Consider the following 57671-nt stretch of genomic DNA (forward strand, 5'->3'; position numbering starts at 1 on the left):
ACGACGAGCACGTCGTCATGACGTGGGGGTCGCGCGACTTCTACTGGCTCGTGGTGAGCGACCCGGCCTGACCGGCGCGTCTCACCCTCGCTCCAGGAACATCTCGGTCCTCGTGACCACGGCCGCGCGCTCGCCGCACGCGTCGCACGTGAACCAGTGCACGACCGAGACGCAGTGGCTCAGTCGCACCGGCTCCTCCGTGAGCGTGACGGCCCGGTGCGGACAGTCCATCGGTATCCCTCCTCGTCGCCCGTGAGCGTGTCCGGACAGTGTGCGCGCGACCACCCACAACGCCTCGTGCGGCGGGCGGGGCGCTCGCGTGATGGCATGTAGGCGACCTGGACCCGGGAGGCACGTGTGACGGTACGGCGGACGGACCCGCCCTCGGCGGAGCTCATGGGGCTCCTGGACGCCTGGCTGCCCGCGCGGCGGTGGTACCCCGTCAAGGGGGTCGCCGTGCGCCACGTGCCGTGGCTGTCCTTCGCCCTCGACGTCCCGGTGTCCGCCGCGACGCCCGGACCGCCCGACGACGCGTGGCTGGGGACGCGCGTCGAGCTCCACCTGCTGCGGCTCGTCGGCGACGGCGTGGACCTCGTCGTGCAGGTGCCCCTCGTGCTCGAGCCAGTGTCCCTGCCGACCGGCGCGACGCCGGGCAGCGAGAGCCAGGGCAGCGCGACGCCGGGCGGGGCGGCGCCGATCGGGACGCTCGCCCCGGGCGGCGCCGACGACGGCGGGTGGGTCGTGCACGACGGCGCCGCGCACCCCGCGTGCTGGGCGGCCCTGCTGGCCGTAGCGGAGTGGGAGGGCCGCGGCACAGCACCGGACGGGGCGAGTCCCCGCGGCGGAGGCCCCGACGCCGACACCGACGTCACCGGTGGACGCGCGCTGAGCGTCGAGCAGTCGAACAGCTCGGTGCTGCTGCCGCGGGTCGCCGGCGGGAGCATGCTCAAGGTGCTGCGCGCCATCGCGATCGGGCCCAACCCCGACGTGACCATCCCCCGCGCGCTGGCGGCCGAGGGCTGGGTCGGGGTGCCCCGGCCGCTCGCGTGGCTCGAGGTGCGGTGGGACGCGGCCGACGACCCGGCCGCCGTCCACCCGGGCGCGGACCACCGACCGGGCGAGCCGACCGCAGGAGGCGGGGCACCGCCGTCGGGCACCGCGCCGGCCCCGGAGGCGCCGCGCTCCGCGCACCTGGCGATCCTCAGCGAGTTCGTCGAGGGCGCGCGCGACGGGTTCGACCTCGCCTGCTCCTACGCGGGGCAGGACGCCTCGTTCGCCGACCTCGCGGCCGACCTCGGGCGCGTGCTCGCCGACCTGCACGCCGCGCTCCGCCGCGCGTTCGGCGTCGGCTCGCCCGTCGACGCGCGCTGGCTCGTCGCAGACCTGCGACGACGAGCGGACGAGGCCGTCGCGTCGTCGCGCGCGCTCGGGCGGCGCGCGGACGACGTCGCCGCCTTCTGGGACCGCACGTCGGCGCGCCTCGCGACCGTCACGCGCGTCCCCGACGCGCTCCCCCGGCTCCAGACCGTCCACGGCGACCTGCACCTCGGCCAGGTGCTGCACGCGCGCCGGTTCGGCTGGAAGGTGCTCGACTTCGAGGGCGAGCCCCTGCGCCCGGTCGCCGAGCGCACGCGCCCGGACCTCGCGCTGCGCGACGTCGCCGGGATCGTGCGCTCGTTCGACTACGCCGCCGCCGTCGGGCGCGCGCGCGACGCGTCGTGGGCCGTCCAGGCGCGGACCGCGTTCCTCGACGCGTACGACCGGGCCGACACGGCCGGCGTCGACCGCGCGACGTCCGAGGCGCTCGTCCGGGCGCTCACGCTCGACAAGGCGCTCTACGAGGTCGTCTACGAGTCGCGCAACCGCCCGGACTGGGAGCCCATCCCCCTCGCCGCCGTGGACCGGCTGCTCGCGGGGAACGCCTGACCCAGGAGGCCTGGAGGGAGGAACCCGGTCGGTCACCGGGTCCCTCCCTCCGGGACGGGGTCAGCGCCGACCGCGGCCGGTGACGAGCTGGTTCGTCGAGCGCAGCACGCGCGGGGCGACGAGGGCCCCGGGCTCGACGCCCGCGAGCGCCGCGGCGGGACCGGTGACGTGGAACGTCACGGACTCGCCGGGCAGGAGGGTGACGAGCATGTCGTCCGCGCGCAGGCCCGGGTGGAGCTTGTCGGCCAGGAGCGCGACGTCGCGCACGAGGTTCTCCGCCGTCACCCGCACGGCCCAGCCGGAGGGCTCGCGGTGCACCTCCGTGACGAGGCGCGGGGGCGTGAGCGAGGCGTCGCGCGGCTCGGCGAACCACCACACCGCGCGGGCGCCGCCGAGCGTCGCGACGAGCAGCTCGGCCGCCGCGTCGTCGGGCGTCGCGACGTCGCGCGGCACCTCGACGCTGGTGGTCCCGCGCGCGTCGACCCGGGTCGGGACCGACGTCGCCCGCCGTTCCGTGCCGTCGAACGACACGCGTCGCACCACGACGTCGCCCGACCACGCCTCGTCCGTGTCGTTGGCGACGACCACGACGAGCCGGTCGGTCTCGTCGCCGGCCGGGACGCCGCCGTCCGTCGACCGCGGCTGGACGGTGAGCAGCCGGTCGGCGTGCGCGTGCGCGAGGGCGTGCAGGAGCGGCTTGGCGCGCCCGTCGCCGTCCACCGCGGCCCAGGACGTCACGGGCCAGCAGTCGTTGAGCTGCCACACGACGGAGCCCATCGTGCGCGGCGCCCACGAGCGCAGGTGCTCGACCGCGACCTGCACGGCGACCGCCTGGTTCCAGGACATCGCCCAGTGCCAGTCCTCCATGTCGTCCGGCAGCGGCACGTGGCGCACGAGCCCGTCCGTGAGCTTGTCGTTGCCCTGCGCGGCCTTCTGGTGCACGAGCATGCCGGGCGACTCGGGCGTGAGCGGGTCGTCGCTGATCGCGCGCGTGAGCGTCGACCACGTGGGCGGACCCTGCCAGCCGAACTCCGCCATGAAGCGCGGCACGTCGTCGCGGTAGCGCGGCCAGTCCTGCCGGTTCCACAGCTCCCACGAGTGCATCGAGCCGTGGTCGGGGTCGTTGGGGTGCACGTCGAGGCTCCCCGACCAGGGGCTCGACGGCGTGTACGGGCGCGTCCCGTCGAGCTCTTCGAGGACACCGGGCAGCAGCTCGGTGTAATAGCCGAGGCCCCACGACTTGCCCTCGAGCCGCAGGTCCCAGCCCCAGGCCCCGAAGCCCCAGATGTTCTCGTTGCTCCCGTTCCACACGACGAGGCTCGGGTGCGGGGCCAGGCGCGTGACGTTGTCGCGTGCCTCCGCCTCGACCTCCGACCGCAGCGGCTCGTCCTCGGAGTACGCCGCGCACGCGAACGCGAAGTCCTGCCACGTGAGGATGCCGCGCTCGTCGCACAGGTCGTAGAAGTCGTCGGCCTCGTAGATGCCGCCGCCCCACACGCGCAGGAGGTTCATGTTCGCGAGCTCCGCCTGGTCGAGCCGGGCGGCGTAGCGCTCGCGCGTCACGCGGTGCACGAACACGTCGTCGGGGATCCAGTTCGCGCCCTTGACCCACACGTCGCGCCCGTTGACCACGACGGTGAACGACGTCCCGTGCTCGTCCGGCGTGAGGTCGAGCCGCGCGTCACGGAACCCCGTGCGCCCGGCCCACCCGTCGAGCGCGCCGTCACCCGCGGTGAGCGTCACCTCGACGTCGTACAACGGCTGCTCCCCGTACCCGCGCGGCCACCACAGCGCGGCGTCCGGGACCTCCACCGGCACGACGGCGGTCGTCGCCCCCGCGGGGAGCGCCACCTCGGCGTCGTGGTGGCCGGAGGGGCCGCTGAGCGCGACGCGTACGACGAGCGGTCCGTCGCCCGCGGCTCCGGGAGCCTCCGGGTCGAGCGGCGCGCGCTCGACGTCGACGTGCACCGCGACCCGGCCCGGCGCGGTGGCGAGGTGACCGGTCCGGGAGGCCGCGTCGTCGGGCAGGTCCACCGCGACGAGCGGGCGCACGGACGCGACCCGCGCCGTGGACCACGACTCGAGGCGCACCGGCTTCCACAGCCCCACCGACGGCGCGTCGATCCCCCAGTCCCACCCGAAGCTGCACGCGGACTTGCGGATCGCGTTGTACGGGTGCTTGTTGACCTGCGGGCGGTAGCCGAGCGCGAGGGACTCGCGGTCGGCATACCGCACGGGGGACGCGAACCGCACGACGAGCTCGTTCTCGCCCTCGCGCAGCAGGTCCGCCACGGCGACGCGGAACGTGCGGAACTGGTTCCGCGCGCTCAGGACGCGCGTGCCGTTGAGCGACACCGTCGCGACCGTGTCCAGCCCGTCGAAGGCGAGGTCGTGGCGGTCCAGCCCGACCGCGTCCGCCGCGGACCAGGCGAACGTCGTCCGGTACTCCCAGTCGCAGCGCCCCACCCACGCGACGAGGTTCTCGTGGTCGTCGAGGTAGGGGTCGGGGATCAGCCCCGCCGCGAGCAGGTCGGTGTGGGCGCTGCCGGGGATGGTGGCCGGGACCTCGACACCCGCGACGTGCGCGGGGACGGGCCCCGCGACGGCGCGCGCCGTCCAGCCCGCGTGGAGCTCGCGCCGGACGAGGCGCGCGGGGTCGGTCGCCGGCACGGCGGGTGCGGTCGGCGTCGGGGCGGTCGTGCTCGTCACTTGGTGGCTCCTGAGGTCAGTCCGTTGTAGATGTAGCGCTGCAGCAGCAGGAACGCGACCAGCGTCGGGACGATGACGAGCACTGTCCCGGCGGAGATCACCTCCCACTGTGCGCCGAAGGGGCCCTTGAAGCGGAACAGCGACGTCGAGATGACGCCGAGGTCCCGCTTCGGCATGTAGAGCCAGGGCAGGTAGAACTCGTTGTAGATCGCGATCCCCTTGATGATGATCACGGTCGCGATCGCGGGCTTGAGCAGCGGGAAGACGATGCGCGCGTAGATCGTCAGACGGTTGGCGCCGTCGAGCATGGCCGCCTCGTCGAGCGACCTCGGGATCGACTTCATGAACTGCAGGAAGATGTAGATCGAGATGATGTCGGTGCCCATGAACAGGACGATCGCGGCCCAACGCGTGTTGAACAGGCCGAGGCCGCTGACGATCTGGAACGTCGCGACCTGCGTCGTGACCCCGGGCACGAGCGTCGCGAGCAGGAACGCCCCGACGACGAGCCGCTGGCCGCGGAACGTGAAGCGGTCGATCGCGTAGGCGGCCATCGTGCCGATGATGATCGTCCCGGTCAGGGCGACGACGAGGATGATCGTCGTGTTGACGAATCCCTGGAGCATGCCGCCGCGCGTGAACGCCGTGACGAAGTTGTCGAGGTTCGTCCAGCTCGACGGCGGGTCCAGCGGGCCCGTCTCGCGGAACTCGGCCTGCGTCTTGAACGAGGCCATGAAGATCGTCACGAGCGGGACGACCGCCACGAGGCACGCCGCGACCAGCGAGACGTACTTGAGCGTCGTGCCGACCGGGCCGAGCACCGGGCTCGCCCCGCGCGTCCAGCGCGCCCAGCCGGACCGGACCCGGTCGGTGGCTGACGGCGCGGGGAGCGGCCGGGCGGGCACGTCGCGCGGACCGGGGCCCGTCCGGGGTGCCGGGGCGTCCTCCGTCCGGGAGGCGTCGTCCTGCGCGGCGGACGTGCGCAGCGGTGCGGCGCTCATACGAGGTCACCTCTCTCGTCAGGGACGATGCGTCGCTGCACCCAGGAGATGAACAGGACGATGATGAGCAGGACGACCGCCATCGCGGAGGCGAGACCCACCTTCGAGAACGTGAAGGCCGTGTTGACGGTCTGGATGACGAACGTCTCCGACCCGTTCGCGCCGCCCGTCATGATGAAGGGCATCTCGAACACCGACAGCGCTCCGGACACGGCGAGGATCACCGACAGCCCGATGATCTGGCGGATCCCGGGCGCGATGATGAAGCGGAACTTCTGCCAGGCGTTCGCGCCGTCGAGGTCGGCCGCCTCGTAGAGCTCGTTCGGGATCGACTGGATCGCCCCGAGGAAGAGCACGAAGTTCAGGCCCATGTAGCGCCACACGCTCGTCGCGGCGAGCGAGACGTTGACGAGCGACGGGTCGCCCAGCCACAGCGGCGGCTCCGTGAGGCCGAACGCGGCGAGGAACGCGTCGAGCGTCCCGCCCGGCCGGAAGAAGTAGAGGAAGACGAGCCCGATCGCGACCCCGTTGATGAGGTACGGAAAGAAGATGATCCCCTTGAACCAGTTCCGGAACCGCGTGCTGAAGCTGAGGATCGTCGCGAAGTACAGGGCGAGCACGAGCTGCACCGCCGCGCCCACGAGGTAGTACAGGCTCACGAGGAACACGCGGAAGATCTCGGGGCGCGTGAAGATCTCGACGTAGTTCTTCCAGCCGACGGGCTCCTTGACAGGGTCGAGCCCGTCCCAGGACGTGAAGCTGTACCACACCATGTTCGCCACGGGGACGTAGGTGAAGAGCAGCAGCATGCCCACGGGGACGAGCAGGAAGAGCCAGGGCGTGACCCGCCATCCGCCCTTGGTCGCTCCCCCGCCCGGGGCGGGACGACGACGTCCCCTCAGGCGTGCCGGGCGCGTCGCTCCGAGCGCACCGGCCGGTCCGGTGACCGCGGCCATCGCAGTCGCCTCCTTCGTTCGTGCTCGCTGGGTCGTCGCTCGCCGGGGCCGGCGAGGCTCGTGCCAGGGGCTGTCGCGCCCCGGGCGGGGCGGCCGCGCACCGTCGGGCACGCGGCCGCCCGCCTCGTCAGCCGACGACCTCGGCCCGGGCCGACGCCCAGCGGTCGTTGAGGTCGGCGAAGAACGACGCCTTGTCTCCGTCCGCCGCGCCGCGCGCGACGTCGATGTACTGGCGCCGGAACTGGTCGCCGTTGAGGTCGATCTCCGCGGTGTTGTAGATGTCGGCCAGGAGGTTCTCCTCGCCCTCCGGCGCCGGGGCGACCTCGACCTCCTCGACCCCGAACGTCTCGAAGTCGGCGAGGATCTCCGGCGACTCGCCGCCCACCTGCGGCGCGAGCCCGCCCTGGCTCGCGGCGAAGCCCGACTCGTCGAGGAACCAGTACAGCCACGCCTCGGCGGCCTCCTTGTTCTCCGAGTGCTTGGAGATCGCGAGCTTGTAGTCGGCGCCGACCGTCGAGTGGAACGCACCGTCCGTCTGCCACGGCATCGGCCAGAACCCGATGTCCTCACGGGGGTTGCCCGCGGCCTCCGCGGCGTCCTGCATCTGCGTCACGGCCCACGAGCCGAGAACCATGCTCCCGACCTGGCCGGTGCCGACGAGGTTCTTGGACTCCTCCCAGTTCGTCGTGGTCGGGTCGGGCTCGGAGAGGCCGGCCTCCACGACGTCGTACAGGAGCGAGTCGATCGCGTACTGCTCCTCGCCCTCGGTCCACGGCGCGTCCTGCTCGGTGCGCAGGTTCACCGCCTCCGGGCCGTCGATCGAGCCCTGGTTGGACTGCCACTGCGTGAGCGGCCAGCCGTCCGCGTAGTTCGTGTAGTACGGGACGGTGTCGGGCGAGGTCTCCTTGATCGCCTCCAGCGCGTCGAGGAACTCCTCGGGCGTCGCCGGCGGCTCGGTGATCCCCGCCTTCTCCCAGACCGGCTTGTTGAGCACGTAGCCCATCGCGGTCCCGAACGTCGCGAGGCCGTAGACCTGGCCCTCGTACGCCTTGTCGTGGATGAAGCGGTACTCCTCGCCGAGCTCGTCGACCGATCCGAGCGGCTCGAAGAACGTCGAGAGCTGGTCCGCGTCGACCGTGTTCGGGATGAGCAGGACGTCGCCGTAGTCGCCCGAGTTGAGGCGGATCGAGACGTCGCCCTCGTAGTCCGTCACCGCCTCGAACTCGACGTCGACGTCCGGGTAGGTCTTCTGGAACTCGGTCACGTAGTCCTGGAGCACGGTGTCGACGATGTCCGTGCGGTTCGTCAGGACGGTGATCGTCCCCGACGGGCCGTCGCCGTCCCCGTCGCCCCCGCTGGTGGAGCCGCCGGAGCAGGCCCCCAGCACGAGCACCATGGCCGCGGCCGTGCTCGCGGCAAGGATGCGCCTCTTCGCCATCTCGATCCCTCATTCTCGTCGTCGTTGACAGTGCGCGCCGCCCCGATGCGGATACAGCGCTTAAGCCGTTCGGCCGTCTGGTGCACCGGATGATCAGGTCCGATGTCGATGAGGACGAGTGAAGCGGTTAAGTTGTCGTAAGTCAACGACGCGCGGTCACGGTTCGGTCACGACGACGAGAGCGTGCGCCCCGGGCGCGCCGGACCCTCGGACGGACCCGTCCGCGCGGGCCTGGCGCCCGGGCCGGTGTCAGTTCTCGACGCGGCGCGCGGTCGTGCCCCGAGGGCGCAGCGTCGGCGTGGAGTCCAGGAAGCTCCCGCCCGTCCGGCCGTCGATGCGGTCGAACAACCGCCTCGCGACGTGGGCGCCGAAGCTCGTCACGTCGTGGCTCAGGGCCGACAGCCGGGGGTACGTCGCCTGGCACAGCGGAGAATCGTCCCAGGCGATGATCGACAGGTCCGACGGCACGCGGACGCCCAGCTCGCTCGCCACGCCGAGACCCGCGAGGGCCATGACGTCGTTGTCGTAGATGATCGCCGTCGGCCGTTCCGGCCCCGTGAGGAGCGTGCGGGTGGCGCTGGCCCCCTGGTCGGCCGTGTAGTCGGTCCGGCCGATCTCCCCGCGCACGCCGAGCCGCGCCGTCTCCTCGCGGAACGCCTCGTCACGGATGTGCGTGTGCCCGAAGCTCGTGACCCCTGCGACGCGCGCGATGCGCCGGTGACCCACGGCGTGCAGGTAGCGGACCGACTCGCGCATGGCCGAGGCGTCGTCGGTCCACACGTTCGTCAGGTCGCCGGCGAGCGCCGGGTCACCCACGACGACGGCCGGGATCGCGTCCGGCTCGGACAGCCAGGCCACGCGCGGGTCGTCGAGGCGGAGGTCGACCGTCACGACGCCGTCGACCCGGCGCGCGGCCCGCCACTTGCGGTAGGCGCGCAGCTCGGCGTCGAGGTCGGGGACCACCTGGAGGAGCAGGCCGTACGACCGCGCCGCGAGCTCGGACTCGATGCCCGCGATGAACTGCATGTAGAACGACTCGAAGCCGAGGGTGCTGGGGTCGCGCGCGAGCACCAGGCCCACGGTCTCCGTGCGCGCCCCCGAGAGCGAGCGCGCGGCCGAGCTCGGCTCCCAGCCCAGCTCCGCGGCGACAGCGAGGATGCGCGACCGCGTCTCGGCCGACACCCCCGGCCGGTTGTTCAGCGCGTACGACACCGCACCCGTGGACACGCCTGCCCGCCGGGCGATGTCCGCGATCGTGATCCGGGCCATGGTGCGCTCTCCTCGTCGTCGGGACGACCCCCGTGCCGTCGCCCACACGCTGCACTGAAGCGCTTCACCTGTCAACTGCCGAGCCTTCGGCGCGCGGCTGCGGCGACCGGCCGGACGCCGCAGCGCTCGGCCGCCCGCCCCCGTCCCCGCTGCTAGGGTCGGCCCGTGCAGAAGCCGCAGCAACGAGCCACTCTGGCCGACGTCGCGCGGCTCGCCGGAGTGAGCGCCAAGACCGTCTCCCGGGTCTACGACGGCAGCGCGAACGTCTCCCCCGACACCCGGCAGCGCATCGAGGAGGCCGCTGCACGTCTCAGCTTCCGGCCCAACCTCCTCGCGCGCGACCTCCGCCACGGAGGGGTCTCGTCCGCCGTCGGGTTCGTGCTCGGCGACCTCACCAACCCGTTCTACTTCCAGGTCGCCGCCGGTATGGAGCGCGAGCTCGCGCAGCACGGTCTGACGATGGTCCTCACGGCGACCGAGGACGACCCCGCCGAGGAGGAGCGCGTCGCCGGGACGCTGCTGGCCCAGCGCGTCCGCGCGCTCGTCCTCGTCCCGATCGCCCGGGACCAGTCCTACCTCGAGGGCGAACGCCGGCTCGGTACGCCCGTCGTGACGATCGACCGCCCCGCGCACAACCTCCTCGCCGACTCGGTCGTCCTCGACAACCGGGAGGGGACCGCGGAGGCGGTCCGGGCGCTCACGCGGCTCGGCCACCGCCGCGTCGCGTTCGTGTGCAGCCCCGGAGACCTGTACACCCACGCGGAACGGCTCGCGGGTTATCGGGACGCCCTGCGCGAGGTCGGCGTCACGGACCCGTCCCCGTGGGAGCGCCTCGACGACGTCGGCGGCCGGACCACCGAGGCCGCGGTGCTGGACGTCCTCGCCCAGCCCGACCCTCCGACCGCCGTCGTCACCGGCAACAACCGCGCGAGCGCAGCGCTCGTCCGCGCGCTCGGCCCCGCCCGGGACGACCTGGCGTACGTCGGGTTCGACGACTTCGACCTCGCCGACGCGCTCGGCTTCAGCGTGGTCGCCTACGACACCCGCGAGATCGGCCGCGCCGCCGCCCGCCGCGTCCTCGAGCGGCTCGACGACCCGCAGGGCGCACCGGTCCACGTCCGCATCCCCACCCACCTCGTCCCCCGCGGCTCCGGCGAGCGCCCCCCGAGGTAGCACCCCGGTCCGCCGACGGAGAACCCTGGTCGCGCGAGGTAGGACCGTGGTCGCGCGAGGTAGAACCCCGGTTGCGCGAAGGAGAACCGTGGGTCTCGTGCCCGACGGCGTGGTCTGGGCGCGTCCTGCGCGCGGGACGAACCCACGTCGCCTGCTCGTACCGCCGGGAGGGCCTGGTCGGCCTCGTGCCGGGCCAGACATCGGCCCACCTGGCACCGTCGGCCACCCGCCGGTCCCGGGCGGGCGACCGACGTCCCCGGGCGGGACGATCGCCGAGCGGTGGGGGTGGGCTCGGATGCGACAGGGCGTCAGCGGCGCCCCTCGAACCCTCGACCGCAAGACCAGGGTGGCGGCGCCGCAGCCCCGAGCACCGAGCCCACCCGGGCCGCGGGCCCGACCACGCGGGCCTGAGACCCGATCACCCCCGCTCCGCCGACAACGGCTTCTGCGCCGGGCAATGTCGACGTTGTCATGATGGGCGAGAGGGCGCGGGTAGGTGTGCATGCTCTTCGCGATCGAGCACTATCGGGACTCGGATGGCGAATGCATGTCAGCGTTGACATAGACGGCTCGCACGGCCTAGCGTCCGCTGGGTCAGCACCCTCGGACGAAGGAGTCCTCCATGTCCCGACGACGATCCGCGGCCGCTGCCGCGGCCTTGTCGCTCCTGGCGAGCGTCGCGCTCGCGGCGACGCCCGCGTGGGCCTCGCCCGGCGCGGCCACGGATCCGCCCGCCGCCGACCCCCCTCACGACGGGCCCGTCGTCGTGAGCCTCGACGACTTCGACGGCTACCCCGACGACGCGGCGCTCTCGTCGCTCTACTCCCGGAACACCAACGGCGGTGCGAACACGGCGACGCTCGTCGACTCGCCCTTCGCCGCCGAGGGCGAGGACCTCGGCTCGGCGATGCGGTTCGACTACTCGTTCGCGAACGGGTACTCCGGGCGGTCGCGTGCGGTCGACGGCTACTGGCCAGGGCTGCAGGCGGTCGAGTTGTGGATCGCGAACGGCACGCCCGGACAGGACGTGCTGCTGCAGCTCAGCGACGGCGCGCCGTTCGAGGCGCACCTGAACGACGTGGCCGGGTTCGACGCCACCTCCACGGCGCCGCAGCGCGTCACCGTCCCGGTCGAGGACTTCCGCCCCAAGTCCGGTACCGGAACCCTCCGGCCGAGCGGCGTCGCGTCGCTCGCGCTCTACGTCAACCAGGTCGGGGCGGGGACGGGAGGCACCATCGTGGTCGACGAGATCGATCTGCTGTTCGACGTCGCACCGCCGGTCCCGGAGGTGACGTTCCCCGCGACGGAGCTGCGCACCGACGGCGCCGGGAACCTCCTCACGCTGCTCGCCGAGCACGCCGTCGTGCCCGACGGCGCGCGCGTCGTCCAGGCGACGTGGACCTCCGACGACCAGGCGGTCCTGCGCGACGCGACCCGCCCCGAGCCCAAGGGTGACTTCCGCGCCGAGGGCACGGTCGGCGTCGACCTCCACCAGGTGCGGCTCTTCGTCCCGGCCGAGGACGGCGGCGCTGGCACGACGTTCGCCGTGGACGTCGACACGCACCTCGAGATCGAGGTGACCGACCTGCCCGCGCCGGTCGACGTCGTGGACTACCTCGACGCGATCACCGGCACCGGGATGCTCTCCGCGATGCACCACGACCAGTCCTACGCGAACCCCGCCGCGAACGACGTGCTGCACCAGCGCGTCGCGAACGAGTTCGGCGTCTACCCGGCGCTGTACAGCGCGGACTTCCTCACCGGCCAGACGGTCCCCTACCGCGAGAACATGGTCGACGAGGTCCGCCGCCAGTGGGACGCCGGCAACCTCGTGCAGATCATGTTCCACGTCTCGCCCCCGCAGTACACCGTCGCGCAGGAGGTGCAGGGCAGCTGGGGCGGCGACCAGGCGCACGAGACGCTCCCGAGCCCCAACCGGATCTACTCGTTCCTCTACGAGGACCAGTGGGACGAGCTGCTCACGGACGGCACGCCGCTCAACGAGAACTGGAAGCTGCGCCTGGACGAGTACGCGCGTCTGCTCCAGCCGCTCGAGGACGCGGGCGTGACGGTCATGCTGCGTCCGTTCCACGAGATGAACCAGCACGTGTTCTGGTGGGGCGGGCGGCCCGGGCTCGACGGCAGCGCCGGCCTGTACCGGATGGTCCACGACTACCTGGAGCAGGAGAAGGGCCTGTCGAACATCGTGTGGGTCTGGAACGTCCAGGACCTGCCCGACGACTACGGCTTCGCCGACGGCGACCCCAAGTTCGACCGCTACGAGGGCCTCGACGGCGGGCTGCCCGAGTACGACGCCAACGACTGGTCGAGCTTCAGCCCCGGCGCCGACTACTACGACGTGCTGTCCGTCGACTTCTACGACGTCGAGGGCTACGCGCCGCGGCACTACGAGCAGGCGCAGCGCATCGCGCAGCGCGACGGCAAGCCGATGATCGTCGGCGAGACGTTCGTCTTCCCGACGCAGGACGAGGTCGCGGCGCAGCCGGACTGGTCGCTCACCATGCCGTGGGGCGTGCGGACGTGGAACTACAACACGCCGCAGGCCATGGCGACGTTCTACGAGCACAGCATCGGCGCGGCCGGGCTGCCGCGGTTCACGACACGCGACAACACGGCGACGCCGCCCACGGCCACGGACGCGCGCGTCGTCGGCGTCGTGAACCCGCACGGGTACGAGGTGGCCGCGGTCGCGGTGCGCTACTCCGCGCCCCTGCCCGCGGGCGAGCTCGACCCCGCGGCGTTCGCCGTCCGGGGGGACCTCGACGGCCCGACGCCGGACACGTCGTCGGACGGTCCGCGCACCGTGGTCCGGGCTTACACCGCAGCGGGTCCCGGCGGCGCACTGGTGCCCGACGACGCCGGCTCGCCCGGGCAGGAGCCCGCGCCCGGCGAGTGGGTTGTCCTCGAGCTCGACACGTCCGACGCCAACGCGGCCGGGACGTTCTACTCCGGGACGACGCAGACCTACGACCTGGCCGCCGCGTACTCGGTGACCCAGGTCGCCGACGTGCACGTCGGCGGGACGACCCTGCCCGCGTCCGACGGGCCGGTCGCAGCGTCGGGGGTCGACACGCCCGTCGTCGACGAGTACGAGGCCGGGACGTGGGACGGGCCGGGCGACGCGTTCCGGTACCGGCTCTTCACGCCGCACGCGTACCGCGAGGCGCCGGATGACGACACGCTCTACCCGCTCGTGCTCACGCTCCACGGCACGGGCGAGACCGGCACCGACAACGCCGTCCAGCTCCTCGGCAACCAGCTCTCGGTCGCGTTCGCCGCGCCCGAGCGCCAGGCGAGCGACCCGGCGTTCGTCCTGTCCCCACAGCGCGCACCCGACCAGGACTGGCTCACGCCGAGCGGGCGCGAGGCACTCGTCGGGATGGTCGAGGACCTGGTCGACCGCTACCCGGTCGACCCCGACCGCGTGTATCTGACGGGGCTCTCGCGCGGGTCGCGCGCGAGCTGGCCGCTGCTCGCCGAGGACGGCGACCTCTTCGCGGGAGCGCTGCTCGTCGCGGGCGGCGAGTCGGCCGACCTCACGGCGCAGGTCACCGACCTGCCGGTCTGGGTGCACCACGCGATCGACGACCCGACGGCGCCGTACGGCCTCACCCTCACCGCCCTCGAGGGCCTCGAGCGCGGGGGCGCCGTCGTGACGCGCGGCGAGTGGGCGGGCAACCTCCCGCGCGACGCGGCCGCAGCGCGGGCACAGGCGCTGTGGGACGAGGCCCGCGCGACCGGCAGCGAGGTGCTCCACACCGCGTACTCGCCCGGCACGACGGGCACGCCGGACCGGCTGGCATACCCGCACTCGTCGTGGATCCCGACGTACGCGAACCCGGTCGTCCTCGACTGGCTCTTCGCGCAGTCGCGCGACGGCGGCCCGGCGGTCTCGGTCGAGGCGTCGGGACGTTGCCTCGCCGGGAAGGCGTACGTCGCGGTCCGCGCGACGAACGACGGCGGCGCACCGGTCGGCATCACCCTCACCACGCCGTACGGCAGCAGGACGTACTCGACCGTGGTGCCCGGCTCGAACGCGTACCAGTCGTTCGCCTCGCGGGCGACGTCGGTCCCGGCGGACACCGCGACCGTCACCGTCACCGCGGGCGACGGCGCCGAGACGACGCTCGACGCCCCGTACGACGCCACGACCTGCGGGTAGCGTCCGACCTTCCCGCACGTCGTCCGCCGACGAACGACGCCCCCGACGCCCGCAGCGGGCGTCGGGGGCGACTTCGCGCCGTCTGGCCCCGCGGGTGCGACCCGGTGCCGTCCGAAACCGCGCCCGGGTGACGTCTCGCCGGCTCCGTCGTGCCGGTTCTCGCGCCGGAGACGCCCCGCGCCTGACGGGACGGCAGCTCAGTGGATGGCGGCGAGCAGGACGCCGACCCCGACGAAGAGTCCGCCGAAGAGCCGGTTGACGGTGCGCTGCCCGCGCGGGCTGCGGGTCAGTCGCCGCAGCCCCGTGGCCGCGGTCGCGAAGAAGAACCACATGACGAGGACGTCGATCACGACGACCGTCACCCCGAGCACGACGTACTGCGGCAGCAGCGGGCGGTCCGGCCGGACGAACTGCGGGATGAACGCGAGGAAGAAGACGATCGCCTTCGGGTTCGTGAGGTTGACGAAGAGCCCGCGCCGGACCATGGACCACCGCGACTCCGGCCCGCGCGCGACGGCGTCGCCGTCGTCGCCGCTCGGGCGCGACCGCCACTGCCGGATCCCGAGGTAGACGAGGTAGGCGGCGCCACCGTACCTGACGACGTCGAACAGGACGGGCGAGCCCGCGACGAGCACGCCGACGCCGGCCGCCACGATCGCCACGTGCGCGACGAGGGCGAGCTGCTGGCCGAGGATCCCCCAGATGGAACGCGCCCACCCGACGCCGATCGAGTTGGCCATCGTGTTGACCGCTCCCGCGCCGGGCGTGAGCGAGATGAGCACCCCGGCGGCCGCCAGGGTCGTCCAGACCGACCACGCCATGGCGGAAAGGATAGGTGCCCGCCGGTCGGCGCCGAGCACGCGAGCGCGCCGCGCACCCACAGCGACGTGCACCCCGAGCGGCGTGCCCCGAGCACGACGACGGCCCGCGCGGCCCATCCGGGTCGCGCGGGCCGGTGTCCGGTCCGACCGCTCAGCCGCAGGCGACCGCCGCGTACGGGACGTCGAGCTCGACCGCGTCGTCACCCGAGCCGACGGTGACGACCGCCGACCCGGCGGCCACGGACGTCGCGCGCACCGCGAACGACTGGTACGCGTTGGCCCCCGGCGCGACGGCCGCGAAGGCCTTGCTCCCGTACGGCGTGCCGAGCGTCACGGCGACGGGCGCGTCGCCGTCGTTCGTCGCCCGGACGGCGACGTACGCCTTGCCGGCGAGGCACCGCGAGGTCGCCTCGACGGTCACGGGCACGCCCGGTCCCACGACGGCGGTCCGCACGTCGTCGACGACGAGCACCGCGGGACCGCCGCCCCCGAGGTAGAACGAGATCTCGGTGACCGACTGCAGGTCCGGGCGACCGCCGCCGCCCGCCCACGGCGGGAGCGCGAGGTCGGCGAACGGCACGTGCACGACCCCCGCGGGCTGCGGGCCGACGTCGGGCAGCACGGTCTCCCAGAACTGGCCGCCCGCGACGACCTGCACGGTGACGTTCTGCCCCGCGCCGAGGCCGGAGCGGTCGAGCCACAGGTCGAGGCCCGTGTAGCCCCACCACGACTGCGGCGCGTCGAACGTGCGGGTCACCCCCGCGTACCCCGACGACGCGAGCGTCGTCGCGAGGCGCATGGCCTGACCGCCGTCGGCGCCGAGGACGAGCGTCGAGGTGATCGGGTCTCCCCCGCTGTTCGCGCGGTGCGCGGCGGTGAGCGCGGCGTCGTCGGCGAAGCCCTCGTAGTCCTCGACGACGAGCGGCTCGGTCGGCAGCGCCTCGGTCGCGAAGGTCCGCGGCCCGCCAGTCATTCCCGTGCTCCCGGCCCCGTTCACGGCCTCGACGTGCCACGTGTACGACGTCGCGGGGTCGAGCTCGACAGCCGGCGCGAGGCTCGTGCCGCGCACCTCGGCGGAGACGAGCGGCGTGCCGGGCGCGTCGCTCCGCGCGAGCGTCACGCGGTAGGTCGCGGACTGGGCGGCCGGATCCCACCGCAGGGTCGGCGTGCCGCGCAGGGCGGACGCGCCGTCGTCGGGCGCGAGGGCCGCGAACGCGCCGGGAGCGGCGAGCTCCCCGCCCGTGCCGAACAGCCGCACGTCGCCGAGCTGCTGCGCCCACTCGGGCGTCGCGTCGGCGGGCCAGACGGCGCGCACCGCGTCGGTACCCGCGGGCAGCGGCGCGGTGTACGCGAAGCGACCCCATGCGCCGCCCACGGTCCCCGGAGCGCCGGCGACCGCGACGTCGAGGCCCTGCCACGCGCCGTCGACCCGCGCGTCGAACGCGAGATGTGCGGGCTCGGCGTCGGGCCAATACCACCCCGTCGCCTCGAGGCGCGTGAGGCCGTCCGCCTCCCACGCGAGCGACGCTGCGCCGGGCGCGTCGCGCTTGGCCCGCCCGGCGTCGCCGCCGAACAGGTCCGGGTTCCCGGTGTCGGTGCCGACCGATCCTCCGACGCTCGCACCCGTCAGGTCGTCGAGCGCGTCGTCGACCACGGGCAGGTCGGCTGCGCCGCGCAGCGTGACGCGCTCGAGCCGCGGCGACGCGCCCGCCGGCCACGCGACGCGCAGCCGCTCGCCCTGCGCCGCGGAGACGGCGACGCGGAAGCGCCCGTCCCCGTCCGGCCCGACGGCGGTGCTCGCCGCGGCCCACGTCTCGCCGTCGGCGCTGGTCTCCACGACGAGCGCCGCGACGTCGTCGGCGGTCGTCGCCCGCACGCGCAGCTCCGCGCCCGTGAGCCCGTCGTGGGCCCACGTCGCGTGGGCGGGAGCGTCGCCGGCCGGGCCGAGCAGGGCGGCGTCGCCGTCGGGCGTGACGCGCAGCCCGGCGTGGTCGACGAGCGGGCGCTGCGTCTCGAGCGGGTCGACGAGGACCTGCTCGCCCGCCGCCACGACGACCGCCTCGGAGGTCGGCCCGTCCGCGCCGTCCGCGCAGACCGGGACGACCCGGTAGGCCGCGTCACCGCCCGCGGACGTGTCGAGGTACGGCTCGCCCGTGTCCGTGAGGCCCTCGGCGACGACCTCGAACGGCCCGGTCGGGACGCCGTCGGACACCGCCGCGCGCTCGACGCGGTACGTCGCCGCGCCCGCGGCCCCGCGCCACGACACCTCGTGGAAGCCGTAGGTGCTGCCGACCGACGTCACGAGCGGCCGCCCCACCTCGACGGGGACCGGGGCACCCGCGAGCGCCGCCGAGAAGTCACGGATCGCCGCGACGTTGCCGCGCATGCGGTCGTCGGTGCCCGGGTCGTGGAGCGTGAAGCCGTCGTCGTGCGGGACGAGGCCGGACGCGTCGTCGTGCCCGAAGAGGGACCAGAACATCAGGCCGGTGACGTCGGGCTCGGCCGCGAGCGACTCGAGCAGCTCGGGCGTCGCGGCGGGCGAGGCGTACTCGCCGGCGACGTACACCTTCCCGGCGTCGGTGACGCGGGCCGCGTCCGCGCGGACTCCGCTCGCCGTCGGCGGGTAGTAGTGCACGTCGACGATGTCGACGAGCGGGGACGCGAGCGTGTCGTCGTCGATGCCGAACCGCTTGCCCGCCGCGACGAGCTGGCGTGGCGCGCGCTCGGAGATCTCGGTGGCGACGTGCTCGAGCCACTGCGGCGTCATGCCCTCGAGCTCGTTGCCGAGCTCCCACGCGAGGATCGTCGGGTCGTCCTTGAGCGCGAGCCCGGTATACGGGTTCACGTGGTCCATGACGTGGTGCACGTAGTCCGTGAAGTCCGCGACGACGCGCGGGTCGGAGTAGAACTCCGCGCACGGCGTGAGCGGCGTGGTCGGTGCGCACAGCCCGTACGGGGCGCCGAAGTCGCGGTGCCCGCCGTGGTAGTACGCCCACTCGTCGGTCAGCGGCAGGATCAGGCGGATGCCCTTCGAGGCGGCGTAGGCGACCGCGTAGTCGATGCTCGCGAACGCGTCGGCGTTGTACCCCGCCTCCTTCGACGGGAGGATCGCGAGCGGCGTACCCGTCGAGGCGAGCATGTGCGAGCGCACGACCGTCACCCCGAGGTTCGAGGCCGTGTCGATCGCGTCGCGGATGCGGAACGCCGTCGGGTAGTCGACCACGCCGGGCGGGACGTTCTCGTCGAGGCCGAGCCAGTAGATGTTCGTGCCGCTGAAGCGGAACGTCTCTCCGTCGAGGACGAGGCGCGTGCCGTCGCGCTCGACGAACGAGGTGTTGCGGCTCTCGCCGAGGGGTGCGCTCACGGCGGGGATCTCCTTCGTCGGGGCGGCAGCGACGGCGCTGGTCGGGCTCCCGCCCGCACTGCCTGCGGCGGCACCGGCCGGGACGACCGTACCCGCGAGCGCCAGCACGACGGCGGTCGCCAGGCCGAGCGGTCGGCGTCCGGCGTGCGGTCGGCCTCGGTGGGTATCGGCGTTGCCTGCGCGGGGCCTCGCCGCACGCAGTCGTCGTGGGGTCATCGTCCGCTCCTTCGCGTCGGTGGCGCGCCGGCCGCCCGACGCAGGGCGACCGTAGAACGTGGCGAACCCTTGTGTCAACGCTGTCACCGTGACACCACTTCCATGGACAATCCGAGTGGTATCAACGCATTAAGCGGTTCATGACAACGCTGGACAATCACATCGGCTCGGTATTACCGTGGCCGCTCGTCAGGCACCACTCACGCAACGACGCGGAGGACGCATGCGACACCTCATCCCCACCCAGCTCAGACCCGGGCACGCTCCCGAACCGGCACCCGGCGCGACGACGGTCGCCCGCCGGAGCACCGCGCGACGCGCCCTCGCGGCGCTCGCGGCGGGTCTCGCGGCCCTGCTCGTGGCGACCCTCGTCCCGACCGCCCCCGCCGCGCACGCCTTCCCGGCGCGCGACAAGCAGGCGGTCATCGACTACCTGCGGTCGATCACCGGGACGTCGATCGTCTCGGGCCAGCACAACAAGGAACCGGCCTCGGCACCCGGTCAGTACACGCAGCAGGTCCGCGACATCACCGGCCAGTACCCGGGCCTGTGGGGCGGCGACATGATGTTCCGCGGTCAGGACCAGGCGAACCGGCAGCGCGTCGTCGACCAGGCGAAGACGGAGTGGGCCAACGGATCGCTCGTCGCCCTCACGTGGCACGCCTGCTCCCCGACCGGACCGTCGACGTGCGAGTTCGAGGGCGGTGTCAAGACGCAGATCAGCCAGAGCCAGTTCGAGCAGATCGTCACCGGCGGCACCTCGCTCAACCAGACCTGGCGCGCGCGCATGGCCGAGGTCGTGCCGTACCTGCGCCAGCTCAAGGACGCCGGCGTGCCCGTGCTGTGGCGGCCGTTCCACGAGATGAACGAGACGTGGAACTGGTGGGGCGGCCGCGCCGGGGTCAACGGCGGCGCCAAGATCTACCAGCAGATGAAGGACTACTTCGACTCCCAGGGCCTCGACAACCTCATCTGGGTCTGGAACGTCCAGGACAACCCGAACGCGAACTGGTCGAGCTACTACCCCGGTAGCTCGTACGTCGACGTCGTGAGCCTCGACGTCTGGTACAAGAACCACCCCAGCACCTCGGACTACCAGCAGGTCCAGTCCATCGCCGGGAGCAAGCCCATCGCGATCGCCGAGATGGGGAAGGTCCCGGACGACGCGCTCCTCACGGCCCAGCCGCGCTGGAGCTACTTCATGGTCTGGTCCGAGCAGCTGCGCGGGAGCAACACGAACGCGGAGATCCAGGCGGCCTACTTCCACCCGCGCGTGCTCAACCAGGGCGAGGTGCAGCTCGGCTCCGGCGGCGGGACGCCCAACCCCGGCCCGACTCCCGCGACCGGCGCGATCGTCGGGCTCGCCGGCAAGTGCGTCGACGTCGCCGCGTCGGGAACCGCGAACGGGACCGCCGTCCAGCTCTACACGTGCGCGCCGGGCGTCGCGCAGACGTGGGAGGTGCGCGCCGACGGCACGATCCGCAACCCGAACGCGGGCAGGTGCCTGGACGTCGCGGGCCAGGGCACGGCCAACGGCACGGTGGTCCAGATCTGGGACTGCAACGGCTCGGGCGCGCAGCAGTGGGTGTACTCGGCCGCGACGCAGTCCCTGCGCAACCCGCAGGCGAACAAGTGCCTGGACGTCACGGGCCAGTCGTCGGCGAACGGGACGCGGCTCCAGGTCTGGGACTGCACGGGCACCGCGAACCAGCGGTGGACCCTGCCGTCCTGACTCCCCGGTCCGGCTCGCCCGGCGGTCGTGAGCGCCCCCTCGTGGTCGCCGGGCGAGCCTGTCAGGTGCGCGGCGAGGCGACGTGGAAAGGTTGCCCCATGACCGGGCCAGCCGACTCCACCACCCCGCCTCCCGTCGTCGTGCCGCCGGACGCGCTCGCCGCCGCGGCGGCGGGCCGCACGTTCGACCCGCACGCCGTGCTCGGCCCGCACCTGGCGCCCGACGCCGCCGACGCGCGCGCCGTCGTCCGGGTCCTGCGTCCGCTCGCCGACGAGGTCGTCGTCGTCACGACCGACGGCGAGCACGCTGCCGCGCACGAGCAGGACGGGGTGTGGGCCGCCGTCGTCCCGGTGCACCAGGACGCCGACGGCACCCGGCACGCCCCCGACTACCGCGTCCGGGCGCGCTACGGCCACGAGACCACGACCGCCGACGACCCCTACCGCTTCCTGCCCACCCTCGGCGAGGTGGACCTGCACCTCGTCCGGGAGGGGCGGCACGAGGAGCTGTGGCGCGCCCTCGGCGCGAACGTGCGCACCTACCCCAGCGCGCTCGGCGACACCACGGGCACCGCGTTCGCCGTCTGGGCACCCAACGCGCGCGCGGTCCGCGTCATCGGCGACTTCAACGGCTGGGGAGCGACGCACCCGATGCGCTCGCTCGGCGACAGCGGCGTGTGGGAGCTCTTCGTCCCCGGCGTCGGCGCGGGCGCGCGGTACAAGTACGAGATCCTCGGCCCCGACGGCTCGTGGCGACAGAAGGCCGACCCGCTCGCCAAGGCGGCGGAGGTGCCGCCCGCGACGGCGAGCATCGTCGTCGAGTCGCAGTTCGCGTGGACCGACGACGCCTGGCTCGCCGCGCGCGCCGCCCACGACCCCCACACGCAACCGCTCAGCATCTACGAGGTGCACCTCGCGTCGTGGCGCCAGGGGCTGTCGTACCGCGACCTCGCCGAGCAGCTCACCGCGTACGTCGTCGAGCAAGGCTTCACGCACGTCGAGCTCCTGCCCGTCGCCGAGCACCCGTTCGGCGGGTCGTGGGGCTACCAGGTCACCGGCTACTACGCGCCCACCTCACGGTTCGGCCACCCCGACGACTTCCGCTACCTCGTCGACCGCCTGCACGCGGCCGGCGTCGGCGTCGTCGTCGACTGGGTCCCCGCGCACTTCCCGCGCGACGAGTGGGCCCTCGCCCGGTTCGACGGCACGCCCTGCTACGAGCACGCCGACCCGCTGCGCGGCGAGCAGCCCGACTGGGGCACGTTCGTCTTCGACTTCGGACGCAACGAGGTCCGCAACTTCCTCGTCGCCAACGCGACGTACTGGCTCGAGGAGTTCCACGTCGACGCGCTGCGCGTCGACGCCGTCGCCTCCATGCTCTACCTCGACTACTCGCGCGGCCCCGGCCAGTGGCACCCGAACGTGCACGGCGGGCGCGAGAACCTCGAGGCCATCGCGTTCCTCCAGGAGGCCAACGCCACGGCGTACCGGCGCACGCCCGGGGTCATGATGATCGCCGAGGAGTCGACGGCCTGGCCGGGCGTGACCCGTCCGACGTCGGCCGGGGGCCTCGGGTTCGGGCTCAAGTGGAACATGGGCTGGATGAACGACTCCCTGCGCTACGTCGCCGAGGAGCCCATCAACCGGCGCTACCACCACCACGAGATCACCTTCTCGATGGTCTACGCCTACTCCGAGCAGTTCGTGCTGCCCATCAGCCACGACGAGGTCGTGCACGGCAAGGGCTCGCTCTACGGCAAGATGCCCGGCGACGACTGGCAGAAGCGCGCCGGCGTCCGCGCGTTCCTCGCGTACCAGTGGTCCCACCCCGGCAAGCAGCTCCTCTTCATGGGCAGCGAGATCGGCCAGCACTCCGAGTGGAACGAGGGCCGCTCGCTCGACTGGGACGGCCTCGCCGCCGACCCCGGGCGCCAGGGCGTCCAGCGCGCGGTGCGCGACCTCAACGCCCTCTACCGCGCGACCCCCGCGCTCTGGGAGCTGGACCACGACCCCGCCGGCTTCGAGTGGCTCGACGCCGACGACGCCGACCACAACGTCCTCGCCTACGTGCGCCGCGGCCGCGACGGCAGCGAGGTCGCCGTCGTCGTGAACTTCGCCGGCACGCCGCACGAGGGCTACCGCGTCGCGCTGCCGTCCGGCGGAGCGTGGCGCGAGGTGCTCAACACCGACGCCGAGGTCTACGGCGGGTCGGGCGTCGGCAACCTCGGCGAGGTCGAGGCGGAGGCCGTCCCGTGGAAGGGGCGCGCGCACTCCGCGACCCTGCGGCTGCCCCCGCTCGGCGCGCTGTACCTCGTCCCGTCGCCGAGGTAGAGGTCTGGTCTGCCGACGTAGAGGTCTGGTCACCCTGGGTGGTGGGTGGGGTGGTGGCGCCGGGTCTACCAGCCGCCGCTCGTGCCTCGCGGCTCCCGCCAGGCCCGCCACGACCCGGCGCCACCACCCCACCCACCCGGCTTCGTCTCACCTCGTCCGTTGCCTCCCCAGCGCGACGGCGGCCGGTCACCTCACGGTGACCGGCCGCCGTCGACTGTGGCGCGGGTGCGTCAGTACAGGCTGATCGCGAGGCGCTGGCGGGCCTTGCCGACGCGGGGGTCGGTGGGGCCGACGACCTCGAAGTAGTCGAGGAGCCGCACGCGGAGCTTTTCCTTGGCGTCGGCGTCGGCTCCGGGCAGCATCTCCAGCAGCCGGCCGAGCGCGTCGTCGACGTGGCCGCCGAGGATGTCGAGGTCGGCGATGGCGAGCTGGGCCTCGACGTCCTGCGGTGCGTCGGCGGCCGCGGCGCGGACCGTCGCGAGGTCGGCGTCGCGCGTGCGCTGGAGGAGGCGGACCTGCGCGAGCCCGGCGACGGCGAGCGCGTCGCGCGGGTCCTGCTTGATCGCCTTCTCGTACGCCGCGACGGCTGCCTCGAGGTCGTCGCGCTCGATCGCGTCGTACGCCTCCTGGTGCAGCGGCGGGAGCTCGGGCTCGGCCTCCGGGGCCGGCTCGGCGGGCACCGGCTCGCCGTCGCCACCCTGTGACGGCGCGCGGCCGGTGACGCCGTTCGCCTCGGCCGCCTCGAGCACCTGGTCGATCACGGACCGCACCTGCTCCACGGGCGCAGCGCCCTGGAACAGCGGCACCGGCTGGCCCTGGAGGACGGCGACGACGGTCGGGACGCCCTGGACCTGGAACGCGGCGGTGATCTGCGGGTACGCCTGGGCGTCGACGCGGGCCAGGAGGAAGCGGCCCGCGTACTCGTCGGCGAGCGCGCCGAGGTCCGTGCCGAGCTGGGCGTTCGCCTGGTCGGTCGGGATCCAGAGCAGGACGACGACCGGGTACTGCGTCGAGTCCTGGACGAGCTGGCCGAACGTCTCGTCCGTGACGTCGACGACGTAGCCGCCGGCCGCCGGCGCGCCACCCTCCTCGCCCGGCGGAGGGGACTGCGGCCTGGTCAGCGCGGACAGGTCGACCGCTCCGCGCACGTCGAACGCGGGCTGCTGGGTAGGTTCGCTCATGGACGCAATCCTAGGGAGGGTCAGCTGTTGGCGACGGACGTGGCGACGTGCTCGTTGCCCACGACGCGGATCTTCTCCTCCGACCCGGCGGGCGGGACGTAGAGCGCGACGACGTCCTGGTACCCGACCTTGAGCACGTTCGTCGGGGTCTTGTCGCCATAGAGCGCCTTGATCGTCTCGGTGTCGGGCGGGACCTGAGCCCCCTCCTCCGCCGTCATCGACTCCTGCGACGTCATGGCTCCCACCACGAGCGCGCCGCCGTCCGCGGTGCGGACCGAGCGGACCGGCTCGTCGGCGTTGGGCGTGAACGTCAGCGCGTACTTGCCGGCCGCGGGCTCGAGCGCCGTGGTCCAGGCCTGGGCGCGCTCGGCGAGCAGCGTCCGGAAGGAGTCGTCCTCGAACGCCTCGACGTAGCCGGAGCCCGTCCCCAGGTTGAGCACGTCGGCGTACTGCGCGACGGCGTCCGTGGGCGTGACGAGGAGGCTCGAGTCGTCGGGTGCGACGGCCTCGCTCCCGATGCTCGGGTCCGCGAAGCTCGGCATCGTCACGCCGGGGAGCAGCCGGACCCACGCCCAGAGCTGGTAGGGATCCCGCGCGCCGGCCTGCTCGAGCACGGACAGGCGAGGTGTCTGGAGGCTCTCGGGCTGGACGCTCACGGCGTAGGAGGTGCGCGGCCAGGTCTGCGTCGTCGGGATGACGACCTGCTGGGCCTCGGTCGGCAGCTCGGTCACGAGGTCCGCGTTGCCGCGCGCGGCCGCGACGGCGAGCTGGCTCGTGCGGATGGCGAGGGCCGGGCCGGTGACGCGGCCCTCGAGCTGCTTGGGGTCGTTCGCCTCGCTCGCCGCGGCGAGAGCCGACGCGACCGCGTCCAGCACCACGGTCTCCTGCGCCTCGGAGAGGACGGGAGGGGCCGGGTCCTGGGTCGGGTCGGGCTGCGCCGTCGGCAGCGGGGCGGAGCAGGCGGCGAGCAGGAGCGCGCCGACCAGACCGCCGGCCACCCCGGCGAGGTGACGGCGCGCGCCGCGGAGGCGTGCCGTGTCGCGGGTGGTGCTGATCATCGGGTGCTGTCCTTCGTCTCGTCCGTGTCGCGCTGCGGGTCGGGCGCCTCGCCCGTCCCCGTGCTGCCCGGGGTGAATCCCCACGCCCGACGCCAGGCGTCGGCACGGGTCGTGGCGCTGTCCTGGGTGGTCGGGTGCCCGTCCGCCGCGTCGACGGCCGGCTGCGCCGCGGTCTTGGGCCGGCGCTCGCCCCGCGCGACGATCGGGATCTGGCCCGTGAGCCACGCGCGCCGCGGCTTCTGGGCGCGGGCCTGCTGCTGGGCGAGGCGGTCCGCCTCCTCGCGCTCGCGCAGCTCGCGCCGCGTGAGCATGCGCACCTGCGCGGTGTCGGTCGGCGCCTCACCACCGTCCTCACCGGGGTCCCGCTCGCCCGTCGGCGTCTGGGGGGAGGCCGCCGGTCCGACCGCGGGGGTGGCCGACGTGGCGGTGCCGCGTCCCGACGGCCCGCGGCGCTTGGGCCGCAGGCTCGCGGCGCCGATGCCGAGGCCCAGGAGGATGAGGACCGCACCGCCGATCACGCCGGGCCACAGGAACGGGGTCTCGACCTGGCGCGGCCAGGAGAGCTCGAGCGTCGGGGCGACGGCACCCTCCCCGACGCCGGCCACGAGAAGCTGCCAGCGGCCGGGCTGGTCGGACCAGCGCAGGCTCGCCGAGCCCGCGCCCGTCGACTCCTCGAACCACATGTCCGACCCGGCGGGGTCGACGCCGACGACGGCCGCCTCAGCCGGCGTCTCGCCCTCCGCGGCCTCACCGTCAGCGGGGGTCTCCCCCTCGGCGGCCTCACCGTCGGCGGGCGTCTCGCCCTCGGCGGGAGCCTCCTCGGCCGGGGTCTCTCCCTCGGCGGGGCTCTCGCCCTCCGCGGGTGTCTCGCCCTCGGCAGGCTCCTCCGCGGCGGCCGGCTCGGCCGCACGGGTCGCGAGCGCGTCCCAGTCACTGAGCCCGGTGACCACGCCGTGGGCGTCCTCCCCGACCCAGCCGGTCACGTCGACCTCGCGCCCGATCGCGAGGGTGACCTGCTGCTCGCCCGGTGCCGTGGCACGGATCGTCACGTCCTCGGCCACGAGGTCCAGGACCCCGGGCTCGGTGACGAGCATGGTGCCGTCCCCCGTGTAGGCGGTGGTCGCCACGACCGTGTCGCTGTCCCGCCACACCGTGGCGGACGCGACGCCGAGGCCGACGGCCACCAGCCCTCCCACGAGCAGGAGGGCGGCGATGATTCGTTGCAGCACCGAGCTTCCCTTCGTCGATCGACGTTCCAGAATAGGTGCGAAACCCCTCGTAGATCGACCGCGGGGGATCGGGCGCGGATCCTCACGATCCGTTCACGAGGCCCTCTCCCCACGGTCCCACGCTCGTCAGCCGACCTTCAGGGAGGGCGCGCGCGACGCCGCCGGACCAGCCTGCCGCCTCGCCCTGTGCCGTCCGTCCCGCAGCACTGCGACCATCGTCTCACCTGCTCCAATCCGGGTATTCAGGACAGCCCGATCCCCGTATCCTGGTCGGAGCACGGCGGGGCCGTGGCACGACCGCCGCGCCCTCCCTCCTCGCGAGGGACGCCGCCCGGCGGCGGACGCCGCGACGAACCAGCACCGGAGGTCATCGACGTGTCCGACGAGCGCACGCTCTTCCCCATCACGATGCGCGGGTACGACCGCGTCCAGGTCGAGGCCCAGCTCGCGAAGCTGGAGAAGGCCGTGGAGGACGCGCGCTCGCGCGTCGAGGCCGCGGACGCCCGCGCCATGCAGCTCACGAGCGAGCTCTCCGACGCGCAGCGGCAGCTCCGCGAGGCGGAACGCCCCTCGTACGCCGGCCTCGGCTCCCGCATCGAGCAGCTCATGCGGTCGGCCGAGGAGCAGTCCGCGGACATCCTCTCCCAGGCGAACGCGCAGGCCGCCGACATCATGGCGCGCGCCAAGCTCTCGGCCGGGCAGGTGCGCTCGCGCGCCGAGAACGAGGTCGCCGAGCTCCTCAACAGCGCGCGGCTCGAGTCCGAGGAGATCCGCGCCACGAGCGCGTCGGAGGCCGAGGGCACGCTGCTCAGCGCCCAGCGCCGGGCCGAGGAGTTCGTCGGCTCCGCCGAGCGCGAGGCCGCGCGTATCCAGAGCGCCATCGCCACCGAGGAGAGCGAGCGCCGCGCGTCGCTCGAGCGCGAGCTCGGGACGCTGAAGGCGACGGCAGAGCGTGAGACGACGGAGCTGCGCGTCACCACCGAGCGCGAGGCCGCAGAGCTGCGTGCCCGCGTCGCGGCGGAGACCGCCGCCCAGCGCGAGTCCGCCGAGCGCGAGTCCGCCGAGCTCCTGGAGAACGCGCGCCGTGAGGCGCAGCGTCAGGTCGACGAGGCGCAGCGCAAGGCGACCGAGGCCGCCAACGCGGTCACGTCGGAGATGGAGGAGCTGCGCGACAAGGCCCGCACCGCGCTCGCCGACGCCGAGCTCGAGGTCGTGCGTCGCCGCGAGGAGGCGGAGCGCGAGAACGCGGAGCGGCACGCCGCCGCCAAGGCCGAGACGGAGAAGCTCGTCTCGACGGCCGAGGAGCACGCGGCGGAGGCCGAGAAGCGCGTCGCGCTCGCGCTGGAGCAGGCCGAGAAGGTGCGCCGGGAGTCCGACTCGTACGTCAAGGACCTCATGTCCACGGCCCGTCGCAACGCCGACCAGATCGTCGCCGAGGCGCGGTCGTTCGCGGACCAGACGGTCAGTGACGCGAAGGCGGAGGCCGAGCAGCAGCGCAACGTGGCCCAGCGCCAGCTCGAGGACCTCACGCGTCAGCACGACTCGATCAACACCTACCTCGACGAGCTGCGGGGGCTCCTCGGCGGCGAGGCCGAGGCCGCGAAGGCCGCTCCCGCCAAGAAGGCGGCGGTGCCCGCGGGCACGCCCGCACAGCAGGCGCGCGCGGCGACGCTCATGACGGCGGAGTTCCCGGTCGTCGCCGAGGAGCCGACCCCGAAGGGCGGGTCGGGCGCCTCGACGAAGCGTGGCTCCGCCGGTCAGGCGGACGCCGAGGCCGAGGCCGAGTCCGACGCCCCCGCGCCGGCCTGACCGGTGTCCTCCGCGGACCCGTCGGGCCGCACCGGGTCCGCTGCCGACGACTGGCGTCGGCAGCGGACCGAGGCCGCGACGCACCAGCAGCGCGAGCTCGACCGCCAGCGCGCGCGGGAGACCGCAGCGGCACGCGCGCTCCTCGCCGAGTTCGTGGCGCGCGCTCGTGAGCGCGGCCTCGCGCCCGAGCCGCTGCGTGCCCGCTCGTTCGACGGCAGCGCCACCTACCGGACCTCGCTCAAGGGCTGGTACCTGCGCCGCAACCGCAGCGTCGCCGTCGGCGAGGACGGGGAGTTCTACGTCCTCGGGGTGCCCGGCACCGTGCTGGGGCGGCTGCGCGGGGTGGACGTCGAGCCGTCGGACCCGCCGCTCGTGCTGGGCAAGGGCGGGCGGGACGGCGAGTCGATCGACCTCGCGGACGCGCTCGCGCTGGTGCTCGACGGGCGCTGACCGACGGCGGCGGTGGCACGTCGGGGACGGCCCGCCCGGTCAGGCCGCGGCGCGGGCCAGGAGGTCGGCCAGGGCGTCCGCGACGGCCGCCGGGTCCTCGATCGCGCTCATGTGCCCGGCACCGGGCACGAGGACCAGCTGCGCGGCGGGCGCGGCGTCGGCCATGTGCTCCGCCTCGGCCGCGGGCGTGAGCGCGTCCTCCTCCCCCACGACGACGGCCACCGGGCCGGCGAACCCCTCGAGCACGTGGGTGCGGTCCGGCCGGGCCGCCATCGCGCGCTGCGACCACGCGACGCCGTCGGGCCGCTGGCCGCGGATCCACTCCTCGAGCCGCGCGGTGAGGTGCTTGCGCGCGGCCTTGCTCGTCTCGCCGAGCATCACGCCCGGCATGCCGAGGACGGCGTCGACGGTCTGGGACCGCGCGACGTCGTCCGCGATGCGCAGCCTGTTGGCGGCGGCCTCGGCGGTGTCGGCGGTCGACTTGGTGTCCACGAGCCCGAGGCCGGCGACCAGGTCGGGGTGCCGCTCCGCGAGCGCGAGGGCGACGTAGCCGCCCATCGACAGCCCCGCGACGACCGCGCGCGTGATCCCCGCCGCGGTGAGCGCGGCGGCGGTGGCGTCGGCGGAGGCGTCGATCGACGGCGGACCACCTGCGAGCGGGCTCGCGCCGAGCCCCGGGAGGTCGACGGCGACGACGGTGGGCTCGCCCGGCAGCGCGGCCGCGACGTCGGCCCACATGCGGTGGTCCAGCGGGAAGCCGTGCAGCAGCACGAGCGGGGTCCCGTACCCCTCGCGCAGCGTGAAGGTCTCGAGCGGGGCCGTCGTCACGTCGTCCTCCTCAGGTCGTGCTTCCGTGGTCGTCAGGTCTCGTCCCACCGTGCCACGGCCGCGACCGTCCCGCCGGGGCTGTCAGTCGTCGAGGCCGTCCGACCGGCTCGCGTCGTAGCTCGCCTGGTCGGAGTCGGCCGTGTCGCGCTCGGCCGTCACGGCCCCGGTCCCGTCGCCGGACCACTCGGTCGGCAGCGGCAGCGGGAACCCGGGGCGGACGTGGCCCACGATCTCGTCGAGCACGCGCCGCACGGACGGCTCCCCCACCCACAGGTGCTTGGCGCCGTCGACGCCGATCACCTCGGCGTTGCGCACGCGCGCGAAGCGTCGGCGCGCCTCGTCAGGGCGCAGGTAGTCGTCGAGCTCGGGGACGAGCACCACGAGCGGCTTGCCGAACGCGTCCCACCGGTCGAGGTCCTCGTCCGTCGCGCGGTGCAGCGGCGGCGACAGCAGGATCGCGCCCTCCACGGCCGGGTCGGTCCCGTGCTTGAGCGCGAGCTCGGTCCCGAACGACCACCCGACGAGCCAGCGGTGCGGCAGGTCGCGGAACTCCGCGAGCTCGATGGCCGCGGCGACGTCGAAGCGCTCGGCCTCGCCGCCGTCGAACGACCCCTCGCTCGTCCCGCGCGGCGACGACGTCCCGCGCGTGTTGAACCGCAGCACCGCGAGGTCCGCCAGGGCAGGAAGGCGCCACGCCGCCTTCCGGTACACGTGCGAGTCCATGTAGCCGCCGTGCGTCGGCAGCGGGTGGAGGGTCACGAGCGTCGCGGCGGGGTCGCGGTCCGCGGGGAGCGCGAGCTCGCCGACGAGCGTCAGCCCGTCCGCCGTGTGCAGCTCGACGTCCTCGCGCCGCGCGGGCAGGACCGTCAGGGACCGGATGGGGGTCGGACCGGCCGGTGCGTCGGCTCCGGCGGGCGTGGGATCGGGTGCGGTGCTCATCGTGCCCGAGCCTAAAGCCTGCCGAACAACTACCTGCGGTCGAGTCGTCGGAACAGTAGGCGGATCTGGGAGAGGGGGGGCTGCTGCACGGACCTGTGACATCTCAGATCGCTTGCTCGCCGAGCAGGCTGGAAGGATGTTGCTGTGCCCAAGCCCTATCCCCGTGAGTTTCGTGAGGACGTCGTCCGGGTCGCCCGGAACCGTGGTCCCGGTGTGACGCTGGCACAGATCGCCCAGGACTTCGGGGTCCATGAGATGACGATCACGAAGTGGTTGCGTGCCGCCGATGTCGAGGACGGCGTGAAGCCCGGCGTCACCTCGGAGCACGCACGGGAGTTGCGTGAGGCTCGACGTCGGATTCGGTTGCTGGAGCAGGAGAACGAGGTCCTGCGGCGGGCGGCGGCGTACCTGTCCCAGGCTCAGCTGCCGGGAAAAGGCTCTACCCGCTCGTGAGAGAGCTCGCCGCGGCCGGTGCCCCGATCAGGGTGCCGGTCGCGGTGGCGTGCCGGGTGCTCAAGCTCCACCGCCAGCACTACTACGCCTGGCTCGCCCAGCCGGTCACCGGCGGCGAGCTCGAGGAGGCGTACCTCGCGAACGCGGTCTTCGATGCCCACCGTGAGGACCCCGAGTTCGGCTACCGGCTGCTGTTCGACGAGGTGAACGCGGCCGGGCACGAGGTCAGTGAGCGCACGGTGTGGAAGATCTGCTCGGCGAACCAGTGGTGGTGCGTGTTCGGAAAGAAGCGCCGCGGGAAGAATGGGCGGCCCGGCGCGCCCGCGCACGATGACCTGGTGCGTCGCGAGTTCACGGCGCCTGGCCCGAACCGGTTGTGGTTGACGGACATCACCGAGCATCCCACCGGCGAAGGCAAGGTCTACCTGTGTGCGGTCAAGGACGTGTGGTCGAACCGGATCGTGGGGTACTCCATCGCCGACCGCATGACGTCCCAGCTGGCCGTCGACGCCCTGGAATCGGCGGTCTCGCGCCGCGGGGTGCGCGTGGCCGGCTGCACCCTGCACTCGGACCGCGGCGGCCAGTTTCGAAGCCGAAAGCTGCAGCAGTCCCTCTGGCGCCACCAGATGCGCGGATCCATGGGCCAGGTCGGATCAGCCGGTGACAACGCCGCCATGGAGAGCTTCTTCAGCCTGCTTCAGCGCAACGTCCTGGACCGGCAGAGATGGACCAGCCGAGAGGAGTTGCGGATCGCGATCGTGACCTGGATCGAACGGACCTACCACCGTCGCCGACGCCAGGCCAGACTCGCACGATTGACCCCGATCGAGTTCGAGATCATCATGAGCCAGGCCGCCGACCAAGCTGCCTAACCAACTGTCACGGAATCGTGCAGCAGCCCCGGGCGACGAATGCTTCGTGGGCTGTCGCGGGCGACGAGACCGACATCCGCGGCGCGTGACCTGCGTGGTCATGTCGGTGGTGGTCGGTAGCTTGCTGGTCGTGGCCCGGCATACGACGTTCCAGTGGGTGATGGACCCCACCGTGGAACAGGCGCGCGCCCTGGCTCGCCACGAGGGCGCCGCGCGGTTCGCGTTCAACCAGGGACTGCGCCTGCATCTGAACGCCCGCCGAGCCTCCATGGCGCTCAAGGCGGCTGACGCGGGTGGCGATACCGCTGCGGTGCCGTGGACGGGGTTCGACCTGATCAACGCGTTCAACGCGTGGAAGCGTTCCGAGGCTGCCGGGCGCCGGTTCGTCGTCGACGCGGCCGGTGAAGCTAGCGTTGAGGTCACGGGGCTGGCCTGGCGGACGCTGGTGTCCGCGCAGGTGTTCGAGGAGGCCGTCGTCGACCTCGGCAAGGCGCTGAAGGCGTGGACCGACTCCCGGCGCGGTAAACGCGCCGGACGCGCCGTCGGGCACCCCAGGTTCAAGAAGAAGAACCACGAACGCGGCTCGTTCCGCATGCGCAACAAGACCTCCACGACGAAGTCGGGCGCGCGGGCCACGATCCGGCTCGGCGAGAACGGTGCACGCTCGGTGACCCTGCCCGGAATCGGCGCTATCAAGGTCCACGACGACACCCGACGACTGCGACGCATGCTCGACAAGGGCCGGGCACGGATCCTGTTCGCGACCGTCTCCCGCCGTGGTGGCCGGTGGCGCATCAGCGTGAACGTCGAAGCCGCCGACCTCCACCCCGGCGCCCAGCATCCTGTCCGCGATGACGTCGACCACAGCGGGTGGGCGGGCATGGATCGCGGGCTGCACGTACCCGTCGTGGCCGCCCTGGCCGATGGCACCCAGACCGTGCGCATCGACGCCGCACCCAAGGCGCTGCGTGCGGGCCAGCCCGTGACCCGGCGGCTGCAGAAGTCCGTGTCCCGCAAGGTCAAGGGCTCCGTCAACCGGCGGGCCGCCGTCAAGCGGCTGGCTCGTTACCACGAGCGAGTCCGCGCCCGCCGTCACCACTTCCTGCACCAGGTCTCGAACGCGTTGGTCAAGACCCACGACCGGCTCGTCATCGAAGATCTCAACATCACCGGCATGCTCGCCAACCACCACCTCGCCGCAGCCATCTCGGACGCGGCCTGGGGTGAGCTCGCCCGCCAGATCACCTACAAGATGGCCTGGCGCGGCGGACACGTCCTGACCGCGGACCGGTGGTTCGCGTCGTCGAAGACCTGCTCGGCGTGCGGAGACGTGAAGACCACACTCACCCTCGCCGAGCGGGTCTTCACCTGCGAGCAGTGCGGGCACACCATCGACCGCGACCTGAACGCCGCGGTCAACCTCGCCACCTGGGGGCTCAAGCACCACTCCCAGGTCCTGGACCCCGAAGCACGAGGCCAGGTCACCAACGCCCACCGACGGGAAGGCCCTGGCCCGCGCGCCCGCGCGAGTGAAACCAGCCCGGACGACGTGGGAACCCTCACCGCCACCGCGGCATAGGGACGTCCGAGAAGGACGCTGCCGACGGCCTCACCGAGGTTGTTCGACAGGCTTTAGTTCGTCCATCGCGGATCTCTACCGCGGTCGACGGCGCCCGCGCGCCTGCCAGCACGACGTGTGCCAGTGCCGGCGGTGCTCGAGCGCCGTCTCGGCGCCGAAGAACGAGTCCTCCTGCCACGCGACGACGTGGCCCGTCCCGGGCGGGATCTCCTGGTTGCACCCCGGGCACAGGTACGTCTTGGACCCGCCGCGCACGGTACGCACCTGCCACTCGCCGTCGGCCCCGGACTCGCGGCGCGCGCCGCCGAGTGCACGATCCAGGTCGAGGGGTGCGGGCTCCGCTCCCCAGGGTCGCTTGCGGGACGGTCGACGGGACGGCATGCGCCCATTCTCCCCCGGGCGCCGCGCTCGGGGTCGGCAGACGGGCGGGACGACGGACGGGTGCAGCGGCCAGGCCGGCAGCTCCCAGCGGGGGTCCAGGCAGGACCGCTAGAGTGTCCGCGCCGGTGCTGCACCCGGCACGCGGACGCGAGGCGGCCCCGACCCGGGACGCCGACGACCGCCGTCGTGCGGGTGCGGCCCAGACCCGACGGCCCCGCGCCGTCCCACCGACCGAAGGACCCCCCTCGTGAAGCACCGCACCCTGCGCGGCGTCGCCGCGCTCACCCTGGGCGCCGCCCTCGTCCTCTCCGGCTGCTCGTCGGAGGGCGGGTCCGGCGACGAGACGTCGCCGAGCCCGTCCGCGACCGATGGCGCGGACGCCGCGACGTCGGCGCCCGAGGACGTCGCGGCGCTCGAGGCCGTGACGGTCACCGGCGACCCGGGCGCCGAGCCCACCGTGGAGTTCGAGACGCCGTTCGAGGTGTCGGGCGCGGCCGCGATCTCGCTGAACGACGGTGACGGCGACGAGATCGCCAAGGGCCAGGAGGTCACGCTGCACCAGGCGGCGTACTCCGGGGCGGACGGCTCCAAGGTGGGGTCGACCTGGGTGGACGACTCGGCCCAGTCGGTCCCGCTCGACGACAGCGTGTACCCGCAGCTCATCGAGGTGCTCGTGGGCAAGAAGGTCGGGACCCGCTTCCTGTTCGCCGCGCCCGGTCAGGACGGCACGGCGATCCTCACCGTCGGCGAGGTCACGGCCGTCAAGGACGCCCCGGTCGCTCCCGACCCCGCGGACGTCCCCGACCGCGCCGAGGGCGAGGCCGTGACGCCCGCCGAGGGCCTGCCCGTCGTCACGCTCGACGACTCGGGCAAGCCGTCGATCGAGATCCCCGAGGGCTACACCGCGCCGACCGAGCTGGTCGTCCAGCCGCTCATCAAGGGCACCGGCCCCGAGGTCACCGAGGACCAGACCGTCATCGCGCACTACACCGGCTGGAAGCTCGACGGCGAGCAGTTCGACTCGTCGTGGGACCGCGGTGAGCCCTCGACCTTCCCGCTGAGCGGCGTCGTCGCCGGCTGGACCCAGGGCCTGTCCGGCCAGACCGTCGGGAGCCAGGTGCTGCTCGTCATCCCGCCGTCGCTCGGCTACGGCGAGAAGAGCGACGAGAACACGCACGAGCTCGCGGGTGAGACGCTCGTCTTCGTCGTGGACATCCTCGCGGCGTACTGACCCGGCAGCCCACGCCGCTCGACGAGGGCCGCACCCCGCTCGGGGTGCGGCCCTCGTCGCGTCGGTACGGGTTCACGGATCCGGGCCGTGGGTCCCGGGCCGCGGGGACCTGGACCGGCAGAGCCTGCCCGTCGCGCGACGTACGCTCGATCCATGACGGACGCCTCCACGACCCCGGTCCCCGCCGTGCCCGACGACGCCTCGTCGGCGAGCTCCGCAGTCCCGCCCGAGCGCGAGATCCTCACGTGGGAGACGTTCGGCGTCGCCGCGCGCGAGCTCGCCGAGCAGGTCGTGGCGAGCGGGTTCCGGCCCGAGGTCGTCGTCGCCGTCGCGCGCGGCGGGCTCCTGCCCGGCGGCGCGGTCGCGTATGCGCTGGGGACCAAGGGCGTCGGGACGCTCAACGTCGAGTTCTACACCGACATCGGCCAGACCCTCACGGACCCGCGCGTGCTCCCGCCGCTCATGGACACCTCCGACCTGCCGGGCGCGCACGTGCTCGTGGTCGACGACGTCGCGGACTCGGGCCGCACGCTCGCCCTGGTCATGGAGATGCTGAGCACGCACGGCGCCGAGGCGCGGTCCGCGGTGCTCTACACCAAGCCGCGCACGATCATCCAGCCGGACTACTCGTGGAAGGACACCGACCTCTGGATCACCTTCCCGTGGTCGGCCGACCCGCCCGTCGCGGGCGCGCAGCCCCGCCCGAACGACTGAGCCGCCGGCCGTCGTCGGTCAGCGTGCCCGGAAGGGGGCCAGCGTCGCCCGGACGGCGTCCGCCGCGCCCCAGTCGGGCTCGAACTGGGCGATGACGGCCAGGTGCTGCCGGAGCTGGACGACGGGCAGTCGCTCACGCCAGTCGTCGTCGAGGTCTGTGAGCTCCGCGTAGAGCCCGAAGAAGGCGCCGGCCTCGGGCGGGGGCGCGGTCGTCCACACGTGGGCCAGGTCGACCTCCGCCCACGTGTAGGAGACGGCCGGGTCGATGAGCGCCGGACGGCCGTCGGCGGTCGCCATGACGTTCGACGCCCACAGGTCGCCGTGCGTCAGGCAGGCCGGTCCTCCCGGCAGCACCTCCGGGAGCCGAGCGCACAGGCGCTCGAGCGCCGCACGGTCCGCGGCGTCGAGCGCGGCGTGGACACGGGGTTCGTCGAGCCAGCGCAGCAGCCGGTGCTGCGCGAAGAACTCGAACCCGTCCTCCGTCCAGGTGTTCACCTGCCGACGGCGACCGAGCCAGCCGTCCTGGTGCCACCCGAAGCGCTCGCTCCGCGTCGTGGTGTGCACGTGCGCGAGCGAGCGGGCGAGCTCCTCCCAGAAGACCGGTGTCGAGGGCCGCGGAGCGAGCGTCGACAGCACGAGCAGGTCTGGGCTGGCGTGAACCACCTCGGGGGTCTCCAGTCCGGCGGCGCGGAGCGCAGCCAGACCCTCGGCCTCGACGGTGAAGACGTCGTCACCGGGCGCGGCGGCGGCGAACGCCTTGACGAACAGCGGCTCTCCGTCGGTCCGCCGCGCCAGCCCGGCGGTCGCGGCGAGCCCACCGCTCACCGGCTCGACGGAGGTCACGTCGTCGAGACCCGCGGCGCGCAGCCGCTCCCTGAGCATGTCCATGCCGGGACTCTGCCAGACGCCGAGGGCCCGGACCCGCGTTTTGCGGGTCCAGGCCCTCGGGGGAACTGACGACGGTCAGAAGTCCCAGTCGTCGTCTTCGGTGTTGACGGCCTTGCCGATGACGTACGACGAGCCGGAACCGGAGAAGAAGTCGTGGTTCTCGTCGGCGTTCGGCGAGAGCGCCGAGAGGATCGCCGGGTTGACGTCGGTCTCGTCCTTGGGGAAGAGCGCCTCGTAGCCGAGGTTCATGAGCGCCTTGTTGGCGTTGTACCGCAGGAACTTCTTGACGTCCTCGGTGAGCCCGACGCCGTCGTAGAGGTCCTCCGTGTACTGCACCTCGTTGTCGTACAGCTCGAAGAGCAGCTCGAACGTGTACGCCTTGAGCTCGTCGCGCTCCTCCGGGGAGAGCTTCTCGAGGCCCTTCTGGAACTTGTAGCCGATGTAGTACCCGTGCACGGCCTCGTCGCGGATGATGAGGCGGATGAGGTCGGCCGTGTTCGTCAGCTTGGCGCGCGACGACCAGTACATCGGCAGGTAGAAGCCGGAGTAGAAGAGGAACGACTCGAGCAGCGTGCTCGCGACCTTGCGCTTGAGCGGCGAGTCGCCCTTGTAGTACTCCATGACGATCTCGGCCTTGCGCTGGAGGTTCGGGTTCTCCTCCGACCAGCGGAACGCGTCGTCGATCTCGCGCGTCGAGCACAGCGTCGAGAAGATCGACGAGTAGCTCTTGGCGTGCACCGACTCCATGAACGCGATGTTGGTGTACACCGCCTCCTCGTGCGGCGTGATCGCATCCGGGATGAGCGACACCGCGCCGACCGTGCCCTGGATCGTGTCGAGCAGCGTCAGGCCGGTGAACACGCGCATCGTGAGCTGCTGCTCCTCCGCCGTGAGCGTGTGCCACGACTGGATGTCGTTCGACACCGGCACCTTCTCGGGCAGCCAGAAGTTCCCCACGAGGCGGTCCCACACCTCGAGGTCCTTCTCGTCCTCGAGACGGTTCCAGTTGATCGCGCTGACGCGATCGATGAGCTTGAGCTTCCCCGTGGGCGACATCTGCCTTCTTCTCTCCTGCTGACCCCGGACCGACCGGGACGACTTCGTGGGACCGGACCCTGCGCCGTCGGCCACGCCTCTCCAGGACGTGGCCGACGGCGCCGGGCATCGAGGCAACCGACAGTTACCTCAGGCGACTACAGCATGCAGCTGACGCAACCCTCGACCTCCGTGCCCTCCAGGGCCATCTGGCGGAGACGGATGTAGTAGAGCGTCTTGATGCCCTTGCGCCACGCGTAGATCTGCGCGCGGTTGACGTCGCGCGTCGTGACCGTGTCCTTGAAGAACAGCGTGAGGCTCAGGCCCTGGTCGACGTGCTGCGTCGCGGCGGCGTACGTGTCGATGATCTTCTCGTAGCCGATCTCGTACGCGTCCTCGTAGTACTCGAGGTTGTCGTTCGTCAGGTAGGGCGCCGGGTAGTAGACGCGCCCGATCTTGCCCTCCTTGCGGATCTCGATCTTCGACGGCACCGGGTGGATCGAGGACGTCGAGTTGTTGATGTAGGAGATCGAGCCCGTCGGCGGGACGGCCTGGAGGTTCTGGTTGTAGATCCCGTGCTCCATGACCGAGGCCTTGAGGGCCTTCCAGTCGTCCTGCGTCGGCACGTGCACGCCGGCGTCGGCGAAGAGCTGGCGCACGCGCTCCGTCTCGGGCTCCCACACCTGGTCGGTGTACTTGTCGAAGTACTCCCCCGACGCGTACTTCGAGTCCTCGAACCCGCCGAACGCGCGCCCACGCTCGATCGCGAGGCGGTTCGACGCCGCGATCGCGTGGTAGGCGACCGTGTAGAAGTAGATGTTCGTGAAGTCGACGCCCTCGGTGGACCCGTAGTGGATCCGCTCGCGCGCGAGGTAGCCGTGGAGGTTCATCTGGCCGAGGCCGATCGCGTGGCCCGCCTCGTTCGCCCGCTTGATCGACGGGACCGACTCGATGCTCGTCTGGTCCGAGACCGCGGTGAGCGCGCGGATCGCGGTGTCGATCGTCTTGGCGAAGTCGGGCGAGTCCATCGTCTTCGCGATGTTCAGCGAGCCGAGGTTGCAGGAGATGTCGCGGCCGACGTGGTCGTACGAGAGGTCCTCGTTGAACGTCGACGGCGTCGAGACCTGGAGGATCTCCGAGCACAGGTTCGAGTGGGTGATGCGGCCCTTGATCGGGTTCGCCTTGTTCACCGTGTCCTCGAACATGATGTACGGGTAGCCGGACTCGAACTGGAGCTCGGCGATCGTCTGGAAGAAGTCGCGCGCCTTGATCTTCGTCTTGCGGATGCGCGAGTCGTCGACCATCTCGTCGTACTTCTCGGTGACCGAGATGTCGGCGAACGGCTTGCCGTAGACGCGCTCGACGTCGTACGGCGAGAAGAGGTACATGTCCTCGTTCTTCTTGGCGAGCTCGAACGTGATGTCCGGGATCACGACGCCGAGCGACAGCGTCTTGATGCGGATCTTCTCGTCCGCGTTCTCGCGCTTGGTGTCGAGGAACCGCAGGATGTCCGGGTGGTGCGCGTGCAGGTACACCGCGCCGGCGCCCTGGCGCGCGCCGAGCTGGTTCGCGTAGGAGAACGAGTCCTCGAGGAGCTTCATCACGGGGATGACGCCCGACGACTGGTTCTCGATGTGCTTGATGGGCGCGCCGTGCTCGCGGATGTTCGAGAGCAGGAGCGCCACGCCGCCGCCGCGCTTGGAGAGCTGGAGCGCGGAGTTGATGCCGCGCGCGATGGACTCCATGTTGTCCTCGATGCGCAGCAGGAAGCAGGACACGGGCTCGCCGCGCTGCGCCTTGCCGACGTTGAGGAACGTGGGGGTCGCGGGCTGGAAGCGGCCCGAGATGACCTCCTCGACGATGTCGAGCGCGGCCTGCTCGTTCCCGTCCGCGAGGCCGAGCGCGACCATGCACACGCGGTCCTCGAAGCGCTCCAGGTACCGCTTCCCGTCGAACGTCTTGAGCGTGTACGACGTGTAGTACTTGAACGCGCCGAGGAACGTCTCGAACCGGAACTTCTTGGCGTACGCGAACTCGAACAGCGACTTCACGAACGCGCGGTCGTACTTCGCCAGCACGGCCGGGTCGTAGTACTTGTTCTCGACGAGGTAGTCGAGCTTCTCCTGCAGGTCGTGGAAGAACACCGTGTTCTGGTTGACGTGCTGGAGGAAGTACGCACGCGCGGCCTCGCGGTCCTTGTCGAACTGGATCTCGCCGTTCGGGCCGTAGAGGTTCAGCATCGCGTTGAGCGCGTGGAAGTCGAGCTGCGCACTCGCCAGGGGAACCTGGGCGACCGTGCCGCCCCCTGCGACGCTCACGCCGGAATCCGTGACTGTCGTTGCCAAAATCGTCCCAATCCGTCGCGGACGCGCGTGGCGTCCTCGGCTGTTCCCAGGAGTTCGAAGGCGTACAGGTAGGGCACCTGGCACTTCGCGGAGATGATGTCGCCGGCGATGCAGTAGGCCTCGCCGAAGTTGGTGTTGCCCGCGGCGATGACGCCGCGGATCAACGACCGGTTGTGCACGTCGTTGAGGAACTTCACGACCTGGCGCGGGACGGCACCGCCCTCGTTGCCGCCCCCGTAGGTCGGGACCATGAGCACGTACGGCTCCTCGACGCGCAGGAAGCCCTCGGTCGGACGCAGCGGGATGCGCTGCACGTCCATGCCGAGGGCCGGCAGGTCGAGCCGCTGGACGAACCGGTGCGTGTTCTCGCTGACGCTGGAGAAGTACACGAGCGACCCCACGGGGACGCACCTCCGTCCTGCCCTGCTCCGCCTGCTTCCGTACGTGGTCGGGGCGCCTCACGGCGCCCCGGGAGGCCGGTCAGGCGACGACCGGCGAGACCTTCTGCGCGAGGGCGTTGATCTGGTCGGGACGGAACCCGGACCAGTGCTCGTCCCCGGCGACCACCACGGGCGCCTGCAGGTAGCCGAGCCCGCGGACGAGCTCGAGCGCCTCGGCGTCCTGGCTGATGTCCACGACGGAGTACTCGATGCCCTTCTTGTCCAGAGCGCGGTACGTCGCGTCGCACTGAACGCAAGCCGGCTTGCTGTAGACCGTGACGCTCATGGGGTGACTCCTCGTCTCTCGCGCTCTGTCCGGGATCGGTCCTCGGGGAGGGAGAAACGTCTCTGACCTCGAAGGACACCGGTGGAACTACGTCTGTGTGATTCGCCAGAAGGCCTCCGGCCCCCTGGGTGTGCAACCACTATACCTAGTGGTCGACACCGTGCCACCGCACTAGATGTCGTGGTCGAACTTCACCCGACGGCATGTGGTAGGAGCCATAGATCCATGGTCCCACCCCCCTCTGACACCCCCCTGGAAGGCGTCGTCCACAGCCCGTCGTCCACCGGCCGGAGGTGTCGGGAACGGCTCGTTCTCGCGCCCCGCGACGAGCCGTCCACAGGGTGGGGACGGCGTCGGTCCACACCCTGTGCGACGTGCCGCCACCTCTGCGGGACGCCGGCACGGAGTCGTGCGGAGTGCCCGAACCTGCACGACAAAACGACCCAATACGGACGCGGAATCTCGTCATCCTCTCGGCGTGTCGTGCCGTCGGCGTGTCGTACGCCATGTCCAGGCGCCTGCCGCCGAGCCGCACACCCGGCCCGCGCGCTTCGCCCCGGTATCGCCCGACCACCAAGTCACCCGGAGCAGGTGATCCGCCCGCGCGCCGCCCAGGTGGACGATCGCCTCGTCGGACGTCCACGACTGCGCCGAGGAGGCGGTCGAGATGCACCCAGAGCACGCAGCAGTGCACCGCAGCGACGAGGAGCGGGCGGCATGAGCGCGGCAGACGCGGCCGCCGAGGGGCCGGCGGTACCCGCCGCGACGTCGCGGGCGCGTGCCGCCATCCCGGCGAGCAGCTACATCTCGTGGATCGCCCTCGCGATGATGACGACGAGCTCCGTCGCGAGCCTGCGCGCCGCGCCCACGATGGCCGTCTACGGGCTGGCCTGCGTCTTCCTCTACCTCCTGCCCGCCGTGGTGTTCCTCCTCCCCACGTCGCTCGTCTCCGCCGAGCTGGCCTCCGGCTGGAGCGGCGGTGTCTACAAGTGGGTGTCCGAGGGGATCTCGAAGCCGATGGGCTTCCTCGCGGTCTGGTGCCAGTTCGCGATGACGATCTTCTACTACCCGAGCCTGCTCGGGTTCGTCGCGAGCACGCTGGCCTACGTCATCAACCCGAGCCTCGCGAGCAGCGGCGTGTGGACGGCGATCGTCATCGTCGTCGTCTACTGGTCCGGCGTGTGGGTCTCGTCGCGCGGCACCAAGGGCGTCGCCGGTCTCGCGAGCGGCGGGCTCATCATCGGCACGCTCATCCCGGGCGTGATCCTGGTGACGCTCGGCGTCGTGTTCCTCGGCCAGGGCAACGCGTCCGCCGCGCCGATGGACGCCGAGCACCTGCTCCCGGCGTGGGCCGGCCTGTCGAGCCTCGTGCTGATCGTCAACAACTTCCTGTCGTACTCCGGCATGGAGATGAACGCGGTGCACGTCGGGTCGCTGCGCAACCCCGCACGCGAGTTCCCGCGCTCGATCTTCCTCGCCATGGGCATGGTGCTGCTGATCTTCATCCTCCCCGCGCTCGCGATCAGCTGGGTCGTCCCGGCCGAGCAGCTCTCCCTGACGGCGGGCATCATGCAGGCCTTCGACGCCGTGTTCGCCTACTTCGGCTCGCAGTGGCTCACGCCGATCATCGGGATCATGCTCGTCACGGCGTCCGTCGCCGGCATGCTCACCTGGTTGGCCGGCCCGTCCAAGGGCCTCCTGCTCATCTCGCGCCAGGAGGGCTACCTCCCGCCGTTCCTGCAGAAGCTCAACAAGAACGGCGTCCAGCAGAACATCCTCGTCACCCAGGGCGTCGTCACCACGGTGATCGCGCTCGGCTACGCGCTCATCCCGAGCGTCTCGAGCGCGTACTGGATCTTCTCGGTGATCACGACCCAGGTGTACCTGATCATGTACCTGCTCATGTTCGTCGCCGCGGTCCGCCTGCGCCGCCAGCAGCCCGACCACGCTCGCGGGTACCGCGCGCCGATGCTCGGGGCGCTGTGCGGGGTCGGCTTCGTCGCGTCGCTCGCCGCGCTGCTGGTCGGGTTCGTCCCGCCGTCGCAGTTCGGGTCGGGGAGCCCCGGCTCCTACCTCGTCATCGTCGCCGGCGGGGCCCTCGGCCTGGGTCTCCTGGTGCCGTACCTGTTCTACCGGTTCCGCAAGCCGTCGTGGAGGCTCCCGGACGCGACGACGCAGGAGACGGAGGCGAGCGCGCCATGAGCGAGGTCACCGAGCGGCAGCCGCGCCGCGAGCGCCGGACCATCTACGTCGTCGCGGCCGTCGTGGTCGTCGCGCTCGTCGTGGTCGCGCTGCTGGTCCGCGGCGAGCGGCAGACGACGACGGAGGCCGAGCAGAAGGCGGAGCAGCTCCTCACCGCGCTCGCCGCCGCGGGCGCGCCGACACCGCAGGTGGACCAGGTCGTGCGGGTCCTCGGCGACGACGGCGGAGCCACGTGCGAGGACCCCGGCAGCGCGCTGAGCCGGGCGACCCTCCTGGGCCAGCTCGTCAACGGGGCCGCGGGTCCGGGCATCCGGCCCGTCGTCGCGGACAACCGCGTCGTCCAGGGGCAGCTCCTCGTCATCCAGATCTACTGCCCGGACGAGCTCGCCGGGTTCCAGGACCTCGTGGACGGCCTGCACCTCGACGACACGGTCAAGGGCTGACACCCTCCGGGGCCGACACGCTCCGGGGCTGAGACGCTCCGGGGCTGAGGCGCTCCGGGGCGAGGCGAGGGCGACGGTCAGTCCGTCGCCCTCGCCGCGACCGGCGTGGCCGACGTGGGCAGGGTGTGCGCCACCGCGGCGGCGGCCGACGCGGCGTCGTGCACCGTGCCGCGCTCTGCCCGGTACCGCCGGCCCATGACGACCGCCATGACCACCCCGAGGGCGCTGGTCCCGGCCATCACCCACGACGCCGTGCCGAGGCCGGCGGCGAGGGCGTCGGCCGTGGTCGCGCCCGCGGCGGTGCGGTCCGCGACCACCGCCGCGTAGATCGAGGCCACGACCGCCGTCGCGACCGCGGCACCGACGTAGCGCGCCATGTTGGAGACGCCCGACGCCGCGCCGACCTCGTTCGCGGAGACGCACGCCGTGGAGGCCGAGGACGCCGGGCCGTTGGACAGCCCCATGCCGACCGCGATCGCGATGAGCGGGAGGACGAAGGCGCCGTACCGCCAGTCGGCCTGGACGACCCCGACGACGCCGAACCCGACGGCGGTGAGCAGGAAACCGAGCCCGATGACCTGCCGCCCGCCGATCTTCGCGGCGAACCGCGGCACGAGCGGCGCCACGATCACGAGGCCCGCCGTGGCGGGGAGCGTCGCGAGCCCCGCCTCGAGCGGGCTCAGGCCCAGGGTGGCGGGGTCCTGGAAGTAGATGCTGAGGAGGTACATGAGCCCGTTGATCGTGCCGGAGCCGATGAGGATGGCCACGGTCGCGCCGACGAGCACGCGGTTGCGCAGGAGGGCGAGGTCGAGGAGCGGGACCGCGACGCGGCGCTCGACCACGACGAACAGGCAGCCCGCCACGACGGCGACCGCGAGGCTGCCGAGGGTCGCGAGCGAGCCCCACCCCCAGTCGCTGCCCTTGCTCAGCGCGAGGATGAGAGGAGCGAGGGTGAGCGCGACGAGCACGGTGCCTGCGTAGTCGATCGAGCGCGAGCGGTCGGGGTCGCGCGACTCGGACACGACGAAGTACGTCAGGACGACGCACGCCGCGGCGACGACGGCGTCGACCCAGAAGAGCCCCTGCCAGCCGGTGAGGTTGACGAGCACCCCGCCGAGCAGCGGCCCCGCCGCGGCACCGACGGCGGACGCCGCACCCCACAACGAGACCGCCCGGAGTTGGGCGTCGCCGCTGTTGGCCACGGAGAGCAGGCTCAGCCCGCACGCCACGATGGTCGCCCCGGCCGCGCCCTGCACGAAGCGCCCGGCGATGACCATGCCGCCCGACGGGGCGAGCGCGATGAGCACGCAGGACGCGACGAAGAGCAGGAGCCCGAGCTGGAACACCCGCTTGCGGCCGAACACGTCGCCCAGGGCTCCCGAGGTGACGATCACCGCCGCCCCGACGAGCGAGTAGCCGGTGACCGCCCACTGGAGGGTCGTCACGCTCGTCCCCGTGTCCTCGCTGATCGCGGGGAGCAGGATGCTCACCGCCGACGTGTTCGCGTTGACGACCAGCGTCGACAGGCACGCGGCGGCGAGCACCCCGCCCGTCCTGGCCTTGACCTCGACATCGCTCATGGCTGCGAGGCTAGGGAAGGTCACCCGGGTCGCGCCTCACCCCGTCCGGGCGAGACCGGAGCCCGCCCGCACCCACGGCGGTGCACGGCGAGGGCCCGCCCGGTGCGACCGGACGGGCCCTCGCGCGGGCGACGAGCGGGCTCGTCAGGCGGTCTCGTCGACCGCGGGGAGCGCGTTCGACGTCGCGAGCCGGCGGTACCAGTGCGCGGAGTCCTTCCACGTGCGCTCGAGCGTGTCGTAGTCGACGCGGATGATGCCGAACCGGCGGTCGTAGCCGTAACCCCACTCGAAGTTGTCGAGCAGCGACCACGCGAAGTACCCGCGCACGTCGGCGCCCGCGTCGATGGCGGCGCCCACGGCGTCGACGTGGTCGTGCAGGTAGGCGACACGGCGGTCGTCGTGGACGCGGGCGGACCCGTCGGCGTCGACCGTGACCTCGTCGGCGAACGCGGCACCGTTCTCGGTCACCATCATCGGCTGGTGCGGGTAGGTCTTCGCGACGGACACGAGCAGCTCGGTCATGCCGGCCGGCTCGATGTTCCAGCCCATCGCGGTGTACGGGCCGGGCTGCTGGACGAACTCGACGTCGTCGACGCCGATCCACGGGCTGTGCTTCGACGCGCCGTGGCCGTCGTTCTCCGACCGCTCGCCGTCGCCGGAGAAGTGGCGCACGCGCACGGTCGAGTAGTAGTTGACGCCGAGGATCGACAGCGGCTGGCGCACCGTCTCGAGGTCGCCGTCCTGCACGAACGACCAGTCGCTCACGTGCGCGGTGTCGGCGAGCAGGTCGGCGGGGTACTCGCCGTCGAGCATGGGAGCGAGGAACGCGCGGTTGGCGAGGGCGTCGATCTTCCGCACGGCGTCGAGGTCGCCCGCGGACGTCGGGTCGTCGGGCCGGATGACGTGGAGGTTGAGCGTGACGGACGTCTTCGCGTCCTCGCCCAGCTCGTCGCGGATCGCCTGGACGGCGAGGCCGTGCGCGAGGTTGAGGTGGTGCACGGCCGCGAGGGCCGCGGCCGGCTCGGTGCGGCCGGGCGCGTGCACGCCCGAGCCGTAGCCGAGGTAGGCGGAGCACCACGGCTCGTTGAGCGTCGTCCAGGTGTCGATCCGGTCGCCGAGCTCGCGCGCCATGTGGCGGGCGTACTCGGCGAACGCGTACGCCGTCTCGCGGTTGGCCCAGCCGCCGGCGTCCTCGAGCTCCTGCGGGAGGTCCCAGTGGTAGAGCGTGACGACGGGCTTGACGCCCTTCTCGAGGAGCGCGTCGACGAGGCGCGAGTAGAACGCCACGCCCTCCGGGTTGAGCGGGCCGGTACCGCCGGGCTGGACGCGGGACCACGAGATCGAGAAGCGGTACGCGCCGAGGCCGAGGTCGGCGATGTGCTGCACGTCCTCCTGCCACCGGTGGTAGTGGTCGTCGGCGACGTCGCCCGTGTCCCCGTTGAGGGTGCGGCCCGGCGTGTGGGAGTAGGTGTCCCAGATGGACGGCGTGCGGCCGTCCTCGGCGGCGGCGCCCTCGATCTGGTACGCGGCGGTGGCGGAGCCCCAGAGGAAGTCGGTCGGGAACGTCCGGCGGCCCGACGGCGCGGGCGCGGCCTGCGCGTCGACGGCGTCGGGTGCGGTGGTGTCGGTGGTCACGAGGGTCCTCGCTGCTCGGTCGTCGGACGGCCCGGTCCGCGACGGGTGGTCGGTGGGTGCTCGTGCGGCTCGGTGGGTGCGAGCGGGCACGCGCGGGAAGTGCCAGGGCGAGCATGTCATGGGAGCGCTTCCATGACATGCTCGCCCAGGATACGTCGTCAGCCGAGGTCGATCGTCACGCTCGTCGCACCGTGCGCCTCGGCCACCGCGGAGCCGGCCCGCACGGACCAGGCCGCCACGGCGTCGTCGGACGAGACCGTGAGCGTCGCGCCCGACCGGCGCACGCGGAACGTCGCCCCCGGAGCGCCGTCCGCCGGCGGGACGACCACGAGCTCGTCGTACCCCTCCGGCAGCTCGAACGCGTGCAGCGTGACGCCGTCGGCCCAGTCGTAGTCCGGCCGGTCGGTGCGGGCACCCACCGGGAGGACGGTGCCCGGGCGCACGAGCACCGGGAGCGAGTCGAACCCGTGGGTCTCGGTGACCCAGCGCGGGCCGGTCACGGTCTCGCTCAGGGCGGGGCCGTCGTCGGGCTGGACCAGGCGCGTCCACGTGCCCTCGGGCACGTAGTACTCGACGCGGCCGTCCGCGCGGAAGACCGGCGCGACGAGCAGCGCGTCGCCCAGCAGGTACTGCGTGTCCGCGGTGAACCCCGCGCGGTCGTGCGGCAGCTCGAGCGCGAGCGGGCGCATCATCGGCACGCCGTCGGTGTGCGCCTCCTCGGCCACCCGGCCGAGGTAGGGCATGAGCGACAGCTTGAGGTGCGTGAACTTGCGCGTGACGTCGACGGCCTCGTCGTCGAACGCCCACGGTACGCGGACCGAGCCCGAGCCGTGCAGGCGCGAGTGCGACGACAGCAGGCCGAACGCCGTCCAGCGCTTGAACACGCCCGGGTCGGGCGTGCCCTCGAAGCCGCCCATGTCGTGGCTCCAGTAGCCGAAGCCGGACATGGACATCGACAGGCCGCCGCGCAGCGACTCGGCCATCGACGCGTACGTCGAGTCGCAGTCGCCGCCCCAGTGCACGGGGAACTGCTGGCCGCCCGCGGTCGCGGACCGCGCGAACAGCACCGCCTCGCCCTCGCCGCGCTTGCGCTCGAGCAGCCCGAAGACCGCCTCGTTGTAGAGCTGCGCGTAGTAGTTGTGCATCTTGCGCGGGTCGGACCCGTCGTGCCACGCGATGCCGTCGACGGGGATCCGCTCGCCGAAGTCGGTCTTGAAGCAGTCGACGCCCTGGTCGAGCAGCCCCTCGAGCTTGCCCACGTACCACGCGGTCGCGTCGGGGTTGGTGAAGTCCACCAGGCCCATGCCCGCCTGCCACAGGTCCCACTGCCACACGGACCCGTCCTCACGCTTGACCAGGAAGCCCTGCTCCGCGGCCTCCGCGAAGAGCGGCGAGCGCTGCGCGACGTACGGGTTGATCCACACGCACACCTTGAGCCCGCGGTCGTGCAGGCGGCGCAGCATGCCCGCGGGGTCGGGGAACGTGCGCGGGTCCCACTCGAAGTCGACCCACTGGTACTCGCGCATCCAGAAGCAGTCGAAGTGGAACACCGACAGCGGCAGGTCGCGCTCGGCCATGCCGTCGATGAACCCGTTCACCGTCTGCTCGTCGTAGCTCGTCGTGAACGACGTGGTGAGCCACAGCCCGAACGACCACGCGGGCACGCGCGCCGGACGGCCGGTGAGCGCGGTGTACCGGCGCAGCACGTCCTTGGGCGTCGGTCCCTGGATGACCAGGTACTCGAGCGCCTGGCCCTCGACGGAGAACTGGACGCGCGTGTTCACCTCGGACGCGACCTCGAACGAGACCTTCTCCGGGTGCTCGACGAACACGCCGTAGCCCTTGGTCGTCAGGTAGAGCGGGACGGACTTGTACGCCTGCTCGCTCGACGTGCCGCCGTCCTCGTTCCAGATGTCGACGACCTGGCCGTTCTTGACGAACGGGCCGAACCGCTCCCCCAGCCCGTAGACGAGCTCGCCCGGCTCGAGCGCGAGCTGCTCGTGCGTCCACGCGCGGCCGTCGTCGGCCGTGACGTGCCCGACCGACTTGGGCAGCGACGAGGTCAGCACCTCGCCGTCCGCCTCGAAGTCGACGCGCCACCGGTCGCCCCGGTGCACGCGCACGGCGAGGTCCTTGGACCGCAGGACCGCGACGTCGTCGTGCACCTCGACCTCGGGCCGGAACCCGGGCTCGCCGGTCACCTGGAACGCCGGGCCGCGGCGCACCGCGCCCTGGTGGTGCTCGACGCGCACGCGGATCACGCCGGGCGCGGGCGAGGAGTACGTCGTCGTGAGCATCGGGCGGTTGAGCGTGTCGCCGCGACCGCGGATCTTCGCCGTCGGCGCGTACACGGTGAGCGTGCCGGCCGCCTCGTCCGCGCGGACGTCGTCGACCTCGACCGCGTAGAGCGGGTGCATCCCCGGTCGGACCTGCCAGTACCCGTCGGTGAACTTCATGGGTGGTGCTTCCTTCGTCGGTGCGTTCAGGAGTCTCGGTGGCCGCCTCGGGGCCTGCCCCGGGGCAGGCACGGTGTGCGGCACGGCGTCACGCGGGAGGCGTCACTTCACGGCGCCGGCCGTGACGCCCCGGGTGAGCGTGCGCTGGAAGATGAGGAAGAAGATCAGCGCGGGGATCAGCGAGACGAGCGCGCCCGCGTTCGTCGTCGGGGCGTCCATCATCCGGTCGCCCTGGAGCGACGCGAGGGCGATGGGGATCGTCTGGGTGTCGTTGGTCGTCAGCATGACCAGCGGGATGAAGAACTCGTTCCACGTCCAGATGAAGAAGAAGATCATGAGGACGCCGAGCGTGGGCTTGACGATCGGGTACACGACCTGCCACAGGATGCGCCAGCGGCCGGCGCCGTCGAGCTGGGCGGCCTCGAGCAGCGCGGGCGGGAACGTGCCGAGCACGGACGCGAGCAGGTAGGTGCCGAACGCCGCCTGGATGACGGTGAAGATGATGATGATCGACCACTGCGAGTTCGACAGGCCGACCTTCTGCGCCATGTCGAACAGCGGGTAGATGAGCGCCTCCTGCGGCAGCATGTTGGCCACGAGGAAGAGCGTGACGATCCACAGGCGGCCCTTGATGCGGCCGACGCCGATCGCGTAGGCGCTCAGCAGCGACAGGAGCGTCCCGAACACGGCGACGAGCGCCGAGATGAAGACGGAGTTCCAGAGCTTCTGCGGGAAGTTCGTCCGCGTCCAGAAGTTCTGCACGCCGTCGAGGTAGAGCTCCTTCGGGATGCTCAGCGGGCCGTCCTGGGAGTACTCGGCCGGCGACTTGAACGCGTTGAGCAGCATGATGACGAACGGCGACAGCATGAGCAGGGCGACGAGGATCGCCGCGGCGAGCACGAACCAGCGACCGACACCGCGGCGGTAGCGCTCGTCCTGGCGCGTGGCCCGCAGGGGGCGGCGCGAACCGGACGACGGCGCGGGCACCGCGGGCGTGCCGTCCGCGGTCGGGGTGGTGGTGACGGTGGACATCAGCGGCCCTCCTGCTCACGACGCTCGGCGCGGCTCTGCAGCGCGAGGATCACGACGGCGACGACGATGATGACGAGGGTCAGCACGGTCGCCACCGCGGCGCCGTAGCCGACCTTCGACTTGTCGAAGAAGTTGAGGTACGAGTAGTAGCTCGGGACGAGCGTCGAGCTCTCGGGCCCGCCGCGCGTGAGCACGTAGATGGGACCGAACACCTTGAGCGCGGCGACCGTGCACGTGAGCGTGACGACGAACGTCTCCGGGCGGATCTGCGGGATCGTGATCGCCCCGAAGCGGCGCCACCAGCCCGCGCCGTCGAGCTCGGCCGCCTCGTACAGCTCGGGGTCCACGCGCTGGAGCGCGGACATGAAGATGACGACCGGGTAGCCGATCTGGACCCAGATGAGCACGAGCATGACGCTCGGCAGCGCGGTCGTCGTGTCGCCGAGCCAGTTGGGCGGGTTCTCGATGCCGATCCCGCGCAGGATCACGTTGAGCGCGCCGGTCTGGGCGTTGAGGATCCAGTTCCACAGCACGCCGGCGACGGCGACGGGCAGGATCTGCGGCAGGTAGTACGTCGCGCGCAGGAACGCCGCGACGCGCGGGCCGAACCGGCGGCCGAGGTAGTCGAACAGCACGGCCGCGAGGACGAGGCCGATGAGGGTCGGCGCGACGACCATCGCGAGGATCATCGCGATCGAGTTCTGGAACGAGGTCCAGAACGCCGAGTCGTTCATGAGGTCGGCGTAGTTGCCCAGCCCGTACCAGCGCATCGGCGCCATGCCGCCGCGCCACTTGAACAGGCTGTAGTAGACGTTCATCACGAACGGGTAGCCGATCACGACGACGAACGCCACCGCGCCGGGCAGGAGGTAGGGCAGGTACGGGAGCCAGGCGGGCCGGCGACGGCGGCGGGGCGCCGCGGTCGCGCGCGACGCCTCGCGCGCGGGGCCGGGCCCGGCCTCGGGCACGGTGTCGGTGCGGGTGGTCATGACGGTCTCTTTCGCGGGAGGTCCTCGGGTGGGGGGCCCGGGCCGGCCGGGGCGATCCTGGGATCGGCCCCGACCGGCCGGGCGCGTGCGTCCGCTCAGCTGTCGAGCAGGTCCGCCTTGCCGTCCACGTACGCGGACTCGAGGCCGTCGAGCACCTCGGTCGGCGACTTCGACTGGTTGATGAGCGACTGCAGCTCGCTGACGATCACGTCGTAGTAGCCGGGCACGGGCCAGTCCGGGTAGAACGCGAGGCCGTCGTCGTCGAGGATCGCCTGGAAGTTCTCGGTGAGCTGCTGCGTGCGCTCGTCCGTGATGACGGACGCGTCGCCGGCGACGGGCAGGCCGCCCTTCTCCGCGAGGATGTTCTGCACCTCGGGGCGCAGCGTGATGTCGATGAACTCCTCGGCGAGGTCGGGCGAGTCCGCGTTCGCGGGGACGACCCAGAGGTTGCCGGACGAGCCGACCTGGAGCGTGTTGCCGGGGAAGTTGAACTGGCCCCAGTCGGCGTCCATCTCCTCGACGATGCGGCCGAACCACCACGAGCCGGAGACCATCATCGGGTAGGTGCCGTTGATGAACGACACGCCCATGTCCTCGGCGGTCAGCGCGGCGGAGTCGGACGCGACGTAGCCGTCCTTGATCCAGGAGTCGAGCTTCTCGGTCGCCTGCGTCATCTCGGGGCCGTGGAAGTCCGGGTCGCCGTCGAACAGCTGGTACTGGTCGATGAAGTCGCGCTCGGAGTTCGCGAGCACGAGCTCGTACCACAGCTGGCCCATCGGGTACTCGGCGCCGGCCTCGGCCAGCGGGGTCACGCCCTGGTCCTTGAACGCCTGCATGACGGTCTCGAGCTCCTCGAGCGTCGTCGGCACCTCGAGCCCGTACTGGGCGAACATGTCCTTGTTGTAGTAGACCTGCACGAACTCGCCGTAGTTCGGGACGCCGTACCACTCGCCCGAGCCCATGAGGCCCTGGTCGTCGTAGGTCGCGGTGGTCTGGAGCGAGCCGCTGAGCTTCTCGTCCCAGCCGCGCTCGGTCGCCGCGTCGGTGAGCGGGGTGAGCAGGCCCTGCGCCGCGAGCTGGCCGGCGGTCGCGTTGCCCTTGTTGTACTCCATGACGTCGGGCACGTCGTTGCCGGTGAGGACGATCTTGGCGTTCTTCTGGATCTGCTCGAACGTCTGCTTCTCGACGACGACGTCGACGTCCGGGTTCTCCTCCTCGAAGATCTCGATCGCCTTGGCCCACGCCTGGCCCATGGCGGAGTCCTCGTTCTCGTAGTGCCAGATCGTCAGGGTCTGGTCGTCGGACCCCCCGCTGCCGCCGGAGCCCCCGCACGCCGCCAGGGCGAGTGGGAGCGCTGCCACAGCAGCGACGAGCGAGATCTTCCGGGATCGCAGCATGTGCGTGTCCTCCTCATCGAGTTCCGGCGCTGGAGCCGGAGGGTGACCGGGGCGTCGCCCGGCCGGTCGGTTCAGCGAGCCTCGGGCTCGCGGTCGTCGTCGTCCGGGGACCGGCCGGCCGCGGGGGCGACGCTGCTGCCGGGTTCGAGGACGCACGGGATGAGCACGTTCGGCGTGCTCGGACGGGAGCCGTCCACGAGGGACAGCAGCTTCTGCACGCCCAGGCGGCCGAGCTCGGCCCCGGGCGCGTGCATCGTGGTCAGCGGCGGGTTGCTCATCTCCCCGACGCCGGGCGACGTGACGATCGACAGGATCGACATGTCGGCGGGGATCGCGACGCCGCGCTGCTGGAGCTCGGCGACGACGCCGAACGTCGCGATCTCGTTCATGGTGACGAACGCCGTGAGGCGCGGCTCGAGCTCCAGGAGCGTCGCGACGGCGTCGCGGCCCGCTCGGGGGGACTCGTCGACGCGCAACGCGACCGGCTCGAGCCCGCGGCGACGCATGGCCGCCTCGAAGCCCTCCTCGGCGCGGAACGTCGGCGCGTAACCGTCGTCCGCCGTCGCCTGCGAGTGGTTCACGAGGGCCACGTGCCGGTGCCCGAGGTCCACGAGGTGCTGGACCGCGTCGTCCGTCGTGCGCTCGAAGTCGATGTCCACCGACGGCCGGTCCGTGACGTCGCGCGTCCGGCCGATCATCGTGTACGGGACCCCGGCCTCGTCGAGCACGTCGACCCGGTCGTCGTCGAGCGCGACCTCCATGAGCAGGACGCCGTCCGCCATCCCCTGGCGCACGAGGTCGCGGACCTCCGGGGCCTGGGTCGTGCGGAAGGGCCACAGCACGAGGTGGTAGCCGTTCTCGCGCGCCGTCTCCGCGGCGGACGAGACGAACTCGGCGACCGTGCCGCCGAGGCCCTTCTCCATCGCGGGGTAGATCAGCGCCAGCACGTGGCTCCGGCGCGACGCGAGACCGCGGGCCATCGCGTTGGGCTGGTAGCCGAGATCGGCCATGGCGTCCTCGATGCGGCGCCGCGTGGCGTCGGAGACGGGACGGGTCCCGGAGAGCGCGTAGGAGACCGTGCTCAACGAGACCTGCGCGCGTCGCGCCACGTCCTGCATCGTCGCCATCGTCACCACTCCCCTGTGGTCCGGTCCGCCGCCTCGTCCGTCGAAGCGCTTCGTCGAAACGCATCGTCGAAGCGCTTCGCTGTTACGAGTATTGGATGAACAAATGAGGAGAGTCAAGCCCGCGGAGCAAGAACACGCTCTCCCGTTCGAGGCTTGCGCCCCGACCTGCGACGACGCCGGAGAGGATCCGCCAGCCCTGCGAAGCGCCGAACCCGGGCATACCGGTGGGTTCGACCCGCAGATCGCCCGCAACCCCGGGTTCGCCGAGCTCCCTCGACCAGACGAACCCGGGGTCGCTCCTCATGGGACGGGCTGGGTGAGGAGCGACCCCGGGTTCGGCGGTGGGGTCGCGCGGTGCGACGGGTTGCGCGCGAGGCTCAGAGCGTGAGGTCGACCAGGTCGCCCGCGCGCAGGACCTCGCGCACGCGCAGGTCGGCGTCCGTCACGACGACGTCGGCGCGGCGGCCCGCGACGAGGCCGCCGCGGTCGTCGAGGCCGAGCACGCCCGCCGGGGTCCACGACGCGGCGCGGACCGCGTCGACCAGCGGCACGCCCGCCTCGACCGTCTCGCGCACGACGTCGAGCAGGTGGTACGTGCCCCCCGCGATGGCGCCGCCCTCGGTGAGCCGTGCGACGCCGTGCGCGACGGTGACGCGCATCGGCCCGAGCTCGTACGCGCCGTCGGCCATGCCCGCCGCGGCCATCGCGTCGGTGACGAGCGCGACGGCGTCCGGCCCGGCGACGACGCCGTCGGCACCGACGTGCGACCCGACGAGCTCGACGACGCTGCGGATCGTGCCGTGCGCGAGGTGCGTCCCGTCGGCCACGAGCTCGACGACGAGCTCGCCGCGCGCGGCCGCCGCGAGGCACGCCGCGATCGGGCCGGGCTCACGGTGGTGCAGGGGGCGCATGCCGTTGAACAGGTGCGTCGCGGTCAGTCGCGCCCCGGGCCGCCCGGCGGCCGCGAGCGCCGCGACGCCTGCCGCGATCGCCGCCTCGGTCTGCTCGGTGCTCGCGTCGGTGTGCCCGATCGACGGGAGCGCCCCGACCTCGACGAGCGTCTCGATCACTCCGCCGGCGTCCACGACGCCCGGCACCTCGGGCGCGACGGTCATGGTCCGCAGGTACCCGCGCGCCGCGGCCGCGATCGCTCGCACGAGCTCCGGGTCGCCCTCGAGCATGTCCCGCGGGTTCTGCGCGCCGCACCGCACCTCGGAGAGGAACGGCCCCTCGAGGTGGATGCCGACGATCTCCCCCGCGTCGGCGAGGTCCGCGAGGTTCGCGGTGCGCTCGAGCAGGACGTCGCGGGGCGCGGTGACGAGCGAGGCGACGAGGCTCGTCGTGCCGTGGCGCAGGTGCTCGCGCGCGGCGACGCGCGCCTCCTCGACGCTCGTCGCGTCGGGGAAGCTGGACCCGCCCCCGCCGTGGTCGTGGACGTCGACGAGTCCGGGGAGCAGCGTCGCCCCGGCGCCCGCGGGCAGGTCCGCGTACCCGGCGGCCGCGGCGTCGGCCCGGGGGCCCACCCACACGAGCCGCCCGTCCTCCACGACCACGACACCGTCGTCGAGAACCCCGGTCGGGGTGACGACGCGGCCCGCGAGGACGCGCGCGGTGCCAGGCTGCTGGGCGGGGCGAGGGCTGCTGACGGCGTCGGTCATGACGCCATTCTGGCGCACTTCGTACACCCGACGTGCAAACTCGTCGCGCCGTGGACACGCGGGGGTCGGGAGGCGAGACGTCAGCGGTCGCGCGACGTGAGCAGCCGCCGCGCGCCGCGGCCGAGGTGCAGGGCGAAGAGCCGCTGGAACGTCGGCACGGCGAACGCGATCGGGCGCACCCACCACAGCACCGGGCGGCTGAACACGTCGATGCTCCACCACAGGTCGCCCGCGTCGTCGCGCTCGACGGCGAAGCGCTCCTCCCCCACGAACGCGTGCCCGGGCAGGGTCCCGTACCCGAACGCGACCCGGTGCGGGGACCGCTCGACCCACACGACCTCGCACGGCTCGTGGAGCCGCACGCGCCCCACGCCGAGGAGGGTCGTGACGCGCACCCCCGCCTCAGCGACCGGGGCGTCGGTCTCGAGCCGCACGCGCGCCGCCGCGTGCACACGCCACGTGAGGAGCTGCTCGCCGAGCCACGCGAGGTCGTCGGGCGTCCGGGGCCGGTCCGTGAGCCGCCGGCGCACGTGCAGGTGGCGATACCCCGCGGGCCAGGTCTCCGTCCGGGTCGCGCCGACCTCCGGGTACGTGAACGTCATGCCGCACTCCCCTCCGGGGCCCGTCCGGGCCCACGTCTCGTCTCTCGTCCTGCACCGTCCGGTTCCGCGCCCGTCGCCTCGCCCGAGGCGGTCGGCCGGGCCGCGAGGACCCGCAGCCCGAGGAGCGCGCACAGCACGAAGCCGAGCGCGTTCGCGACGCCGTGCGTCGCCGCCATGACGTCGAGGCTCGGGTGCGCGAACCCGAGCGCCTCGCCCCCGGCCCACCAGAGCGCGAGCAGCATCGACAGCCCGACGACGACGGCCCCCGTCACGAGCAGCGCGCGGGCTCCGGCGGTGCTCGCCGGGCGTCCACCGTCGACCCGGCGCGCGCCGTCCGGGGACGAGGTGCCGGACGGCCGAGCGAGCGATCGGACCGCCGCGACCGCCGTCGCCCACAGGGCGAGCGTGAGCACTCCCGCGCCGACGAGCTCGGCGACGTCGCCGACGAAGTAGCCGACCAGCACGAGCACCGTCCCGAACGGCACGCCCCACGCCCCGGCGACGGCGAGCCGGTCGGCGGCCGCGAGGCGCGCGACGGTGCCCGCCACCAGTGCCGCGCCGAACCCGGCGTAGAGCATGTGCGGGACCGTGAGCGCGAGATGCGTCCCGGAGAACCCGAGGAGCCCCCACCCGGCGCGCTCGGCGACCAGCGCGCTCGCTCCGACCGCCGGCATGACCAGCGCGGTCACGGTCGCCGCGCGCGACGCGCGACCCACCGCGAGGGCCCGCCCGTCGCGCGCGTCGCGCGCCGTGCGCACCGCCAGACGCGCGCCGGCGCCGGCCAGCACGACGGTCGCCGCCGCGAAGACGAGCGCGAGGAGGGCGGACGCGGTGCCGCGCGGCAGCACGACGCCGACGGCCCCCGCCGCCCCGGCGAGGGGCCACACGACGCTGCGCGCTGCGGGGACGACGTCGGGCCCCAGGAGCCGGAGGCCGAGCGGCAGGACCACGACCATGCCGAGGATCACCAGGCCCGAGACGAGGGCCGCGCCTGCGGGGCTCACGCGCCCACCTCCGGCTCGCCCGCGCGCTCGCGGGCCGCACCCTCCGGGACCGACGCCCAGGGCGCGCCCGGGTGGACCGCGCGCACGAGGCGCAGGACGTCGTCGACCACACCGCGCGCGACGGGCAGCCGCGCGAGCCGGACGAGGCTGCCGACGAGCGCCGCCCCGCCGTCGACGAGCCGGCGGGTGCGCGCGAACCCGGGCGAGGTGTCGTGGACCCAGTAGAGCGTGATGCCGAGCTGGGCGAGCCACAGGAGCTCGGGGAGCTGGGCGCGCAGCCGCTCGGGGACGCGCGTCGACGTCCCGGCGACGACCTCGTCGAAGAGGGCGCGGGAGAGGTCGCGCGACCCGGCAGAGGCCGCCGAGAAGGGGCTCGCGTCCGAGCCGGGTCGGATCGCGACCGACACGAACTCGCCGCCGAACGCGTGGAACGGGGCGAACGCGTCGACCGACGCCCCCCAGACGCCGCGCAGCCGGTCGGCGAGCGAGCCGCCCGCGGCGAGCACGGGTGCGGCGCGCTCGGCGTGCTCGCGCTGCACCTCGAGGTAGAGCTCCTGGACGAGCGCGTCCTTGGACGGGAAGTGGTAGTACGCGTTCCCGGTGCTCACGCCCGCCTCGGCGGCGACGGCGCGCATGGTCGTGCGCTCGTACCCGACGTCGCGCAGCATCCGGACCGCGACGTCGCGCAGGTGCGCGCGCGTGCGCTCGGA

Annotated in this window: 44 protein-coding genes (2 of these 44 running past the window's edge); 14 read left to right on the forward strand and 30 right to left on the reverse strand. The window is 72.7% G+C overall.

What is annotated here, in order from left to right; all coding sequences use genetic code 11:
• Positions 1-71, forward strand: the 3' portion of a protein-coding gene (gene treS, locus ACN9MS_RS14355; RefSeq protein ID WP_426309195.1) for a maltose alpha-D-glucosyltransferase. 1723 nt of this gene lie to the left of the window's left edge; the window shows 71 of its 1794 coding nt (coding positions 1724-1794); the start codon falls outside the window, past its left edge; it ends in the stop codon at positions 69-71.
• 10 nt (positions 72-81) lie between these two features.
• On the opposite strand, the gene ACN9MS_RS14360 is transcribed toward treS, so the two are convergent.
• Complete coding sequence (locus ACN9MS_RS14360) at positions 82-231, reverse strand: hypothetical protein (RefSeq protein WP_389276020.1); 150 nt, start codon at positions 229-231, stop codon at positions 82-84.
• A 126-nt stretch (positions 232-357) separates the two neighbouring features.
• Between ACN9MS_RS14360 and ACN9MS_RS14365 the strand changes: the two genes are divergently transcribed.
• Positions 358-1926: an aminoglycoside phosphotransferase gene (locus ACN9MS_RS14365; protein WP_426309196.1), complete on the forward strand. Its 1569-nt coding sequence runs from the start codon at positions 358-360 to the stop codon at positions 1924-1926.
• Between the two features lie 60 nt (positions 1927-1986).
• On the opposite strand, the gene ACN9MS_RS14370 is transcribed toward ACN9MS_RS14365, so the two are convergent.
• The 5 genes from ACN9MS_RS14370 to ACN9MS_RS14390 all read right to left on the reverse strand — a co-directional run bounded on the left by ACN9MS_RS14370 (position 1987) and on the right by ACN9MS_RS14390 (position 9299).
• Complete coding sequence (locus tag ACN9MS_RS14370; RefSeq protein WP_426309197.1) at positions 1987-4635, reverse strand: glycosyl hydrolase 2 galactose-binding domain-containing protein; 2649 nt, start codon at positions 4633-4635, stop codon at positions 1987-1989.
• Complete coding sequence (locus ACN9MS_RS14375) at positions 4632-5636, reverse strand: carbohydrate ABC transporter permease (RefSeq protein ID WP_154798246.1); 1005 nt, start codon at positions 5634-5636, stop codon at positions 4632-4634. The genes ACN9MS_RS14370 and ACN9MS_RS14375 overlap by 4 nt, the downstream gene beginning before the upstream one ends.
• Positions 5633-6592: a carbohydrate ABC transporter permease gene (locus ACN9MS_RS14380; RefSeq protein ID WP_426309198.1), complete on the reverse strand. Its 960-nt coding sequence runs from the start codon at positions 6590-6592 to the stop codon at positions 5633-5635. Before ACN9MS_RS14380 ends, ACN9MS_RS14375 begins: the two co-directional genes overlap by 4 nt.
• Before the next feature lie 127 nt (positions 6593-6719).
• Positions 6720-8030: an ABC transporter substrate-binding protein gene (locus tag ACN9MS_RS14385; RefSeq protein ID WP_426309199.1), complete on the reverse strand. Its 1311-nt coding sequence runs from the start codon at positions 8028-8030 to the stop codon at positions 6720-6722.
• A gap of 249 nt (positions 8031-8279) precedes the next feature.
• A complete protein-coding gene (locus ACN9MS_RS14390) occupies positions 8280-9299 on the reverse strand; it encodes a LacI family DNA-binding transcriptional regulator (protein ID WP_426309200.1) in 1020 nt (339 codons plus the stop codon).
• A 165-nt stretch (positions 9300-9464) separates the two neighbouring features.
• Between ACN9MS_RS14390 and ACN9MS_RS14395 the strand changes: the two genes are divergently transcribed.
• Together ACN9MS_RS14395 and ACN9MS_RS14400 are read left to right on the forward strand one after the other, a co-directional pair.
• Positions 9465-10472, forward strand: coding sequence for a LacI family DNA-binding transcriptional regulator (locus ACN9MS_RS14395; RefSeq protein WP_426309201.1), 1008 nt, complete (start codon positions 9465-9467; stop codon positions 10470-10472).
• 622 nt (positions 10473-11094) lie between these two features.
• Positions 11095-14655 (forward strand): glycosyl hydrolase, encoded by a 3561-nt coding sequence (locus tag ACN9MS_RS14400; RefSeq protein ID WP_426309202.1) that lies wholly within the window; start codon positions 11095-11097, stop codon positions 14653-14655.
• A 197-nt stretch (positions 14656-14852) separates the two neighbouring features.
• On the opposite strand, the gene ACN9MS_RS14405 is transcribed toward ACN9MS_RS14400, so the two are convergent.
• Both ACN9MS_RS14405 and ACN9MS_RS14410 read right to left on the reverse strand, forming a co-directional pair.
• Complete coding sequence (locus ACN9MS_RS14405; protein WP_426309203.1) at positions 14853-15476, reverse strand: LysE family transporter; 624 nt, start codon at positions 15474-15476, stop codon at positions 14853-14855.
• A 151-nt stretch (positions 15477-15627) separates the two neighbouring features.
• Entirely contained in the window at positions 15628-18840 is a 3213-nt protein-coding gene (locus ACN9MS_RS14410) for a cellulase family glycosylhydrolase (RefSeq protein ID WP_426309204.1), read from the reverse strand.
• 439 nt (positions 18841-19279) lie between these two features.
• Here ACN9MS_RS14410 and ACN9MS_RS14415 point away from each other — a divergent pair, with 439 nt between their 5' ends.
• Together ACN9MS_RS14415 and glgB are read left to right on the forward strand one after the other, a co-directional pair.
• Entirely contained in the window at positions 19280-20788 is a 1509-nt protein-coding gene (locus ACN9MS_RS14415; protein WP_426309205.1) for a glycosyl hydrolase, read from the forward strand.
• 98 nt (positions 20789-20886) lie between these two features.
• Positions 20887-23118, forward strand: coding sequence for a 1,4-alpha-glucan branching protein GlgB (glgB, locus tag ACN9MS_RS14420; protein ID WP_426309206.1), 2232 nt, complete (start codon positions 20887-20889; stop codon positions 23116-23118).
• 230 nt (positions 23119-23348) lie between these two features.
• Here glgB and ACN9MS_RS14425 read toward each other — a convergent pair whose 3' ends face one another.
• Genes ACN9MS_RS14425 through ACN9MS_RS14435 form a run of 3 tightly spaced genes read right to left on the reverse strand, consistent with a single transcriptional unit; the run spans position 23349 to position 26586 of the window.
• Complete coding sequence (locus tag ACN9MS_RS14425; RefSeq protein ID WP_426309207.1) at positions 23349-24299, reverse strand: tetratricopeptide repeat protein; 951 nt, start codon at positions 24297-24299, stop codon at positions 23349-23351.
• 20 nt (positions 24300-24319) lie between these two features.
• Positions 24320-25357: a hypothetical protein gene (locus ACN9MS_RS14430; RefSeq protein ID WP_426309208.1), complete on the reverse strand. Its 1038-nt coding sequence runs from the start codon at positions 25355-25357 to the stop codon at positions 24320-24322.
• Entirely contained in the window at positions 25354-26586 is a 1233-nt protein-coding gene (locus ACN9MS_RS14435; protein WP_426309209.1) for a hypothetical protein, read from the reverse strand. Before ACN9MS_RS14435 ends, ACN9MS_RS14430 begins: the two co-directional genes overlap by 4 nt.
• A gap of 375 nt (positions 26587-26961) precedes the next feature.
• On the opposite strand from ACN9MS_RS14435, the gene ACN9MS_RS14440 reads away from it, so the two are divergent.
• Entirely contained in the window at positions 26962-28395 is a 1434-nt protein-coding gene (locus ACN9MS_RS14440) for a hypothetical protein (protein ID WP_426309210.1), read from the forward strand.
• A 3-nt stretch (positions 28396-28398) separates the two neighbouring features.
• Positions 28399-28845 carry a hypothetical protein gene (locus tag ACN9MS_RS14445; protein WP_426309211.1) on the forward strand — a complete coding sequence of 149 codons (447 nt, stop codon included), beginning with the start codon at positions 28399-28401 and terminating at the stop codon, positions 28843-28845.
• 39 nt (positions 28846-28884) lie between these two features.
• On the opposite strand, the gene ACN9MS_RS14450 is transcribed toward ACN9MS_RS14445, so the two are convergent.
• Together ACN9MS_RS14450 and ACN9MS_RS14455 are read right to left on the reverse strand one after the other, a co-directional pair.
• Entirely contained in the window at positions 28885-29673 is a 789-nt protein-coding gene (locus tag ACN9MS_RS14450; protein ID WP_426309212.1) for an alpha/beta fold hydrolase, read from the reverse strand.
• A gap of 81 nt (positions 29674-29754) precedes the next feature.
• Positions 29755-30612 carry an alpha/beta hydrolase gene (locus ACN9MS_RS14455; RefSeq protein WP_426309213.1) on the reverse strand — a complete coding sequence of 286 codons (858 nt, stop codon included), beginning with the start codon at positions 30610-30612 and terminating at the stop codon, positions 29755-29757.
• Between the two features lie 144 nt (positions 30613-30756).
• Here ACN9MS_RS14455 and ACN9MS_RS14460 point away from each other — a divergent pair.
• Both ACN9MS_RS14460 and ACN9MS_RS14465 read left to right on the forward strand, forming a co-directional pair.
• Positions 30757-31937, forward strand: a protein-coding gene (locus tag ACN9MS_RS14460) for an IS3 family transposase (RefSeq protein WP_426308663.1) whose coding sequence is annotated in 2 segments (ribosomal slippage) — positions 30757-31041 and positions 31044-31937 — 1179 coding nt in all. Because the reading frame shifts where the segments join, the coding sequence is not laid out codon by codon here.
• A gap of 85 nt (positions 31938-32022) precedes the next feature.
• On the forward strand, positions 32023-33516 hold the full coding sequence (locus tag ACN9MS_RS14465) for an RNA-guided endonuclease InsQ/TnpB family protein (RefSeq protein ID WP_426309214.1): 1494 nt from the start codon (positions 32023-32025) through the stop codon (positions 33514-33516).
• 75 nt (positions 33517-33591) lie between these two features.
• Here the strand turns inward: ACN9MS_RS14465 and ACN9MS_RS14470 are convergent, their stop codons facing one another.
• Positions 33592-33897, reverse strand: coding sequence for a hypothetical protein (locus tag ACN9MS_RS14470; protein ID WP_426309215.1), 306 nt, complete (start codon positions 33895-33897; stop codon positions 33592-33594).
• A gap of 247 nt (positions 33898-34144) precedes the next feature.
• Here ACN9MS_RS14470 and ACN9MS_RS14475 point away from each other — a divergent pair, with 247 nt between their 5' ends.
• Together ACN9MS_RS14475 and ACN9MS_RS14480 are read left to right on the forward strand one after the other, a co-directional pair.
• Positions 34145-35128, forward strand: a complete 984-nt coding sequence (locus tag ACN9MS_RS14475; RefSeq protein WP_426309216.1) for an FKBP-type peptidyl-prolyl cis-trans isomerase — start codon at positions 34145-34147, stop codon at positions 35126-35128.
• A gap of 153 nt (positions 35129-35281) precedes the next feature.
• Positions 35282-35842, forward strand: coding sequence for a phosphoribosyltransferase (locus tag ACN9MS_RS14480; RefSeq protein WP_426309217.1), 561 nt, complete (start codon positions 35282-35284; stop codon positions 35840-35842).
• Positions 35843-35860: 18 nt separating this feature from the next.
• On the opposite strand, the gene ACN9MS_RS14485 is transcribed toward ACN9MS_RS14480, so the two are convergent.
• The 5 genes from ACN9MS_RS14485 to nrdH form a co-directional block, all read right to left on the reverse strand.
• Positions 35861-36730 carry a fructosamine kinase family protein gene (locus ACN9MS_RS14485; RefSeq protein WP_426309218.1) on the reverse strand — a complete coding sequence of 290 codons (870 nt, stop codon included), beginning with the start codon at positions 36728-36730 and terminating at the stop codon, positions 35861-35863.
• Between the two features lie 75 nt (positions 36731-36805).
• Positions 36806-37786, reverse strand: coding sequence for a class 1b ribonucleoside-diphosphate reductase subunit beta (gene nrdF / locus ACN9MS_RS14490; RefSeq protein WP_047232915.1), 981 nt, complete (start codon positions 37784-37786; stop codon positions 36806-36808).
• A gap of 137 nt (positions 37787-37923) precedes the next feature.
• A complete protein-coding gene (gene nrdE, locus ACN9MS_RS14495; RefSeq protein WP_237843696.1) occupies positions 37924-40005 on the reverse strand; it encodes a class 1b ribonucleoside-diphosphate reductase subunit alpha in 2082 nt (693 codons plus the stop codon).
• 74 nt (positions 40006-40079) lie between these two features.
• Positions 40080-40511, reverse strand: a complete 432-nt coding sequence (gene nrdI, locus ACN9MS_RS14500; RefSeq protein ID WP_378233570.1) for a class Ib ribonucleoside-diphosphate reductase assembly flavoprotein NrdI — start codon at positions 40509-40511, stop codon at positions 40080-40082.
• Positions 40512-40590: 79 nt separating this feature from the next.
• Positions 40591-40836, reverse strand: a complete 246-nt coding sequence (gene nrdH, locus ACN9MS_RS14505; protein ID WP_047232913.1) for a glutaredoxin-like protein NrdH — start codon at positions 40834-40836, stop codon at positions 40591-40593.
• A 717-nt stretch (positions 40837-41553) separates the two neighbouring features.
• Here nrdH and ACN9MS_RS14510 point away from each other — a divergent pair.
• Both ACN9MS_RS14510 and ACN9MS_RS14515 read left to right on the forward strand, forming a co-directional pair.
• Positions 41554-43038 carry an APC family permease gene (locus ACN9MS_RS14510; RefSeq protein WP_426309219.1) on the forward strand — a complete coding sequence of 495 codons (1485 nt, stop codon included), beginning with the start codon at positions 41554-41556 and terminating at the stop codon, positions 43036-43038.
• Positions 43035-43481 (forward strand): hypothetical protein, encoded by a 447-nt coding sequence (locus tag ACN9MS_RS14515; RefSeq protein ID WP_426309220.1) that lies wholly within the window; start codon positions 43035-43037, stop codon positions 43479-43481. The genes ACN9MS_RS14510 and ACN9MS_RS14515 overlap by 4 nt, the downstream gene beginning before the upstream one ends.
• 77 nt (positions 43482-43558) lie before the next feature.
• Here the strand turns inward: ACN9MS_RS14515 and ACN9MS_RS14520 are convergent, their stop codons facing one another.
• The 11 genes from ACN9MS_RS14520 to ACN9MS_RS14570 all read right to left on the reverse strand — a co-directional run.
• Entirely contained in the window at positions 43559-45061 is a 1503-nt protein-coding gene (locus ACN9MS_RS14520; protein WP_426309221.1) for an MFS transporter, read from the reverse strand.
• A gap of 144 nt (positions 45062-45205) precedes the next feature.
• Positions 45206-46696, reverse strand: coding sequence for a GH1 family beta-glucosidase (locus ACN9MS_RS14525; protein WP_426309222.1), 1491 nt, complete (start codon positions 46694-46696; stop codon positions 45206-45208).
• Positions 46697-46854: 158 nt separating this feature from the next.
• The gene (yicI, locus tag ACN9MS_RS14530) at positions 46855-49152 is read right to left on the reverse strand and encodes an alpha-xylosidase (RefSeq protein WP_426309223.1); all 2298 of its coding nucleotides are present in this window, start codon (positions 49150-49152) and stop codon (positions 46855-46857) included.
• A gap of 102 nt (positions 49153-49254) precedes the next feature.
• Positions 49255-50184: a carbohydrate ABC transporter permease gene (locus tag ACN9MS_RS14535; RefSeq protein WP_426309224.1), complete on the reverse strand. Its 930-nt coding sequence runs from the start codon at positions 50182-50184 to the stop codon at positions 49255-49257.
• Positions 50184-51173: a carbohydrate ABC transporter permease gene (locus ACN9MS_RS14540; protein ID WP_378233578.1), complete on the reverse strand. Its 990-nt coding sequence runs from the start codon at positions 51171-51173 to the stop codon at positions 50184-50186. The genes ACN9MS_RS14535 and ACN9MS_RS14540 overlap by 1 nt, the downstream gene beginning before the upstream one ends.
• 95 nt (positions 51174-51268) lie before the next feature.
• Positions 51269-52570, reverse strand: a complete 1302-nt coding sequence (locus ACN9MS_RS14545; protein WP_426309225.1) for an ABC transporter substrate-binding protein — start codon at positions 52568-52570, stop codon at positions 51269-51271.
• A 71-nt stretch (positions 52571-52641) separates the two neighbouring features.
• A complete protein-coding gene (locus ACN9MS_RS14550; RefSeq protein ID WP_426309226.1) occupies positions 52642-53697 on the reverse strand; it encodes a LacI family DNA-binding transcriptional regulator in 1056 nt (351 codons plus the stop codon).
• A 377-nt stretch (positions 53698-54074) separates the two neighbouring features.
• Positions 54075-55355 carry an N-acetylglucosamine-6-phosphate deacetylase gene (locus tag ACN9MS_RS14555; RefSeq protein WP_426309227.1) on the reverse strand — a complete coding sequence of 427 codons (1281 nt, stop codon included), beginning with the start codon at positions 55353-55355 and terminating at the stop codon, positions 54075-54077.
• A gap of 80 nt (positions 55356-55435) precedes the next feature.
• A complete protein-coding gene (locus ACN9MS_RS14560) occupies positions 55436-55957 on the reverse strand; it encodes a DUF1990 family protein (protein WP_426309228.1) in 522 nt (173 codons plus the stop codon).
• Positions 55954-56961 (reverse strand): YndJ family transporter, encoded by a 1008-nt coding sequence (locus ACN9MS_RS14565; protein ID WP_426309229.1) that lies wholly within the window; start codon positions 56959-56961, stop codon positions 55954-55956. The genes ACN9MS_RS14560 and ACN9MS_RS14565 overlap by 4 nt, the downstream gene beginning before the upstream one ends.
• A protein-coding gene (locus tag ACN9MS_RS14570; RefSeq protein WP_426309230.1) for a TetR family transcriptional regulator crosses the window boundary here: on the reverse strand, positions 56958-57671 show its 3' portion. The gene runs 18 nt beyond the window's last position; the window shows 714 of its 732 coding nt (coding positions 19-732); the start codon falls outside the window, past its right edge; the stop codon is at positions 56958-56960. The genes ACN9MS_RS14565 and ACN9MS_RS14570 overlap by 4 nt, the downstream gene beginning before the upstream one ends.

Source organism: Cellulosimicrobium sp. E-16 (assembly GCF_049913115.1).
Lineage (GTDB): Bacteria > Actinomycetota > Actinomycetes > Actinomycetales > Cellulomonadaceae > Cellulosimicrobium.

Bases quoted from the DNA above. Each gene is read 5' to 3' on its own strand.
- ACN9MS_RS14400 (WP_426309202.1), top strand. From the start codon at position 11,095: ATGTCCCGACGACGATCCGCGGCCGCTGCCGCGGCCTTGTCGCTCCTG.
- nrdF (WP_047232915.1), bottom strand. From the start codon at position 37,786: ATGTCGCCCACGGGGAAGCTCAAGCTCATCGATCGCGTCAGCGCGATC.
- ACN9MS_RS14555 (WP_426309227.1), bottom strand. From the start codon at position 55,355: ATGACCGACGCCGTCAGCAGCCCTCGCCCCGCCCAGCAGCCTGGCACC.
- ACN9MS_RS14455 (WP_426309213.1), bottom strand. From the start codon at position 30,612: ATGAGCACCGCACCCGATCCCACGCCCGCCGGAGCCGACGCACCGGCC.
- nrdH (WP_047232913.1), bottom strand. From the start codon at position 40,836: ATGAGCGTCACGGTCTACAGCAAGCCGGCTTGCGTTCAGTGCGACGCG.
- glgB (WP_426309206.1), top strand. From the start codon at position 20,887: ATGACCGGGCCAGCCGACTCCACCACCCCGCCTCCCGTCGTCGTGCCG.
- ACN9MS_RS14375 (WP_154798246.1), bottom strand. From the start codon at position 5,636: ATGAGCGCCGCACCGCTGCGCACGTCCGCCGCGCAGGACGACGCCTCC.
- ACN9MS_RS14470 (WP_426309215.1), bottom strand. From the start codon at position 33,897: ATGCCGTCCCGTCGACCGTCCCGCAAGCGACCCTGGGGAGCGGAGCCC.
- ACN9MS_RS14520 (WP_426309221.1), bottom strand. From the start codon at position 45,061: ATGAGCGATGTCGAGGTCAAGGCCAGGACGGGCGGGGTGCTCGCCGCC.
- ACN9MS_RS14545 (WP_426309225.1), bottom strand. From the start codon at position 52,570: ATGCTGCGATCCCGGAAGATCTCGCTCGTCGCTGCTGTGGCAGCGCTC.
- yicI (WP_426309223.1), bottom strand. From the start codon at position 49,152: ATGAAGTTCACCGACGGGTACTGGCAGGTCCGACCGGGGATGCACCCG.
- ACN9MS_RS14415 (WP_426309205.1), top strand. From the start codon at position 19,280: ATGCGACACCTCATCCCCACCCAGCTCAGACCCGGGCACGCTCCCGAA.
- ACN9MS_RS14360 (WP_389276020.1), bottom strand. From the start codon at position 231: ATGGACTGTCCGCACCGGGCCGTCACGCTCACGGAGGAGCCGGTGCGA.
- ACN9MS_RS14480 (WP_426309217.1), top strand. From the start codon at position 35,282: ATGACGGACGCCTCCACGACCCCGGTCCCCGCCGTGCCCGACGACGCC.
- ACN9MS_RS14405 (WP_426309203.1), bottom strand. From the start codon at position 15,476: ATGGCGTGGTCGGTCTGGACGACCCTGGCGGCCGCCGGGGTGCTCATC.
- ACN9MS_RS14485 (WP_426309218.1), bottom strand. From the start codon at position 36,730: ATGGACATGCTCAGGGAGCGGCTGCGCGCCGCGGGTCTCGACGACGTG.
- ACN9MS_RS14560 (WP_426309228.1), bottom strand. From the start codon at position 55,957: ATGACGTTCACGTACCCGGAGGTCGGCGCGACCCGGACGGAGACCTGG.
- nrdE (WP_237843696.1), bottom strand. From the start codon at position 40,005: ATGCTGAACCTCTACGGCCCGAACGGCGAGATCCAGTTCGACAAGGAC.
- ACN9MS_RS14425 (WP_426309207.1), bottom strand. From the start codon at position 24,299: ATGAGCGAACCTACCCAGCAGCCCGCGTTCGACGTGCGCGGAGCGGTC.
- ACN9MS_RS14380 (WP_426309198.1), bottom strand. From the start codon at position 6,592: ATGGCCGCGGTCACCGGACCGGCCGGTGCGCTCGGAGCGACGCGCCCG.
- ACN9MS_RS14550 (WP_426309226.1), bottom strand. From the start codon at position 53,697: ATGGCGACGATGCAGGACGTGGCGCGACGCGCGCAGGTCTCGTTGAGC.
- ACN9MS_RS14515 (WP_426309220.1), top strand. From the start codon at position 43,035: ATGAGCGAGGTCACCGAGCGGCAGCCGCGCCGCGAGCGCCGGACCATC.
- ACN9MS_RS14385 (WP_426309199.1), bottom strand. From the start codon at position 8,030: ATGGCGAAGAGGCGCATCCTTGCCGCGAGCACGGCCGCGGCCATGGTG.
- ACN9MS_RS14510 (WP_426309219.1), top strand. From the start codon at position 41,554: ATGAGCGCGGCAGACGCGGCCGCCGAGGGGCCGGCGGTACCCGCCGCG.
- ACN9MS_RS14390 (WP_426309200.1), bottom strand. From the start codon at position 9,299: ATGGCCCGGATCACGATCGCGGACATCGCCCGGCGGGCAGGCGTGTCC.
- ACN9MS_RS14535 (WP_426309224.1), bottom strand. From the start codon at position 50,184: ATGTCCACCGTCACCACCACCCCGACCGCGGACGGCACGCCCGCGGTG.
- ACN9MS_RS14430 (WP_426309208.1), bottom strand. From the start codon at position 25,357: ATGATCAGCACCACCCGCGACACGGCACGCCTCCGCGGCGCGCGCCGT.
- ACN9MS_RS14540 (WP_378233578.1), bottom strand. From the start codon at position 51,173: ATGACCACCCGCACCGACACCGTGCCCGAGGCCGGGCCCGGCCCCGCG.